This is a genomic window from Pseudomonas sp. LBUM1666, from assembly GCF_059695775.1.
Genome location: NZ_CP166789.1, coordinates 3,203,131 through 3,260,801 on the forward strand (window position 1 = coordinate 3,203,131; position 57,671 = coordinate 3,260,801).

The 57,671-nt window shown below is 56.6% G+C and carries 46 protein-coding genes and 2 pseudogenes (2 of these 48 only partly in view); 36 read left to right on the forward strand and 12 right to left on the reverse strand.

The genetic code is table 11. The features are described from left to right. From ACA056_RS14520 to ACA056_RS14535, 4 genes are all read left to right on the forward strand, one after another. Positions 1-248, forward strand: the final stretch of a protein-coding gene (locus tag ACA056_RS14520; protein WP_008156370.1) for a LysR family transcriptional regulator. It extends 670 nt beyond the left edge of the window; only the last 248 of its 918 coding nucleotides appear in the window; its start codon lies beyond the left edge, outside the window; its stop codon occupies positions 246-248. Between the two features lie 304 nt (positions 249-552). Beyond that, the gene (gene mexE / locus ACA056_RS14525; protein ID WP_008156373.1) at positions 553-1,806 is read left to right on the forward strand and encodes a multidrug efflux RND transporter periplasmic adaptor subunit MexE; all 1,254 of its coding nucleotides are present in this window, start codon (positions 553-555) and stop codon (positions 1,804-1,806) included. A gap of 12 nt (positions 1,807-1,818) precedes the next feature. Beyond that, positions 1,819-5,001: an efflux RND transporter permease subunit gene (locus ACA056_RS14530; protein WP_497265533.1), complete on the forward strand. Its 3,183-nt coding sequence runs from the start codon at positions 1,819-1,821 to the stop codon at positions 4,999-5,001. After that, positions 4,998-6,419, forward strand: a complete 1,422-nt coding sequence (locus ACA056_RS14535; protein WP_497265535.1) for an efflux transporter outer membrane subunit — start codon at positions 4,998-5,000, stop codon at positions 6,417-6,419. The genes ACA056_RS14530 and ACA056_RS14535 overlap by 4 nt, the downstream gene beginning before the upstream one ends. 56 nt (positions 6,420-6,475) lie before the next feature. Here the strand turns inward: ACA056_RS14535 and ACA056_RS14540 are convergent. Continuing rightward, a pseudogene (locus ACA056_RS14540) lies at positions 6,476-7,237 on the reverse strand (HlyD family secretion protein); the annotation flags it as partial. Between the two features lie 197 nt (positions 7,238-7,434). On the opposite strand from ACA056_RS14540, the gene ACA056_RS14545 reads away from it, so the two are divergent. The 3 genes from ACA056_RS14545 (at position 7,435) to ACA056_RS14555 (ending at position 11,776) form a co-directional block, all read left to right on the forward strand. Further along, a complete protein-coding gene (locus ACA056_RS14545; protein WP_497265537.1) occupies positions 7,435-8,490 on the forward strand; it encodes a tetratricopeptide repeat protein in 1,056 nt (351 codons plus the stop codon). A gap of 116 nt (positions 8,491-8,606) precedes the next feature. After that, on the forward strand, positions 8,607-10,109 hold the full coding sequence (locus tag ACA056_RS14550; RefSeq protein WP_497265539.1) for an ATPase domain-containing protein: 1,503 nt from the start codon (positions 8,607-8,609) through the stop codon (positions 10,107-10,109). 14 nt (positions 10,110-10,123) lie between these two features. Beyond that, positions 10,124-11,776 (forward strand): ATP-binding protein, encoded by a 1,653-nt coding sequence (locus tag ACA056_RS14555; RefSeq protein ID WP_497273538.1) that lies wholly within the window; start codon positions 10,124-10,126, stop codon positions 11,774-11,776. 6 nt (positions 11,777-11,782) lie between these two features. Here the strand turns inward: ACA056_RS14555 and ACA056_RS14560 are convergent, their stop codons facing one another. From ACA056_RS14560 to ACA056_RS14580, 5 genes are all read right to left on the reverse strand, one after another. Then, the gene (locus tag ACA056_RS14560; protein ID WP_008146959.1) at positions 11,783-12,160 is read right to left on the reverse strand and encodes a response regulator; all 378 of its coding nucleotides are present in this window, start codon (positions 12,158-12,160) and stop codon (positions 11,783-11,785) included. Positions 12,161-12,237: 77 nt separating this feature from the next. Beyond that, positions 12,238-13,419: a hybrid sensor histidine kinase/response regulator gene (locus ACA056_RS14565; RefSeq protein ID WP_497265542.1), complete on the reverse strand. Its 1,182-nt coding sequence runs from the start codon at positions 13,417-13,419 to the stop codon at positions 12,238-12,240. Beyond that, positions 13,413-14,006 carry a chemotaxis protein CheB gene (locus tag ACA056_RS14570; protein WP_497265544.1) on the reverse strand — a complete coding sequence of 198 codons (594 nt, stop codon included), beginning with the start codon at positions 14,004-14,006 and terminating at the stop codon, positions 13,413-13,415. The genes ACA056_RS14565 and ACA056_RS14570 overlap by 7 nt, the downstream gene beginning before the upstream one ends. Further along, positions 14,003-14,836, reverse strand: coding sequence for a CheR family methyltransferase (locus ACA056_RS14575; RefSeq protein WP_201181444.1), 834 nt, complete (start codon positions 14,834-14,836; stop codon positions 14,003-14,005). Before ACA056_RS14575 ends, ACA056_RS14570 begins: the two co-directional genes overlap by 4 nt. Then, a complete protein-coding gene (locus ACA056_RS14580; protein WP_497265546.1) occupies positions 14,836-18,327 on the reverse strand; it encodes a response regulator in 3,492 nt (1,163 codons plus the stop codon). Before ACA056_RS14580 ends, ACA056_RS14575 begins: the two co-directional genes overlap by 1 nt. Positions 18,328-18,588: 261 nt before the next feature. Here ACA056_RS14580 and ACA056_RS14585 point away from each other — a divergent pair, with 261 nt between their 5' ends. The 17 genes from ACA056_RS14585 to ACA056_RS14665 all read left to right on the forward strand — a co-directional run bounded on the left by ACA056_RS14585 (position 18,589) and on the right by ACA056_RS14665 (position 40,142). After that, complete coding sequence (locus tag ACA056_RS14585; protein ID WP_497265548.1) at positions 18,589-18,948, forward strand: response regulator; 360 nt, start codon at positions 18,589-18,591, stop codon at positions 18,946-18,948. 165 nt (positions 18,949-19,113) lie between these two features. Beyond that, entirely contained in the window at positions 19,114-20,619 is a 1,506-nt protein-coding gene (locus tag ACA056_RS14590; protein WP_497265550.1) for a PhoPQ-activated protein PqaA family protein, read from the forward strand. Positions 20,620-20,787: 168 nt separating this feature from the next. Beyond that, positions 20,788-22,083 carry a glycosyltransferase gene (locus ACA056_RS14595; protein ID WP_497265552.1) on the forward strand — a complete coding sequence of 432 codons (1,296 nt, stop codon included), beginning with the start codon at positions 20,788-20,790 and terminating at the stop codon, positions 22,081-22,083. Between the two features lie 150 nt (positions 22,084-22,233). Next, entirely contained in the window at positions 22,234-23,097 is an 864-nt protein-coding gene (locus tag ACA056_RS14600) for a phosphatidylinositol-specific phospholipase C domain-containing protein (protein WP_497265554.1), read from the forward strand. A gap of 191 nt (positions 23,098-23,288) precedes the next feature. Continuing rightward, complete coding sequence (locus ACA056_RS14605) at positions 23,289-24,170, forward strand: phosphatidylinositol-specific phospholipase C domain-containing protein (protein WP_497265556.1); 882 nt, start codon at positions 23,289-23,291, stop codon at positions 24,168-24,170. Between the two features lie 79 nt (positions 24,171-24,249). Further along, positions 24,250-25,155: an AraC family transcriptional regulator gene (locus ACA056_RS14610; protein ID WP_497265558.1), complete on the forward strand. Its 906-nt coding sequence runs from the start codon at positions 24,250-24,252 to the stop codon at positions 25,153-25,155. Between the two features lie 227 nt (positions 25,156-25,382). Then, positions 25,383-26,693, forward strand: coding sequence for an ABC transporter substrate-binding protein (locus tag ACA056_RS14615; protein ID WP_095129876.1), 1,311 nt, complete (start codon positions 25,383-25,385; stop codon positions 26,691-26,693). A gap of 142 nt (positions 26,694-26,835) precedes the next feature. Beyond that, the gene (locus tag ACA056_RS14620) at positions 26,836-27,762 is read left to right on the forward strand and encodes a carbohydrate ABC transporter permease (RefSeq protein WP_497265560.1); all 927 of its coding nucleotides are present in this window, start codon (positions 26,836-26,838) and stop codon (positions 27,760-27,762) included. Between the two features lie 10 nt (positions 27,763-27,772). Beyond that, the gene (locus ACA056_RS14625) at positions 27,773-28,603 is read left to right on the forward strand and encodes a carbohydrate ABC transporter permease (RefSeq protein WP_283180389.1); all 831 of its coding nucleotides are present in this window, start codon (positions 27,773-27,775) and stop codon (positions 28,601-28,603) included. Positions 28,604-28,635: 32 nt separating this feature from the next. Beyond that, on the forward strand, positions 28,636-29,739 hold the full coding sequence (locus ACA056_RS14630; protein WP_497265563.1) for an ABC transporter ATP-binding protein: 1,104 nt from the start codon (positions 28,636-28,638) through the stop codon (positions 29,737-29,739). Between the two features lie 15 nt (positions 29,740-29,754). After that, the gene (locus tag ACA056_RS14635) at positions 29,755-31,227 is read left to right on the forward strand and encodes a mannitol dehydrogenase family protein (RefSeq protein WP_497265565.1); all 1,473 of its coding nucleotides are present in this window, start codon (positions 29,755-29,757) and stop codon (positions 31,225-31,227) included. 230 nt (positions 31,228-31,457) lie between these two features. Next, positions 31,458-32,960, forward strand: coding sequence for a xylulokinase (gene xylB, locus ACA056_RS14640; RefSeq protein WP_497265567.1), 1,503 nt, complete (start codon positions 31,458-31,460; stop codon positions 32,958-32,960). Between the two features lie 6 nt (positions 32,961-32,966). Continuing rightward, positions 32,967-33,905, forward strand: a complete 939-nt coding sequence (locus tag ACA056_RS14645; protein WP_497265569.1) for a carbohydrate kinase family protein — start codon at positions 32,967-32,969, stop codon at positions 33,903-33,905. 142 nt (positions 33,906-34,047) lie between these two features. After that, the gene (locus ACA056_RS14650) at positions 34,048-36,120 is read left to right on the forward strand and encodes a type VI secretion system Vgr family protein (RefSeq protein ID WP_497265570.1); all 2,073 of its coding nucleotides are present in this window, start codon (positions 34,048-34,050) and stop codon (positions 36,118-36,120) included. Continuing rightward, positions 36,117-36,965, forward strand: coding sequence for a DUF4123 domain-containing protein (locus ACA056_RS14655; RefSeq protein WP_497265572.1), 849 nt, complete (start codon positions 36,117-36,119; stop codon positions 36,963-36,965). The genes ACA056_RS14650 and ACA056_RS14655 overlap by 4 nt, the downstream gene beginning before the upstream one ends. Positions 36,966-37,039: 74 nt before the next feature. Then, on the forward strand, positions 37,040-37,897 hold the full coding sequence (locus tag ACA056_RS14660) for a hypothetical protein (protein ID WP_497265574.1): 858 nt from the start codon (positions 37,040-37,042) through the stop codon (positions 37,895-37,897). A 13-nt stretch (positions 37,898-37,910) separates the two neighbouring features. Beyond that, positions 37,911-40,142: a lipase family protein gene (locus ACA056_RS14665; protein WP_497265576.1), complete on the forward strand. Its 2,232-nt coding sequence runs from the start codon at positions 37,911-37,913 to the stop codon at positions 40,140-40,142. Between the two features lie 71 nt (positions 40,143-40,213). Here the strand turns inward: ACA056_RS14665 and ACA056_RS14670 are convergent, their stop codons facing one another. Then, positions 40,214-40,525 (reverse strand): hypothetical protein, encoded by a 312-nt coding sequence (locus ACA056_RS14670; RefSeq protein ID WP_497265578.1) that lies wholly within the window; start codon positions 40,523-40,525, stop codon positions 40,214-40,216. A 514-nt stretch (positions 40,526-41,039) separates the two neighbouring features. Here ACA056_RS14670 and ACA056_RS14675 point away from each other — a divergent pair. The 6 genes from ACA056_RS14675 to ACA056_RS14700 are packed head-to-tail and all read left to right on the forward strand — an operon-like array spanning position 41,040 to position 50,173. Further along, on the forward strand, positions 41,040-43,094 hold the full coding sequence (locus tag ACA056_RS14675; RefSeq protein ID WP_497265580.1) for a type VI secretion system Vgr family protein: 2,055 nt from the start codon (positions 41,040-41,042) through the stop codon (positions 43,092-43,094). After that, positions 43,085-43,948: a DUF4123 domain-containing protein gene (locus ACA056_RS14680; protein WP_497265582.1), complete on the forward strand. Its 864-nt coding sequence runs from the start codon at positions 43,085-43,087 to the stop codon at positions 43,946-43,948. Before ACA056_RS14675 ends, ACA056_RS14680 begins: the two co-directional genes overlap by 10 nt. A 36-nt stretch (positions 43,949-43,984) precedes the next feature. Next, the gene (locus tag ACA056_RS14685; RefSeq protein WP_497265584.1) at positions 43,985-47,224 is read left to right on the forward strand and encodes a hypothetical protein; all 3,240 of its coding nucleotides are present in this window, start codon (positions 43,985-43,987) and stop codon (positions 47,222-47,224) included. A gap of 20 nt (positions 47,225-47,244) precedes the next feature. After that, positions 47,245-48,219, forward strand: a complete 975-nt coding sequence (locus tag ACA056_RS14690) for a tetratricopeptide repeat protein (protein ID WP_497265586.1) — start codon at positions 47,245-47,247, stop codon at positions 48,217-48,219. Then, positions 48,216-49,196 (forward strand): tetratricopeptide repeat protein, encoded by a 981-nt coding sequence (locus tag ACA056_RS14695; protein WP_497265588.1) that lies wholly within the window; start codon positions 48,216-48,218, stop codon positions 49,194-49,196. Before ACA056_RS14690 ends, ACA056_RS14695 begins: the two co-directional genes overlap by 4 nt. A 5-nt stretch (positions 49,197-49,201) precedes the next feature. Beyond that, positions 49,202-50,173 (forward strand): tetratricopeptide repeat protein, encoded by a 972-nt coding sequence (locus ACA056_RS14700; protein ID WP_497273539.1) that lies wholly within the window; start codon positions 49,202-49,204, stop codon positions 50,171-50,173. Between the two features lie 118 nt (positions 50,174-50,291). Here ACA056_RS14700 and ACA056_RS14705 read toward each other — a convergent pair whose 3' ends face one another. After that, entirely contained in the window at positions 50,292-50,588 is a 297-nt protein-coding gene (locus ACA056_RS14705) for a hypothetical protein (protein ID WP_095129893.1), read from the reverse strand. Between the two features lie 508 nt (positions 50,589-51,096). Here ACA056_RS14705 and ACA056_RS14710 point away from each other — a divergent pair. Both ACA056_RS14710 and ACA056_RS14715 read left to right on the forward strand, forming a co-directional pair. Beyond that, positions 51,097-51,366, forward strand: coding sequence for a DUF2790 domain-containing protein (locus tag ACA056_RS14710; protein WP_046047138.1), 270 nt, complete (start codon positions 51,097-51,099; stop codon positions 51,364-51,366). A gap of 91 nt (positions 51,367-51,457) precedes the next feature. Then, positions 51,458-51,853 carry a hypothetical protein gene (locus ACA056_RS14715; protein ID WP_497265591.1) on the forward strand — a complete coding sequence of 132 codons (396 nt, stop codon included), beginning with the start codon at positions 51,458-51,460 and terminating at the stop codon, positions 51,851-51,853. On the opposite strand, the gene ACA056_RS14720 is transcribed toward ACA056_RS14715, so the two are convergent. Further along, positions 51,850-52,119 carry a DUF1652 domain-containing protein gene (locus ACA056_RS14720; RefSeq protein ID WP_497265593.1) on the reverse strand — a complete coding sequence of 90 codons (270 nt, stop codon included), beginning with the start codon at positions 52,117-52,119 and terminating at the stop codon, positions 51,850-51,852. The two genes, ACA056_RS14715 and ACA056_RS14720, sit on opposite strands and share 4 nt — an antisense overlap. A 301-nt stretch (positions 52,120-52,420) precedes the next feature. On the opposite strand from ACA056_RS14720, the gene eco reads away from it, so the two are divergent. Together eco and ACA056_RS14730 are read left to right on the forward strand one after the other, a co-directional pair. Continuing rightward, the gene (gene eco / locus ACA056_RS14725) at positions 52,421-52,903 is read left to right on the forward strand and encodes a serine protease inhibitor ecotin (protein ID WP_497265595.1); all 483 of its coding nucleotides are present in this window, start codon (positions 52,421-52,423) and stop codon (positions 52,901-52,903) included. Positions 52,904-52,932: 29 nt separating this feature from the next. After that, entirely contained in the window at positions 52,933-53,238 is a 306-nt protein-coding gene (locus ACA056_RS14730; protein WP_033055038.1) for an NIPSNAP family protein, read from the forward strand. 24 nt (positions 53,239-53,262) lie between these two features. Here the strand turns inward: ACA056_RS14730 and ilvA are convergent. Beyond that, positions 53,263-54,258: pseudogene (ilvA, locus tag ACA056_RS14735) on the reverse strand (threonine ammonia-lyase, biosynthetic); the annotation flags it as partial. A 248-nt stretch (positions 54,259-54,506) separates the two neighbouring features. Here ilvA and ACA056_RS14740 point away from each other — a divergent pair. Next, positions 54,507-54,839: a DUF2834 domain-containing protein gene (locus ACA056_RS14740; protein ID WP_497265598.1), complete on the forward strand. Its 333-nt coding sequence runs from the start codon at positions 54,507-54,509 to the stop codon at positions 54,837-54,839. On the opposite strand, the gene ACA056_RS14745 is transcribed toward ACA056_RS14740, so the two are convergent. Then, on the reverse strand, positions 54,820-55,743 hold the full coding sequence (locus ACA056_RS14745) for a magnesium transporter CorA family protein (protein ID WP_497265600.1): 924 nt from the start codon (positions 55,741-55,743) through the stop codon (positions 54,820-54,822). The genes ACA056_RS14740 and ACA056_RS14745 overlap by 20 nt on opposite strands. A 7-nt stretch (positions 55,744-55,750) precedes the next feature. Then, positions 55,751-57,325: a RimK family ATP-grasp domain-containing protein gene (locus ACA056_RS14750; protein WP_497265602.1), complete on the reverse strand. Its 1,575-nt coding sequence runs from the start codon at positions 57,323-57,325 to the stop codon at positions 55,751-55,753. Between the two features lie 92 nt (positions 57,326-57,417). On the opposite strand from ACA056_RS14750, the gene rimI reads away from it, so the two are divergent. Continuing rightward, positions 57,418-57,671, forward strand: the beginning of a protein-coding gene (rimI, locus tag ACA056_RS14755) for a ribosomal protein S18-alanine N-acetyltransferase (protein ID WP_497265604.1). 946 nt of this gene lie beyond the right edge of the window; 254 of the gene's 1,200 nt are visible here — the first part of the coding sequence; it begins with the start codon at positions 57,418-57,420; its stop codon lies beyond the right edge, outside the window.

Consider the following 57,671-nt stretch of genomic DNA (forward strand, 5'->3'; position numbering starts at 1 on the left):
TCGCCGTGCCGCAGTTCAACGGACTCAGCACCCTCATCAGCGGGACCGATATTGTCGCGACCGTGCCGGATTACACGGCTGAAGCGTTGACGGCGGCCGGTGGTGTGCGGGCTGAAGACCCTCCGTTGCCGGTGCGCAGTTTTGAATTGCACATGGCCTGGCGTGGGTCGCAGGATAATGATCCGGGCGAGCGTTGGCTGCGGTCGAGGATTCAGATGTTCTTCGGTGATCCGGATAGCCTTGCTTGATCCTGATTTTGCATGAGGGCTTCTGGCCCTATCGCGAGCAAGCTCGCTCCCACACTGAATCCCCTGTGGGAGCGAGCTTGCTCGCGATGGCAGCGACTCGATCCAACGCCTTATCTTTGCATTCCCCGCAACACTGAATTGTCATCAATCTAATTGATAGCCGCCTAACGAAAGGTGCACGCTAGAGAGCTTGGCTGGCGCTTATATCATTCCGAATGATAGTTACCTTCGCCTCATTCGATTCGTGCGATACAACCTCGCCGAGCATCATCCGTCCATTCTCAATACATTGGCGGATGCATCCATGGAACAATCACTCAAACATTTACGCTTCCCGTTGGCCCTGTTGGCCGTACTGGTGATGAGCGCCTGCGGCAAGACTCCGGACACGGCCGCCACTATGCCCGCAGCCAAGGTCAGCGTGGCCAAGGTGCTGGAACAACCGGTTAATGAGTGGGACGAATTCACCGGGCGCCTCGAAGCGCCGGAAACCGTAGAAATTCGTCCCCGGGTCTCTGGCCAGATCGATGAAGTGGCCTTCACTGAAGGCGCTTTGGTCAAGAAAGGCGACCTGTTGTTCCAGATCGATCCGCGTCCATTCCAGGCCGAGGTTCGCCGCCTCGAAGCCCTGGTTGCCCAGTCCCGCGCCAACGCCACCCGCAGCGAAAACGAATCCCAGCGTGGCGAACGTCTGCGCACCAGCAACGCGATCTCCGCCGAGCTGGCCGATTCGCGCACCAGCGCTGCTCAAGAAGCCCGCGCCGCCGTCGGTGCCCTCCAGGCGCAACTGGACCTGGCCAAACTGAACCTGAGCTTTACCCGTGTCACTGCCCCAATCAGTGGTCGCGTCAGCCGCGCGGAAATCACCGCCGGTAACCTGGTGACCGCCGATACCACCGCGCTGACCAGTGTGGTGTCCACCGACAAGGTCTACGCCTACTTCGACGCCGACGAGCGTGTGTTCCTCAAATACACCCAGCTCGCTCGCCAGGGCAAACGCGGTGCCACCACGCCGGTTTACCTCGGCCTCTCCAACGAAGACGGCAACCCACACCAGGGCGTGATGAACTTCGTCGACAACCAGGTCAACCCGAAAACCGGCACCATCCGCGGTCGTGCCGTGTTCGACAACAGCGACGGCGCCTACACCCCAGGCCTGTATGCCCGTCTGAAACTGGTTGGCAGCGGCACCTATTCCGCCGTGCTGATCAACGACGAAGCAGTCGGTACAGATCTGGGTAAAAAGTTCGTGCTGGTGATGGATGCCGACAACAAAACCGTTTACCGCTCGGTCGAGCTGGGTCCGAAGATCGAAGGTTTGCGCATCGTGCGCAGCGGCCTGAACAAGGACGACACCGTCATCGTCAAGGGGCTGCAACGGGTTCGCCCTGGCTCGCCGGTCACCCCTGAAGTGATCCCGATGGCCAGCGAACAAACCCTCGCCGCTCTGGCTCAACAACGACAAGCGCTGGAAGCCAGCAACCTGCCCCAAGTCGCACCTGCCAAGGTCGCGCCGGGTTCGGTTGTGAAACTGGCTGCTGCGACTCCACGCGGTTAAGGGATCTCTACGATGAATTTTTCCCAATTCTTCATTTCACGGCCGATCTTTGCAGCGGTACTTTCGCTACTAATCCTGATTGCCGGCGCCATCTCGCTGTTCCAGTTGCCGATCAGCGAATACCCGGAAGTGGTTCCGCCGACCGTTGTGGTCCGCGCGAACTTCCCGGGTGCCAACCCAAAAGTCATCGGTGAAACCGTGGCCGCTCCACTGGAGCAAGCCATCACCGGCGTCGAGAACATGCTGTACATGTCCTCGCAGTCCACCGCTGACGGCAAGATTACCCTGACCATTACCTTTGCGCTGGGCACTGACCTGGACAACGCACAGGTACAGGTGCAGAACCGTGTGACCCGGACCGAGCCGAAACTTCCCGAGGAAGTGACGCGCATCGGTATCACCGTGGACAAGGCTTCGCCCGACCTGACCATGGTTGTGCACTTGACCTCGCCGGACAAACGCTACGACATGCTCTACCTGTCCAACTACGCCTTGCTCAACATCAAGGATGAGCTGGCGCGTCTGGGTGGTGTCGGTGACGTGCAGCTATTCGGCATGGGCGATTACTCGCTGCGTGTGTGGCTCGATCCGAACAAGACCGCTTCGCGCAACCTGACCGCCACTGACGTCGTGACTGCGATTCGTGAACAGAACCGTCAGGTGGCCGCCGGTGCGTTGGGTGCGCCGCCTGCGCCGAATGCCACTGCCTTCCAGCTGTCGGTCAACACCCAAGGTCGTTTGGTTTCTGAAGAAGAGTTCGAGAACATCATCATTCGCTCCGGCGACAACGGTGAAATCACTCGCCTGAAAGACATCGCTCGCATTGAGTTGGGTTCCAGCCAATATGCTTTGCGTTCGCTGCTGAACAACCAACCGGCGGTGGCGATCCCGATCTTCCAGCGCCCTGGTTCCAACGCGATCGAAATCTCCAACGAAGTACGCGACAAGATGGCGGAGCTGAAAAAGAGCTTCCCGGAAGGCATGGACTTCAGCATCGTCTATGACCCGACGATCTTCGTGCGCGGCTCCATCGAGGCGGTGGTTCACACCCTCTTCGAAGCGCTGATCCTCGTGGTGCTGGTGGTGATCCTGTTCCTGCAAACCTGGCGCGCCTCGATCATTCCGTTGGTGGCGGTGCCGGTTTCGCTGATCGGTACGTTTGCCGTGATGCATCTGTTCGGCTTCTCGCTGAACGCGCTGTCACTGTTCGGCTTGGTATTGGCCATCGGTATCGTGGTGGACGACGCCATCGTGGTGGTGGAGAACGTCGAGCGAAATATCGGCCTGGGACTCACACCGGTCGAAGCAACCAAACGTGCGATGCGTGAAGTGACCGGCCCGATCATCGCAACGGCGTTGGTGCTGTGTGCGGTGTTTATCCCGGCGGCTTTCATCTCCGGGTTGACCGGGCAGTTCTATAAACAATTCGCCCTGACCATCGCGATCTCGACTGTGATCTCGGCGTTCAACTCGCTGACCCTGTCGCCTGCGCTGGCTGCTGTGTTGCTCAAGAGCCACGACGCGCCGAAGGACCGTTTCTCCAAGGTCCTCGACAAGATTTTCGGTGGCTGGTTGTTCCGTCCGTTCAACCGTTTCTTCGACAAGGCCAGCCACAGTTATGTCGGCGCCGTAGGTCGGGTTATCCGCAGCAGCGGTATTGCCCTGCTGCTGTACGCAGGCCTGATGGTGTTGACCTTCTTCGGTTTCTCCAGCACTCCGACCGGTTTCGTACCCGGCCAGGATAAGCAATACCTGGTGGCCTTCGCGCAACTACCGGATGCGTCGAGCCTGGACCGTACCGAAGACGTGATCAAACGCATGTCCGACTTGGCCCTGAAACAGCCAGGAGTGGAAAGTGCGGTGGCCTTCCCTGGTCTGTCGATTAACGGTTTCACCAACAGCCCTAACGCCGGCATCGTGTTCGTGACCCTGAAACCGTTCGACGAGCGTAAAGATCCAAGCATGTCCGCCGGTGCGATTGCCGGTGCGTTGAACGGCCAGTTCGCCGGAATTCAAGAAGCCTACATGGCGATCTTCCCGCCGCCGCCGGTACAAGGCCTGGGCACCATTGGTGGTTTCCGCCTGCAGATCGAAGACCGGGGCAACCTGGGTTATGACGAGCTGTACAAAGAAACCATGAACATCATCAACAAAAGCCACAGCGTGCCGGAACTGGCCGCCCTGTTCACCAGCTACACCGTGAACGTGCCACAGGTCGATGCAGCTATCGACCGGGAAAAAGCCAAGACCCACGGCGTGGCCGTCAGCGACATCTTCGACACCCTGCAGATTTACCTGGGTTCGCTGTATGCCAACGACTTCAACCGCTTTGGTCGTACTTACCAGGTCAACGTTCAGGCTGAACAGCAGTTCCGTCTCGAACCGGACCAGATCGGTCAACTGAAAGTACGTAACAACAAAGGCGAGATGATCCCGCTGGCGACCTTCATCAAGGTCAGCGACACCTCGGGCCCGGACCGCGTGATGCACTACAACGGCTTCATCACCGCGGAAATCAACGGTGCAGCAGCCCCCGGCTACAGCTCCGGCCAGGCCGAAAAAGCCATCGAGAAACTGCTCAAGGAAGAACTTCCGAACGGCATGACCTACGAGTGGACCGACCTGACCTACCAGCAGATTCTGTCCGGTAACACCGCACTGTTCGTGTTCCCGCTCTGCGTACTGCTGGCGTTCCTGGTACTCGCGGCTCAATACGAAAGCTGGAGCCTGCCACTGGCGGTGATCCTGATCGTACCGATGACCCTGCTGTCGGCCATCACCGGTGTGATTGCTTCGGGAGGCGACAACAACATCTTCACCCAGATCGGCTTGATCGTACTGGTGGGGCTTGCCTGTAAGAACGCGATTCTGATCGTCGAGTTCGCCAAGGACAAACAGCAGGACGAAGGCCTCAGCCCGCTCGCCGCGGTACTGGAAGCCTGCCGCCTGCGTCTGCGTCCGATCCTGATGACCTCCTTCGCGTTCATCATGGGTGTTGTGCCTCTGGTGTTCTCCAGCGGTGCCGGTGCCGAAATGCGTCATGCCATGGGTGTGGCGGTGTTCTCCGGGATGCTCGGGGTGACCTTCTTCGGTCTGTTGCTGACGCCAGTGTTCTACGTATTGATTCGTAACTTTGTGGAGCGCGGTGAAAAGCGCAAAGCGGCCAAGGCCCTGAAACTGGAGGCGCAACAATGAGCCTGAAAGCCTTCCTGCCGAGCCTTCTGGTACTGGCCCTGAGTGCCTGTGCCGTCGGCCCGGACTACAAGACCCCAGCCACTGAGCCGGCCAACATCACGACCGCCACCGATGGCAGCGCCGGTCAGAAGAACTACGATCACTCGCGTTTCGAAGGCATCTGGTGGCAGCAGTTCGAAGATCCGACCCTCAACCAGTTGGTGACTCAATCGCTGCAAGGCAACCGTGATTTGCGCGTAGCCTTCGCTCGCTGGAAAGCGGCCCGGGCAATTCGCGATGACGTCAGCAATGACGCCATGCCAACCATCACCAGCCGGGCCAGCAGTGACCTGGCCAAGGGGCAGATCCCGGGCCAGACCACCAAGCGGGTCAATAGCGAACGCTACGACCTGGGCCTGGACATGGCGTGGGAGATCGACCTGTTTGGCCGTATCCAGCGCAACCTGGAATCTGCCGACGCCGAACAGCAAGCGCTCGAAGCCGATCTGTACCAACTGCAAGTCTCGATGATTGCCGAACTGGTGGATGCCTACGGTCAACTGCGCGGTGCGCAGCTGCGGGAAAAGATCGCCCTGGCCAACCTGAATAACCAGCAGGAATCGAGCAAGATCACCGTCAGCCTGCGTGATGCCGGTGTCGGCGATCAGCTCGATGTGGTCCGCGCCGATGCACGTCTGGCGTCCGTCGAAGCCAGCGTGCCGCAATTGCAGGCTGAACAGGTTAGGCAGAAAAACCGCATCGCCACTCTGTTGGGTGAACGTCCGGACAAGCTGACCGTCGACCTGAGTCCAAAAGACTTGCCGGCGATCGCCAAGGCCCTGCCGATCGGAGATCCGGGTGAACTGCTGCAACGTCGCCCGGACATTCTCAGCGCCGAGCGCAAACTGGCCTCCGCCACCGCCCGTATCGGCGTGGCCAAGGCTGATTTGTTCCCACGGGTCAGCCTCAGCGGTTTCCTGGGCTTCACCGCCGGGCGCGGTTCGCAAATCGGTTCCTCGGCGGCCAACGCCTGGGCACTGGGCCCAAGCATTACCTGGGCGGCGTTCGACCTTGGCAGCGTGCGCGCCCGTCTACGTGGTGCCGATGCTGATGCCGAAGGCGCCCTGGCGACCTACGAACAGCAAGTACTGCTGGCGTTGGAGGAATCGGAAAACGCCTTTAGCGACTACGGCAAACGTCAACAACGCTTGATCTCGCTGATCCGTCAGAGCGAATCCAGCCGCGCCGCGGCCGACCTCGCCCAAATTCGCTACCGCGAAGGCACTGCGGACTTCCTCGTCCTGCTCGATGCCCAGCGTGAGCGCCTGGCGGCTGAAGACACTCAGGCCCAGGCCGAAGTCGATCTGTATCGCGGCATTGTCGCGATTTACAAAGCCCTGGGCGGTGGCTGGCAACCAGAGACGGTCGCCAGCAAGTAAAGTTTTAACGAGCTCCTTTGGTTGGCCGCAACCAACCAATTTTTTAGCCCTGCGCCTCATTCGGTCGCGGGGCTTTTTTTTGCCTGGCTTTTACTCTGTTCGGACTCAAGGATTGTTACGGTGGCCGTAGTCCCGGCACGCAGTCGGTTTTTGGCCGCGTAATCGGCGTCGACCTGTATCCGCACCGGCACCCGTTGCGCCAGTTTGACCCAGGTGTAACTGGGGTTGATGTTGGCCAGCAGGCGACCGCCGGGCAGGTTCTCCCGGTCGGAAATGGCGAAGGCAATGCTTTGCACAGTGCCGCCGAAGGTTTCGCCGCTCATCAATTCGATCCTGACCCGGTCGCCCTCCTCGATCCGCGGCAGCTTGGTTTCTTCAAAGTAGCCGCTGACATAAAACGAGTCGCTGTCCACCAGCGCCAACAGCGCGCCACCGGCCGCGGCATAGTCACCCTGACGGGTCAGCAGGTTGGTGACGTACCCAGTGACGGGCGCTTCGACCCGCGTGCGCTGCAAGTCCAGTTCGGCCTGGGTCAATGCGGCGATGGCCAATTGCACGTTGGCGTGGGCTAGACCGAGGTTTGCCTGGTTACGCAGCAACTCGGCCTGCGCCACCGCCACTTCCGTGCTGGACTTTTCCCATTCTTCGCCAGAAATGGCGAAACGCTGCTTTAGCGTGCGCCGTCGGCGCTCTTCACTCTGACGCTGGCGGAGCAGCGCTTCACTGGCGACAATCGTTGCCTCGGACTGACCAAGGGTGGCTTTCGCCACTTCCACCGAACGCTTGGCATGCTCAACCGCCAGGACATAGCGCGCCGGGCTCCAGCAAGCGTAGTCACTGCTTTGGCGCCTCGATGGGTTTCAATGTCGACGCAACCTGTAGGCAAAATCATTGAAAGGCCAGCCTGCCTCGAATTGACTGACTAACGAATTGAACTGAGTCTGGGTTTGACTCACAGCCTTGCCTGACCGAAGCTGGCAACTTTGCAACAGCTTGCCAGCTCCCGGATTCCTGCATGCCCCAGTCCCGCCGCTACCTGCTCATCAGCCTCTGCGTCCTGTTTGCCATCGGCCTTGCCTGGTTCTTCCTGCGCAGCACAACCCCCGCCGTGCCGGAGGCGATCAAGCGTGGCTACAGCGAGGCGCTGAACCAGGCGCGCGCGGGCCAACCGGGCGCAGCGCGGGTGCTCTACCAGCAACTGGGCCGCTCTGATATATCGGCCAAACGCCGCGTCTGGTTGCATGCCGAACTGCCCAACTACCCCAGCTCCGTGGCCCTGAAACTGGCGGATGCGGACTTGCAGCATGAGTCGCCAGACGTGCGCATTGCAGCGATCAAAAGCATCAGCGGTCTGGTGCCCAGCGGTCAGCGCAGCCTGCTGCTGGGCCCGTTACTCGATGACAGCGAACAACGCGTCCGCTATGCCGCTGTGAACGCCTTGCTGGGGCTATCGCCGGACGATCTCGGTTTGTACTTCGGGCCGCTGGAGCAAGCCATCGATGCATGGGAACAAGACCTGAAGAGCCAACCGGAAAGCGCCGACAACCAATATCAACTGGCTCGACTGCATCTGCACAATGCCGAATTGAAAGAGGCGCAGCAGGCACTGCAGAACACTTTGCGTCTTGCGCCCGGCAACCTGCCCGCGCTGGTGATGCAAATCGACGTGCTGGATCGCCTGGGCCAAAACGATGCTGCCCGACAGCTGTTGGCCAAGCAGCTAAAGGCTCAGCCCGACTCGGCCTACCTGCAACATGCCTTGGGGCTCTGGCTGCTGCATCACGGGCAAAGTGAGTTCGCCCTGCTCGGCCTGTCCAAAGCCGTGGAGCTGGAGCCGGACAACAAGGATTACCGCTACGACCTGGCCACCACGCTTCACGATGAACAGGAGCTGGAAGCGGCGCAGAAACAGTTGCAGGAAATTGTCCAGCGCCACCCGGCCGACCGAAAAGCCCGGGTATTGCTGATCAACTACTGGAAAGAAAGCGGCCAGCTGCAGAACGTACAGATTCTGTTGGCGCAACTTGAGCAACTCAATCCCGACGACCCCGCCTTGCAGCAAGGGCTTTAACAACAGCAAAAAATTCGTTGAACTCGTCGTCTCGGCCAAGGGTCAAGAGAACAGGCAGTCCATTCAGGCACTTGCGGCCTGCTGCCTCGTTCCCCCTAGTCATGAGAGGGCATTTTTTGTCTACATCTAACGAGTTGATCAGTGCAAAAGCCGCCACCGGCATCGAAGGCCTGGATGACATCCTGGCCGGTGGTTTGTCCCGCGGCCACGTGTTTTTACTGGAGGGCGAGCCCGGAACCGGCAAAACCACCGTCGCTTTGCATTTCCTGTTGGCCGGCGCCCGTGCTGGCGAGCGCTCGTTGTACATCACGTTGTCGGAAACCGAGCAAGAGCTGCGACAGGGTGCGTTGTCCCATGGTTGGGAGCTGGATGAGAACATCCACATCTTCGAGCTGACGCCCCCGGAAAGCCTGCTCAATGCAGAGCATCAGCAAAGCTTGTTGTATTCCTCGGACCTTGAACTGGGCGAAGCCACCAAGCAGATTTTCGAAGTGGTCGAACGGGTCAAGCCGACCCGCGTAGTGCTCGACAGTCTTTCCGAGATCCGTCTGCTGGCCCAAAGCTCATTGCGCTATCGTCGCCAGATCCTCGCGATCAAACACTACTTTGTGCGCTATGACGCCACGGTGGTGTTGCTGGACGACCTGACCACCGAATCCCTCGACAAAACCGTGCATAGTGTGGCCCACGGCGTCATTCGCCTTGAGGAACTGACCCCCAACTATGGCGCCGAGCGTCGGCGGATCCGCGTGGTGAAATACCGTGGTCAGAAGTACCGAGGCGGGTTTCACGACTTCACCATCATGGGCGATGGCGTGCATGTTTTTCCGCGTCTGGTGGCCGCCGAGCATCGCGGTCGCTATATCCGTCAGCAACTGTCCAGCGGCATCAAGGAGATGGACGCCCTGCTCGGCGGCGGGATCGAGACCGGGTCCAGCACGTTGATCCTTGGCCCGGCCGGTACCGGCAAATCCCTGATCTCGATGATCTTCGCCGCTGCCGCCGTGGCCCGTGGCGAAAAAGCTGCGCTGTTTATTTTCGATGAAGAGCTCGGGTTGCTGTTCGAGCGCATGAAGAACATTGGCATCGACCTCAAGGCGCTGCAAGACACCGGCAACCTACTGATCGAGCAAGTGGACGCGGCTGAGTTGTCCCCCGGAGAGTTTTCCTACCGGGTTCGTCGCTGTGTCGATGAGGGCAATATCAAGACCGTGGTGATCGACAGCATCAACGGCTATCAAGCGGCGATGCCCGAGGAAAACGCGCTGGTACTGCACATGCACGAGTTGCTGCTGTACCTCAATCGCCAGGGTGCCGCGACCTTCATGACCGTCGCCCAGCATGGACTGGTCGGTGACATGCAGGCCCCCGTGGACATCACCTATCTGGCCGACACGGTCATTCTGCTGCGCTACTTCGAGGCCGTGGGCAAGGTTCGCCGGGCGATCTCGATCATCAAGAAACGCACGGGCAGCCATGAGTCAACCATTCGGGAATACCGCATCAGCGCTCAGGGCATGACCATTGGCGAACCGCTGGATGCATTTCAAGGCGTATTGCGCGGTGTCCCCACTTATCTGGGTGCCAGCAATCCTTTGCTTGAGGAACAAAGCCTGTGATTGCCCAGGAAGCGATGTCCGAGCGCGCGATCATTCTCGCGCCGCTGGGTCGCGACAGCCAGATTGCGCTGATGATGCTCAATGAAGCGGGTTACGACGGGGTGATTACTCGGGACCTGGTGGCTTTGTGCAACGAGCTGGAGCAAGGGGCAGGCTTGCTGCTGATTTCTTCCGAGGCCTTGTTGGCCGGTGATCTTGAACCGCTGCTCGGTCTGATCGAGCAACAGCCTGCCTGGTCTGACCTTCCGATTGTATTGATGACCTACCATGGCGGCCCGGAACAAAACCCGGCGTCGCGCTACGGCCCACAGCTAGGAAACGTGACCTTTCTTGAGCGTCCCTTTCACCCGGTCACGTTGATCAGCCTGGTGACCACCGCGTTGCGCGGACGTCGACGACAGTACGAAGCCAGGGACCGGCTGATCAAACTGAGTCAAAGCGAACTGCGACTGCAAAACACCCTCGAAACGCTTGAACAGCAGGTCGAGGAACGCACCGCCCAGCTGCGCCACAATGAAGAAGCCCTGCGCCAATCGCAGAAGATGGAAGCGGTCGGCCAGCTCACCGGCGGCATTGCCCACGACTTCAACAACATGCTGACCGGCATCATCGGCAGCCTGGAGCTGCTGCGCCGACGCCTGGCCCGTGGGCGCACGGACGATCTGGACAGTCTGATCGACCTGGGTGTGACCTCAGCCAACCGCGCGGCAGGCCTGACCCACCGTCTACTGGCATTCTCCCGGCGTCAGTCGCTGGACTCCAAACCCGTGGAAATGAACACCCTGGTGGTCTCCATGGGCGAATTGCTTCAGCGCAGCATCAGCGAAAGCATTCAGCTGGACATGCAACTGAGCGAACAACTCTGGGTGGCCGAGGCCGATCCCAATCAACTGGAAAGCGCCCTGCTCAATCTGGTGATCAATGCTCGGGATGCGATGCCCGATGGCGGCAAACTGGTGGTGAAAACCACCAATCAGTATCTGGACATTGGCTTCACCGAAGCCCAAAGCAACCTTCAACCGGGTGATTACGTGGTGCTGAGCGTCACAGACACCGGGTGTGGCATGCCGCAAAGCACCATCAACCGGGCCTTTGATCCGTTCTTTACCACCAAACCCATCGGCCAGGGCACAGGCCTTGGACTGTCAATGATCTATGGTTTCAGCAAACAATCACGCGGACACGTCGCCATTCAAAGTGAAGTGGGCGAAGGCACCACGGTGAGCCTGTTTCTCCCGCGATTCGGCGGTGACTTGCCTCAGGACAACCCGGTGGACGTCCAGCACGCGACGTTCGCGCAAAACGGCGAAACAGTGCTGATCGTCGAAGACGATCCGGCGGTGCGGGTGTTGGTCAGTACGGTGTTGAGTGAGCTGGGCTATGCCTTCGTCGAGGCCGGCGATGCCGACAGCGCAGTGCCGATTCTCGATTCCGGGCAGCGTATCGATCTGTTGATCAGCGACGTTGGATTGCCCGGCATGAATGGACGGCAACTGGCGGAAATCGGCCGGCAATACCGGCCAGATCTCAAGGTCTTGTTCATCACCGGCTACGCCGAACATGCAGCGGTGCGCGGTGGTTTCCTTGATCCCGGCATGCAGATGATCACCAAGCCGTTCACCTTCGACCTGCTGACGGCGAAGGTGCGGGAGATGATCCGCGTCTGAAGGTGCTTACGAGAGCATTTCCTGCATAAGCTCTTGCAACACATCCAGATCGAACGGCTTGGCCAGGATCGGCGCCTTACGGGTGATCGGGCTGTCCGTCTCGCGGATCTCCTGCGGATAACCGCTGATAAAGATCACCTTGAGCTCCGGTCGCAGCTTCACGGCAGGTTCAGCGATCTGGACGCCAGAGATTCCGCCCGGCAGGCGGAAGTCGGTGATCATCATGTCCAGGTGCGGTTTGCTCGATAGAATCTCGAAGGCCTGCTCGCCGTTTTCGGCCTGCAATACCCGGTAGCCCTCACCCGACAGATAGGCCGACAGCACCATCAAAATGGAGGGGTCATCTTCGACGATCAATACGACGTCTTGTGCATCTTCACTCATGGGAAGCCTTTGTTCGGTCAATAGCTGCTGATACGACCGTGGGGTCGATCAGAGGTTGCGTTTATCTGGCTGTTTTCCTATAGCGGCAGACAAACGCGAAACAAGGCGCCTTCGCCAATCCGGCTTTCGACGGTAATGGAACCGCCATGGGCGGCCACAATCTGCTCGGAAATAAACAACCCCAGGCCCAACCCCGCGACAGCGTGTTTGGCCGTGACGCGTTCGAACTGCTGAAAAATACGCCTCTGGTTCTCCTCGCTGATGCCAATCCCTAGATCGCGCACTTCCACCCGAGCCTGACCGCTCTCACTGTACACCTTAACGGTGATCGGACTCTTGGCGCCGTAGCGCAAAGCATTGGTCAGCAGGTTGGAAATCACCTGTTCAACACGAAACTCGTCCCAGCTGCCCACCACCGATTGCTCGGCCTCCAGGGTGACCGAGGACTCGGCAGCATCGATCTGCGGTGCAAAGTTCTGCAATAAGCCGCGAACCAGCGCTGCCAGATCGAAGCGCTTCGGTCGGATCGACAACTTGCCGGTGCGAATGCGCGACACATCGAGCATGTCTTCGATCAGGCGGATCAGGCTTTTGATTTGCCGCTCGTCGCGGTCGACCATCGCGTGCATCTTGTCCAGGGTAAACGCCGCAGCGTTGTCCCGGGCCAGGTGCATCTTGCGCAACTGGGTTTCGAGGATCAGACCATTGAGCGGCGTGCGGACTTCGTGGGCAACGATGGACATGAAGTCATCGCGCATGCGCACCGCTTGCTCCAGTTCCAGTTGGGCACTCTGTAACTGCTTGAGCAGCGCTTCCTGCTCACGGCGACTCTGCTCCAGCTCTTCGACCTGCTGTTTCATCGCCTTGCTTTGGCGATACAGTTCGACGAACACGTTGACCTTGCTCTTGACCGCGTGGATATCCAGCGGTTTGTAGAGGAAGTCCACGGCACCGCTTTCATAGCCCTTGAACGCGTAGTTCAGCTCACGACCGGCCGCACTGACGAACACGATCGGGATGTTCCTGGTCTTTTCCGTGCCACGCATCAGCTCGGCCAGCTCGAAGCCGTTCATGCCGGGCATCTGCACGTCGAGAATGGCCATGGCGAATTCGTGTTGCAGTAACAGCGACAAGGCTTCGTCGGCGGACAAGGCTTTATAGACGATACGGTCTTCGCGCCTGATCAACGCTTCGAGCGCCAACAAATTCTCCGGCAGATCGTCGACGATCAGTAGTTTGGCCTGGATAGTACTTAGCATGCGATTCGTTCCAGCTCGACAAGCAGACGGCCGATGCCGCGTATAGGGAGAATGTGGTCCGGCTGGTGTATATCAAGCGCAGCCTGAGGCATGGTCGCGACCTGGGCTTCGTCCGGGTCCTGGACGATGGTGATGCCGCCACGACGCTTGACCTGGGCCAGGCCGCGGGCACCATCACGGTTGGCGCCGGTCAACAACACCGCGGCCAGCGCGCAACCGTAGGCATCAGCAGCCGACTCGAACAGGTAATCAATGGCCGGTCGCGAATAATGCACGCGGGCTTCCAGGCTCAAGGAAAAACTGCGGTCCTGCTCCACCGACAAGTGATAACCCGGTGCCGCGAAATACAGCGTTCCCGCTTCGACCAGCGTTTTGTCGTGGGCTTCCAGTACAGGCATGGCTACTCGCCGTGAGAACACCTCGGCCAGTTGGCTGCGACGTTCGTCCGGCAGGTGCAAAACCACGATGATCGGCAGCTTGAAGCCTTCTCGCAGAGGACTGAGGATGTTCAGCAATGCTTCCACACCGCCGGCCGAGGCGCCGATCACGATAGCCTCAATAGAAGGCAAATCCGCTGCACTGTTCATGATTTGCGGTAAATCCGTTCTTGTTTGACCAACGGTTCGAACTGGTTACCGTAGGCCGAGAAATCCAGGGTTTCCTTGCTGCCCAGCACCAAAAATCCTCGATGACAAAGGGATTCATGGAACAAACCGAAAGCACGATCCTGAAGTTTTTTATTGAAGTAAATCAAAACATTACGACACGAAATTAATTGAGTCTCTGAAAAGACACTGTCAGTCGCCAGGCTGTGATCGGCGAAGGTTACGTTCTCACACAGCGTCTTGTCGAAAATGGCGTAACCGTAGGCCGCCGTATAGTAGTCGGCGAACGAACGCTGGCCACCTGCCTGCTGATAGTTATGAGTGTAGGCGCGGACATTCTCCATGGAGAAAATCCCTTGCTTGGCTTTATCCAGCGAGCGCGGATTGATGTCGGTGGCGTAGATGATGGTGCGATCGAGCAAGCCTTCTTCGCGCAACAGAATGGCCATCGAATAGACCTCTTCACCGGTGCTGCAACCGGCGATCCAGATCTTGATCGAGGGGTAAGTCTTGAGCAGCGGCACCACTTCCTTGCGGATCGCCAGGAAATGCGAAGGGTCGCGGAACATTTCGCTGACCGGGATCGTCAGCAGTTGCAGCAACTGCATGAACGCCGTCGGGTCGTGCAGGACCTTTTCCTGCAACGCTGAAATGGTCGTGCACTCGAACTGGCTCAATGCGTGATTGACCCGGCGCTTGATCGAAGCGCCGGAGTAGTCGCGAAAGTCATAGCTGTATTTGAGGTAGATCGCCTCGATCAACAAGCGAATTTCGATTTCGCTATTTCGCTCCACTGAAAAATTGCGTTCCACTAAATGCGTTCCATCTTCGGTAACCACACGCGAATCAGCGAGAACAGGCGATCTAGGTCGATGGGCTTGGCCAGGTAATCATTGGAACCCGCTTGCAGGCAGCGCTCCTGATCGTCCTTCATGGCCTTGGCCGTCACCGCAATGATCGGCAGCTTGCGCCAGCGCGGGTCCTTGCGGATCTCGATGGTGGCTTCGTAACCATCCATCTCCGGCATCATCACGTCCATCAACACCAGATCGATGTCCTCGACTTCATTCAGTCTTTCAATCGCTTCACGGCCGTTCCGGCCGATGACCACGACTGCACCCTTTTGCTCCAGGGCACTGGTGAGGGCGAAGATATTGCGTACATCGTCGTCCACCAGCAGCACCTTGCGACCCTCGAAAACCTTGTCGCGGCTGCGCGCGGTCTTGAGCATCCTCTGGCGTTCATGGGACAACCTGGATTCGACTTTGTGCAGAAAGAGTGTGACCTCATCCAGCAAACGCTCAGGCGAGCGTGCGCCCTTGATGATGATCGAGCGCGAATACTTGCGCAGCTCGGCCTCTTCGTCCCGGGTCAGGTTGCGCCCGGTGTAGACGATCACGGGCGGAAACGAGCAGATATCTTCGGTGGACATGCGCTTGAGCAGGTCGTTGCCCAGCATGTCCGGCAGCTTCAGGTCGATGATCATGCAGTCAAAAATTGTCGTGCGCAGCAGGTCCAGTGCATCCTGGGCCAGGCCCACGGCAGTGATCTCGATGTCATCATCGCCGATCAGCCGGGCAATGCTGTCGCGCTGTACATCATCGTCTTCGACCAGCAGGACGCGTTTGACTTTCTGGGTCAGCTTGGCCTCAAGGCGGGCAAACACGTCCTTGAGTTCTTCGCGGGTCGTCGGCTTGACCGCGTAACCAATGGCGCCCATGTGCATCGCGGCTTCGACCCGGTCTTCCACCGAAATCACATGCACCGGAATGTGCCGGGTTTCAGCGTGCTCCTTCAGGCGTTGCAACACGGTCAACCCGGAATGATCCGGCAAGCGCATGTCCAGCAGAATGGCGTCCGGGATAAACTCTTTGGCCAGCTCATAACCTTCATCCGCCCCGTGCGCTACCAGGCACCGATACCCCAGCTCATGCGCCAGGTCATAAAGAATATTGGCAAAGTTCGGCTCGTCTTCCACCACCAGAATGCAACGAGTGGCGAATGGCGCCTTGGTGCGATCGTCGTCGAAACGCGGGATATCGACTTCGGCAATCAACGGCACCAGCGGGGTGGTCGCCACTCTCGGTGCTAAGGCAACCGGCGTGGCTCTCATCGGTTCGACAGGCGATTCGCCCGGTTCAACGTATTGCTGCGGCAAAACCAGCGTGAACACACTGCCCTGCCCCGGCTCGCTGGTGACACTGATGGAACCGCCAAGCAAGGCGGCCAGGTCACGGGAAATCGACAACCCCAGGCCAGTGCCGCCGTAGCGGCGATTGGTGGTGCCATCGGCCTGGCGGAAGGCTTCGAAAATGCTCTCCTGCTGATCCGCGGCAATGCCAATCCCCGAATCGCGAATGATAAAGGCGATACCGTCGCCTGGCTGGTTGGCAACCGTCAGGCTGACCGTGCCTTTTTCGGTGAATTTCACCGCGTTGGACAGCAGGTTCTTGATGACCTGCTCCAGACGTTGGCGGTCGGTGAAGATCATCATCGGCGCACCGGCCTGCACCTCGACCTGGAAATCCAGTTTCTTGTCGGTCGCCAAGGGCTGGAACATCCCGCGCAAGCCATCCACCAGACGCGCGACACTGGTGTTCTCCGGGCGCATCTCAAGCTTGCCGGCCTCGACCTTGGAAATGTCGAGAATATCGTTGATCAAGTTAAGCAAATCATTGCCGGCGGAGTAGATCGACTCGGCAAACTTGACCTGCTCGGCGCTGAGGTTTTCCTGGGGGTTTTCCGCCAGCAACTTGGCCAGGATCAACGAGCTGTTCAGTGGCGTGCGCAACTCGTGGGACATGTTGGCGAGGAATTCAGACTTGTACTTGCTCGAGCGCTGCAACTCTTCGGCGCGTTCTTCGAGCTGAGTCTGGGCCTGATTGAGCTCGGTGTTCTTCAGGTCCATGGCGTCGCGCTGCTCAGCCAGTATCCCGGCCTGCTCGGCGAGCTGCTCATTGGTTTGTTCAAGCTCAACCTGCTGGGTCTCCAGATGCGCCTGGGACTCCTTGAGAATCCGCGACTGCTCTTCCAGCTCTTCGTTGGCGGTCTTGAGCTCTTCCTGCTGGACTTGCAGTTCTTCATTGAGCTGTTGGGTTTCGGCCAGCACTTCCTGCAGACGATGGCGATAGCGAGCGGCCTCGATGGACGTGCCGATGTTGGCGGCAATCAGTTCAAGCAATTCGACATCGCGGTCCGTCAGCGGGCGCAGGAAGCCCAGTTCGATCACACCGTTGACCCGATCGTCGTCACTGGTCGGCACCACCAGCACGCTGTGCGGCAGACCTTCGCCCAGGCCGGAGCTGACCTTGAAGTAATCGCTCGGTACGTCATCGAGACGAATCAAGCGAGCCTGGTTCGCCACTTGGCCGACAATGCCTTCATCGCTGTAAATGTGCTGTTCGCGCGCTTCCTGCTCGCGGGAGAAACCGTAAGACGCGATGCGCTTGAGACCGCCGTGTTCTTCACGGACATAAATAGCTGCTACGGCGGTGCCCAGGTACTGCGCGCAGAACTGCAGAATGTTGCGGCCCAGCAAATTAAGCGACAGTTGCCCCAGCACTTGTTCGGCCAGTTCGGTCTGGCCATTGCGTAGCCAGGCCTGCTGTTCCAGACGCTGGGCGCTGGCCTGTTGCTTGGCGAGGTTGGCGCTGTAATTTTGTGAAAGGTTGAGCAAGTCCCGACGGCCAATGTAGGCCAGCAATGCGCTGATCCCGGCGATGAACAACAGATAAAGGCTGATGCTCCAGATCGTGGTGCGGCGCACTTGCTCGTTGCGCGTGGTGCGCAACTGTTGCTCCATGTCGATCACGTCTTCGAATTGCTTGCGGATCTCATCGGTCAGCCGCTTGCCGCGCCCGGCCTTGACCGCGCTGCGGTAATCGCCGCTGGCACGCTGCAAATCGATCATTGTCTGCGCGTAAGTGGCCCACTCATTCTGCAAGGCCTGGAGCCGGTGCAGGCGGTCGGTCTGCACCGGGTTGTCCGCGGTCAGTTCGAGCAAGGTATTGAGGGCGACAGCGATTCGCGGCTTGGCCGTTTCGTAGGGTTCAAGGAAGTGCTCGTCGCCAGTAAGCAGGAAACCGCGCATACCGGTTTCCAGATCGACGGTCAGCTTGATCGATTCATTGGCGTTATTGATCACCCGGTCGGTGTGCTCGACCCACTGGATCACCGACAGCAGGTAAGTGATCAGCGAGACAAAGAACACTGCACTGAGCACGCCGACACCCAACGGCAGGCTGACGTTGCGGCTCAGGAGTTTACGAAATCGTTGCTCATCAACCGAAGACGCGGATGTCATGGGGGAAACCTTGTCGAGCTGTTGAAAACCAAGGAGTTTGCCCCAAAAGCGCCGGATTGATCCAATTTTCTGACACCTTTTCGCGCAAAATCCTACATTCCACTGCTCCATCGTAAAGGAGCGGTTATCCTTGTCCGCACTTGTGCGGCTATTCTTTTTTCTACCGCCTGGGAACTTGTCGGGTTCCGTCATTTACTCAAGCAAGAGCCCGGCGATTTCGATCGACCGACCATGCGAATTCAACCTTTGAGACCCCTCACTATGTCCGTCAACGCGTCCATCATCCTTGTAGTCGAAGACGACGCCATCGTGCGCATGCTGATTGTCGATGTACTGGAGGAACTCGAGTTCAAGGTGCTCGAGGCCGATGGCAGCGAACAGGCGCTGGAGTTTCTCAACGATGAAGATCAGTACATCGATTTGATGATGACAGACGTTGGTTTGCAGGTGATGGACGGCCGTGAACTAGCCACACAGGCGCGGATGCTGCGTCCCGAGCTGCCCATCCTGTTTGCTAGCGGTTATGCCGAAAGTATTGATGTGCCCGAAGGTATGCACGTGATTGGTAAACCGTTTTCCATTGATCAGTTGCGCGACAAGGTCAAAGGCATGCTGGCCTGAGACAGTTGACTGGGCATCTTGGCCCCACCACTTTTCTGCATAAACCGACGTAAGGCTGCATTTTTCGGCGTTTTTGGGCTCTGACCTGTCAAGTTTGACAGTAGAAAAGGCCGTCCGCCTGGCGTTTGATTGGACCGGTGATCCCACTCATAAGGAACCGAGTCCATGCCGAGTCGAACCGAACGCTCCGCACGTTATTTGAAAATCAGCGGATTATTGCTGATGCTCATCGCCGGATATGGTTGCCAGTCAGCCTCTTCCGACAATCCCCAACACTGTTTTGAACAGAGCGGACAGGCGTTCAGCGAAGTATTGAGCTGTTATCGCAAAGCCGAAGCGACGCAACCGCTGCGCTACATCAGTAAGGGAAAAGAGCAACAGCCCGGCGTCAACATCCGGCGCTTCGAGCTGACGTCACAGTCCTGGGGCCAGGGTGGTCAAGTCACCCCGGCAGACTGGCCCCATGGAGTCGACCTGTACATTCCCGACAACGTCAAGGGTACGCGCGCCGTGCTGGTCGCCAACGACGGCGTCAACAACCCTTTGCCTGGTGAGTCTCCGGGAGCACCCAACAACTTTTCGCAGCAAACACTTCTCAACATTGCCCGGCAAACCGGTTTGATCGTAGTGGCTGTCAGCAATGTCCCTAACCAGTATTTGACCTACAGCGATGATGGCGTGCCGCGCACAGAAGATGGCAGCGTTGCCCACAGCTGGAAACTATTCATGCAGGCCCCAGAACAACAGCCCTTTATGTCGCTGCATGTGCCGATGATGGAAGCGCTGGTCAAGGCCATGGACCTGGCCCAAAAGGAAACGCAGCCAGGCCAAGTGGTGAGTTTTCTTGCCACCGGCGCGTCGAAACGCGGTTGGGCGGTATGGCTGTCCGCCCTTGCGGACTCACGCGTCGATAGCATCGTGCCGTTTGTCATCGACGTCTTGAACACGGACAAAGTGTTCGACCAGACGTTTCTGGCTTACGGCGGTAACTGGCCACTGGCGTACATCGACTACTACTTGCAAGGCGTGATCGCCCAACGCAAGAGCGAGCCGTTCAAGAAGCTGATGCAGGTCGAAGACCCGATGACCTATCGGAATCTGCCCGGCTACACCGACCGCTTGAAGATCCCGAAATACATCGTCAACGCCAGTGGCGATGACTTCTTCATCCCGGATGCTTCACGCCAGTATTTTCCGGACCTGCCGGGTAACAATACACTTCGGGTCATTCCCAATTCCGCCCACGATGTGCGGGCGTTTGTTGAAGCGAACCTGATTCCTTATATCAAGCGGCGGCAGACCGGCAATACCGCACCGAGGTTAAAGGCACAGGAACGGCGCCTGGACGCCACATCGACCAAGTTGCACCTGACCTTGTCCGAAATGCCGATCAGGACGACTCAGTGGACAGCGCTCAACCCGAAGGCCCGGGACTTCCGGTACAACTGCGGCGTGCGCTACACCGCAAAACCATTGCCGGTCGCAATGGATGTCCAGGCGACTCTCCGTGCTCCCAAGGAGGGCTGGATCGCCCAGTTCATCGAAACTGAGTATGCAGACGGCGTTGTCGAAACGACGATGGTCAAGGTGCTTCCGGAAACATATCCGAATCAGCCGCCACCCGCCGATCAGGCATTTTGCAGAACGCTACCCGCCACCCTGGGTCAGTAAATCACGACACGACAATCTCAACCCTTTTGCTCTGTGGGGTTGTCGTGTTTCCTTGACTGTTCTCGGTCATCCATTTTCTTGCGCCTGACGCCGGAGCGTTCAGCTCAATGCCACGCTTGCTGTGGTTTAATTGCGCCCCTACCCGATTACCCGTCTCAAGGAATACCGATGACCCAGCCCCGCGCAATCAAAGTCCTGGTCATTGGTTACGTCTGGCCCGAGCCCCGCTCTTCAGCGGCCGGTGGGCACATGATGCAAATTCTCGAGACCTTCTTGCAGCAAGGCTGGGACATTACTTTCAGTAGCCCGGCCGGCACCGGTGAACACCGGGCAGACCTGACGGTCCTGGGCATTCGCGAAGTCCCGATCGAATTGAACAACAGCAGTTTCGACACGTTCATCAGCGAACTGGCCCCGGATATCGTTCTGTTCGATCGATTCATGATGGAAGAACAGTTCGGCTGGCGAGTTGAAAAACAATGCCCCGATGCCTTGCGCGTGCTTGAGACCTCCGACCTGCAAAGCCTGCGAGATGCCCGCCATCAACGCCTCAAGGAGCGTTTGAAGGCCAGTGACGACGCCAATGACTTCAATGAACTGTTCGCGCCGGCGTTACGTGAAGAGTTTGAGCTCATGGCCGAGACCGATCTGGCCAAACGGGAAATCGCAGCGATTTATCGTTGCGACTTGAATCTGATGATTTCCGAAGTAGAGATCGAGTTGCTGGTCGAGCAATTCAAGCTGCCGCGCCACTTGCTGCACTGGTGCCCGCTGATGGTCGATCTACCGAGCGTGCCAGCGGTTTCTTTTGAAGACCGTGCGCACTTTCTCAGCATCGGCAACTTCCGTCATGCGCCCAACTGGGATGCGGTGCTCTGGATGAAAACCACTATCTGGCCGCTGATTCGCGCGCAACTGCCAACGGCTCAATTGCACATTTACGGTGCTTACACACCGCCCAAAGCGACTGCGTTGCACAACCCTGGCCAGGGGTTTCATGTGATGAACTGGGCGGAAGATGCGTTAGAAGTCATGTCTTGCGCGCGGATATGCCTGGCGCCCTTACGCTTCGGTGCCGGCATCAAAGGCAAGATTGTCGACGCCATGTTGTGTGGTACGCCCACGGTCACAACGCCAATCGGCGCCGAAGCGATGCACGGCGAACTTCTCTGGCCCGGCGCCGTGACCCGGACAGCGCAGGCGTTCGCCGATTGCGCGGTTCAGCTGTACAAGGATGAAGCACTTTGGACAGGCGCCCAGTCCCTGGGGCAGACGTTGCTGGCCGATCGTTATCGACAGTCGGAACATGGCCCGGCATTGATCGAAAAGTTGTTGTATTGCCAGCAACACCTGGCCCAACTTAGAGGCGATAACTTTACGGGAAGTATGTTGCGTCATCACCATCATAAAAGCACGAAGTATATGGCGCAATGGATTGAGGCAAAGAATCGAAATCCGCTATAGCACTTACTCCAATAACAAACATTTTGCATTATCACTGTTATTGACCAAGCTTAATACCATCTCTATAAATACCCAACCGAACCTTAACTTTATTAGTTAAGTTCAGCACCCCCCCCCCACACCTAACAAATCAATGCAAGGACGCATTAAATGGACAACTTTGTTCAGAGTAATTACACACTTAACAACTGGATGACCGCTACTCCGGCAATTGATACATTGTCGCTCTGCGAATTGACGCTGCCAGGCACCCATTACGCGGGCAGCGACTGGAAAGCGTCCTGGCCGCTGATTCCAGGCGCCCACTGGCTGGCCTGTCAGCACGAATCGTTTTATTCCCAACTACGCCACGGTTCTCGAGCGCTCGATATCCGTTTAATGTTCGACGCCGACGCGCCGGAACTCCGAAAATTCTGTATTCATCACAACGGTTACCGAAATGCTCGCACCTTGGTGAACCTTATAATCGACGTGGAAAAATTTCTTGAGGAGAGCCCCAATGAATTCATCATCCTCGATTTTCATGAATTGAAAGGGGATCAGTTTGATTTCGCTAACTTCAACAACATGATGGTCCATTTTCTTGGCCATCGCATAATCCCCACAAAAAACCGGCCTCTGAGCCTCCGTCAACTCAAACAAATAAGCTCTGTACAAAGAATTTTAGTCGCCGCCCCATGGCACAGTGCTCTTGATCGAAATGTATTTCACGAGCAGATCGGGCACAAATGGTCTGGCAGCGGTATCACCAATGCCGCTGATTTGAAACAGCACATTTTTAATGTGCTGAAAAACCCGCCAGGAACATGGGCACCGTGGTCGCTTTCCGCTACCAGTTACAGTGCTCTCGGCGGCCCCGTGGATATTCATGACGAGCTTAATTCCTGGTTCGATCCGAAGAAAAGCGACTGGGCATTGAAATGCAACATCATCAATGTCGACTTTATTGAAGAGTCCAACATTGTCTCTTATTGCCGAACTGTAAACCTGACGAAAGCGAGCAAGCGAAATTAACAATTTTCGCGCCATCAAATAGCTATTCTTGTGTAAGTGTTTCCGACGCTGGCAATACTGCCACGCACCTCTATGCTGGGTCATGAAAGCCTTTTGTCTCAGGCGAGTGATACGAATGTGGCACCCCGCCACATCCGACACATAAACTACTTCTCCCCACGGATGGGGCGAATCAACGACAAGGAACTGTCATGACCCGCAATACAGCAACCACACTCGACAAACAGCGATGGATGAGCAACGTACTGGATATCGGTCGGTTGAAGCTGACCGATATTGTCTGGCCCGGCACGCACAACGCTGGCATGGACAAAAAAGCGCCCAATTATGAGGTGGTGGTCGGCAACTGGACGACGTGCCAGAACGACTCATTTGCCTGGCAACTGGCCAACGGCGCACGGGCATTCGATATCCGGCTTGGCTGCACCGCCGGCCCGGTAGTCCCGGTGTTCTACTTCCATCACAACGGCTATCAGTCCCACCGCATTCTTGATGAACTGATCGATGCGGTGACGACATTCCTCGACCGAAACCCGGACGAATTCATCGTCCTCGACTTCCACCAGTTAGGGAATGCAGCGAAGCCGTTCGGCTACCAACAATTCAATGATCTTCTGATGCGCCGCCTGGGCTCGCGCTTGATCCGTCCTTCGGACGCGCGCAGTACCGTGGAACAGCTCAAGCGCGCCAGTTCGCAGCGCCGCATTGTCATGGCCGCACAGGCGAAACCCGGGCTGGACAGTGAGTATTTCTGGCCGCAAATACCTCACAAATGGAACGGTAAGGTATTCACTGACACCATCGAACTGCAATCGCATATTGAGACCACCCTTTCAGGGGCGCCTTACGATAAATTTCTCTGGTCGTTGCCGGCGACGTGCTATTCGCTGTTGGGTGGCCCGCAGCACATCAAAAACCAAATCAACGACTGGTTCCATACCACCCGCGACTGGGTCACCCGTTGCAGCATCATCAGCACAGATTTTTTTGACGAGGCGGATATTGTCCGCAACTGCTGGAGCGCCACCAGCATGAAAGCGGTTTACGGAGACAGGTTGCATCGACCCGCATAAGCGAAAGCCATAGCAGGCTGGCACAGCAGGTGGAAAAAGATGCATGATCGGATAGCGATAACAAGAAAAGCGTCCTGACATGACCCGAACAGCCCGTGTGACAGACCCCTCCTACGAACTGATGGACGACCATAACGGGTTGTCCATCATCTATCGTCAGCACGGTTTTCCCTGCCCGTTGGTGCGCTGGCATTTTCACAAGGAATACGAACTGCACCTGATCGTCGCCAGCTCCGGCAAAGTGTTCATCGGTGACTACATCGGTAACTTCTATCCAGAATCGCTATTTCTCACCGGCCCCAATCTGCCCCACAACTGGATCAGCCAGGTGGCCGAAGACGAAGTGGTGCCCAAGCGCGACATGCTGGTCAACTTCACGGATGAGTTGTTCGACAGCGGCCACTTGGTGTTTGCCGAGCTCAAAACGCTGGCGCCACTGTTGGAGCGCGCCCAGTACGGCATCGAGTTTCGCTGCAAGCGCACCATTCGCCAGGCCATGACTTTGATGCAGCGCATCGCCGACACCAAAGGCGTGACGCGTCTCGGGCACTTTTTCATTCTGCTGGAGTTACTGGCGGCCTCTGACGACTATCAGCTGCTGTCCGGGGCCACGACACCGCAATTGGCCGACGAGCACAATATCGATCGCACTAACCGGGCGGTGGATTACATCTTCGCGCATTACGCCCGTGAACTGCCGCTGGAGGAAGTCGCCGAGCACTTGGGCATGAAGCCGACTTATTTCAGTCGAGTGTTCAAGCAAGCCACCGGCCGCTGCTTCATCGAATTCGTCAATCGACTGCGCATCAGCAAATCCTGTGAGCTGCTGGCCGATGGCAACAAACCGGTAACCGACGTGTGTTTCGAGTCGGGCTTCAACAATATTTCCAACTTCAATCGGCGTTTTCAGCAACTCAAGGGCATGACGCCGTCGCATTACCGGCGGTTGGCGGTGCAGCGATTGACTGAGCAGAACCTGGGTTAAACGCCTGAAAACCTGTACGGAATCCATAGGGTCTACCCGCTAAAAAGCCGTTCCCTGCACCTCTCCCTCCAAACACCAGTGCAAAAAAGTATCGATTAAAGTGCGATGGATGATTTGTCACGTCATCAATTGAAGGCTGTAATCAATGCACATTCTTCCTGCCGTCGGAAGACACAAAAACAATAACTGTCCTTCTGTCACCCGCGGGTGCAGAAAAGGAGTGCACGATGCAACCTTCTGTAAAAGCTCTGCTTGCCCTCACCTGCATGACCCTCAGCAGCGTCAGCCTCGGCGCCCAGACCCTGACCATCGCCACCGTCAACAACAGCGACATGATCCGCATGCAAAAGCTCTCGAAAACCTTCGAGGCCGAGCATCCGGACATCAAGCTCAATTGGGTGGTGCTGGAAGAAAACGTCCTGCGCCAACGCCTGACCACTGACATTGCCACACAGGGCGGACAGTTCGATGTGCTGACCATCGGCATGTACGAAGCCGCACTCTGGGGCGCCAAAGGTTGGCTGGAGCCGATGAAGGATTTGCCGGCCAGCTACGCCCTCGACGACGTGTTCCCGTCGGTGCGTGAAGGCCTGTCGGTCAAGGGTTCGCTCTATGCATTGCCCTTCTACGCTGAAAGCTCCATCACCTATTACCGCACCGATCTGTTCAAGGAAGCCGGGCTGACCATGCCCGAGCACCCGACCTGGACCCAGATCAGCGAATTCGCCAGCAAACTCACCAATAAGGATAAAGAACAGTACGGCATTTGCCTGCGGGGCAAGGCCGGCTGGGGCGAGAACATGGCGCTGATCACCACCGTCGCCAATGCCTATGGTGCGCGCTGGTTCGATGAGCAGTGGAAGCCGGAATTCACCGGCCCCGAGTGGAAAAACGCGCTGAACTTCTACGTCGACACCATGAAAAAATCCGGCCCGCCGGGTGCGTCGAGCAACGGTTTCAACGAAAACCTCGCGCTGTTCAACAGCGGCAAATGCGCCATCTGGGTTGATGCCAGCGTCGCCGGCTCCTTCGTCACCGATAAGACCCAAAGCAAGGTCAGCGACCACGTCGGCTTCACCTACGCACCGCACGAGACCACCGACAAGGGCTCGGCCTGGTTGTATTCCTGGGCGCTGGCGATCCCGACCAGTTCCAAGGCCAAGGACGCGGCGAAAACCTTCAGCGCCTGGGCCACTTCCAAGGAATATGGCGCTTTGGTTGCCGAGAAAGACGGCATTGCCAATGTACCGCCAGGTACCCGCGCTTCGACGTATAGCGATGAGTACATGAAGGCTGCACCGTTCGCCAAGGTGACCCTTGAATCGCTGAAAGCCGCGGACCCGAGCAAGCCGACCCTCAAGCCCGTGCCGTATATCGGCATCCAGTTGGTGACCATTCCTGAATTCCAGGCCGTAGGCACCCAGGTCGGCAAATTGTTCTCGGCAGCGCTGATCGGCCAGACCACGGTTGACCAGGCCCTGACCGCTGCCCAGTCAACCACCGAACGTGAAATGAAGCGCGCCGGTTACCCCAAGTAATCCCGCAACCCATGTGGGAGCGAGCTTGCTCGCGATAGCGATGGATCAGCCAGCATAGATGTTGAATGTCATGGCCTCATCGCGAGCAGGCTCGCTCCCACAGTTGATCTTCATTTGTCTGTTCCCAATCGGTTCTATCGCCATGAATACTTCAACTGCCAAAGCTCACATGGACATCCCGCAACCGGTGCGTAAAAGCCGGTTGGCCAACCCCGGCTGGTTTCTGGTCAGCCCCTCGGTGGCGTTGTTGCTGCTGTGGATGATCGTGCCGCTGGGCATGACCGTTTACTTCTCGCTGATCCGCTACAACCTGCTCTATCCCGGTGAAAACCAGTTCGTCGGGCTGGAGAACTTCAGCTACTTCCTCAGCGACTCGGGTTTCCTGCCCGGCGCCACCAATACCTTGTTGCTGGTCGGCAGCGTGCTGCTGATCAGCGTGGTGTTCGGCGTGTTGATCAGTGCGCTGTTGGAGGCCAGTGAGTTTCTCGGGCGCGGCATCGTGCGGGTGATGTTGATCTCGCCGTTTTTCATCATGCCCACCGTCGGTGCGCTGATCTGGAAGAACCTGATTTTCCATCCGGTGTCGGGGATTCTCGCCTACGTCTGGAAGCTGTTCGGCGCGCAGCCGGTGGACTGGCTGGCGCACTACCCGCTGCTGTCGATCATCATCATCGTGTCCTGGCAATGGCTGCCGTTCGCCATCCTGATCCTGATGACCGCCATGCAGTCCCTCGACCAGGAGCAGAAGGAAGCCGCGCGCCTCGACGGTGCCGGGCCGATCGCGATCTTCTGGCACCTGACCCTGCCGCACCTGGCACGGCCGATTGCGGTGGTGGTAATGATCGAAACCATCTTCCTGCTCTCGGTGTTCGCCGAAATCTTCACCACCACCAACGGCGGCCCCGGCTACGCCTCGACCAACCTCGCCTACCTGATCTACAACCAGGCGCTGGTGCAGTTCGACGTCGGCATGGCGTCCGCCGGTGGCTTGATCGCGGTGGTGATCGCCAACATCGCAGCCATCGTGCTGGTGCGCATGATCGGCAAAAACCTGACAGACAAAGCCTGAGGCCTGCGCCATGACCCTTCAACAATCCCGCCGTCTGCAAAGCCTGCTGCTCGGCACCCTGGCCTGGGCCATCGCGATCCTGATCTTCTTCCCGATCTTCTGGATGGTGATGACCAGTTTCAAAACCGAAATCGATGCGTTCGCCACGCCGCCGCAGTTCATCTTCACGCCCACGCTGGAGAACTACCTGCACATCAACGAGCGCAGCGACTACTTCAGCTTCGCCTGGAACTCGGTGGTGATTTCCTTCAGCGCTACCGCTCTGAGCCTACTGATCGCGGTGCCGGCGGCCTACTCGATGGCGTTCTACGAAACCCAACGCACCAAAGGCACGCTGCTGTGGATGCTCTCCACCAAGATGCTGCCGCCGGTGGGCGTGCTGATGCCGATCTACCTGCTGGCCAAGAGCTTCGGCCTGCTGGACACGCGCATCGCGCTGATCGTGATCTACACGCTGATCAACCTGCCGATCGTGGTCTGGATGATTTACACCTACTTCAAAGACATCCCCAAGGACATTCTCGAAGCCGCGCGCCTCGACGGTGCCACGCTGTGGCAGGAAATGGTCCGGGTGCTGTTGCCGATCGCCAAGGGCGGCCTGGCGTCCACGGTGCTGCTGTCGCTGATCCTGTGCTGGAACGAGGCGTTCTGGTCGCTGAACCTGACCTCGTCGAAAGCTGCGCCGTTGACCGCATTGATCGCCTCCTACTCAAGTCCCGAAGGTCTGTTCTGGGCCAAGTTGTCGGCGGTGTCGACCCTGGCCTGCGCACCGATCCTGATCTTCGGCTGGATCAGCCAGAAACAATTGGTCCGCGGCCTGTCGTTCGGCGCCGTGAAATAGCCCTCAAAGAATAAGCACAAAGGAGCGCCATCATGGCCAACCTGAAAATCAAGAATCTGCAAAAAGGCTTCGAAGGCTTTTCCATCATCAAAGGCATCGACCTGGAAGTGAACGACCGCGAGTTCGTGGTGTTCGTCGGCCCGTCGGGCTGCGGCAAATCCACGTTGCTGCGACTGATCGCCGGCCTGGAAGAAGTCAGCGGTGGCACCATCGAACTCGATGGCCGAGACATCACCGAAGTCAGCCCGGCCAAGCGCGACCTGGCGATGGTGTTCCAGACCTATGCCTTGTACCCGCACATGAGCGTGCGCAAGAACATGTCGTTCGCCCTCGACCTGGCCGGCGTACCGAAAGCCGAAGTCGAGAAAAAAGTCGGCGAAGCGGCACGCATCCTCGAACTCGGGCCGATGCTCGAACGCAAGCCGAAACAGTTGTCCGGCGGTCAGCGTCAGCGCGTGGCCATCGGCCGGGCCATTGTGCGCAATCCGAAAATCTTCCTGTTCGACGAGCCACTGTCCAACCTCGACGCCGCCCTGCGCGTACAGATGCGCCTGGAACTGCTGCGCCTGCACAAAGAACTCAAAGCCACGATGATCTACGTGACCCACGATCAGGTCGAAGCCATGACCATGGCCGACAAGGTTGTGGTACTCAATGGCGGCAAAGTCGAACAAGTCGGTTCGCCGCTGGACCTGTATCACCAACCGGCCAACCTGTTTGTTGCCGGGTTCCTTGGCACGCCGAAAATGGGCTTCCTCAAGGGCAAAGTCACCCGCGTCGAAAGCCAGAGCTGCGAAGTGCTGCTGGACGCCGGTACCCGCATCACGTTGCCGCTGAGCGGCGCCAACCTGAGTGTCGGTGGCGCGGTGACCCTGGGCATTCGCCCGGAACACCTGAATCTCGCGCAAACCGGCGACTGCTCCTTGCAGGTAACGGCCGACGTCAGCGAACGCCTGGGCAGCGACACCTTCTGCCACGTGGTGACCTCGTCCGGCGAAGCGCTGACCATGCGCGTTCGCGGCGACCTGGCCAGCCGTTATGGCGAGTCGCTGAGCCTGCACCTGGACGCCGAACACTGCCATTTATTCGATGCCGACGGTGTGGCGCTGACCCGTCCACTACGCGCTGCGGCCTGATTTCGAGACCTTGTGATGAAACTCAATAAACAGAACCTCAATCGCCTCGCCTCCGAGGTGGCCTTGCCCGCCTACGCCCTGAGCGACACCCGCCAAGGCATCGCGCACATCGGCGTCGGCGGTTTCCACCGCGCCCATCAGGCGTATTACACCGATGCGTTGATGAATACCGGCGAAGACCTGGACTGGGCGATTTGCGGTGTCGGCCTGCGCGCCGAAGACCGCCGCGCCCGGGACGATCTCAAAGAGCAGGATTATCTCTTCACCCTGTTCGAGCTGGGCGATACCGACGACACCGAAGTTCGGGTGATCGGCGCGATTCGCGACATGCTTTTGGCCGAAGACGGTGCGCAAGCGCTGATCGACAAACTCGCCAGCCCCGAGATCCGTATCGTTTCGCTGACCATTACCGAAGGCGGCTACTGCATCGACGACAGCACCGGCGAGTTCATGGCCCAGCTGCCGCAAATCCAGCACGACCTGGCACGCCCGAGCACACCGAAAACCGTGTTCGGTTTTCTCTGCGCCGCGCTGGCCAAACGCCGTGCAGCCGGCACGCCTGCATTCACCTTGATGTCCTGCGATAACCTGCCGCACAACGGCGCGGTCACCCGCAAAGCGTTACTGGCGTTCGCCGCCCTGCGCGATGCCGATCTGCGGGACTGGATCGCCAGCAATGTCAGTTTTCCGAACGCGATGGTCGACCGCATCACGCCGATGACCAGCACCGAACACAAGCTGCAACTGCACGATAAACACGCTATCGACGACGCCTGGCCAGTGGTCTGCGAACCCTTTGTGCAATGGGTGCTGGAAGACAAGTTCGTTAACGGTCGTCCGGCCTGGGAAAAGGTCGGCGTGCAGTTCACCGACGACGTCACGCCTTATGAAGAAATGAAGATCAAACTGCTCAACGGCAGTCACCTGGCACTCACTTATCTGGGTTTTTTGAAGGGTTACCGCTTCGTTCACGAAACCATGAACGACCCGCTGTTTGTGCGCTACATGCGCGCCTACATGGACCTGGACGTGACCCCGCAGTTGTCACCCGTGCCGGGAATTGACCTGACCGAGTACAAAAACACGCTGGAGGCGCGCTTCTCCAACCAGGCGATTGCCGATCAGCTGGAGCGCGTGTGTTCGGACGGTTCGTCGAAGTTTCCGAAGTTCACTGTGCCGACGATCAATCGCTTGATTGCTGATGGGCAGGAGACCAAACGGGCGGCATTAGTAGTAGCGGCTTGGGCGTTGTATTTGAAGGGCGTGGACGAGAATGGCGATACCTACAGCATTCCTGATCCGCGGGCCGCGTTCTGTCAGACGCTGGTGGCGGATGATGCGCTGATCACGCAGCGGTTGCTGGCGGTTGAGGAGATTTTTGGTACGGCGATTCCGCATTCGCCCGAGTTTGTGGCGGCATTTGAGTGGTGCTGTAACAGCTTGCGGGATGTTGGGGTGACGCGGACGTTGGAGCGGGTGTTGGCCTAGATTGGTTGGGTGTCAGGTGGAACCACCCCTCACCCTAACCCTCTCCCCAAGGGGTAGAGGGGACTGACCGAGTTGATTATCCGGAATACTGCGACCTGACACTCCTGAGTCGAACTCAGGATTTGGGAAGCATGAAGATCGACCCCCTTTCCCCCTCTCCCCCTTGGGGAGAGGGCTGGGGTGAGGGGTGGTTTTCGGATCAGACTTGTATTCAACGTTTGGGACATTCCATGGCAAACCAACAACTATTCCTCGGCATCGACTGCGGCACCCAAGGCACCAAAGCGATCATCCTCGACGCCATCAGCGGTCAGGTGCTCGGTCAGGGTGCCGCCGCCCACACCTTGATCAGCGGCGCCAACGGTCGCCGCGAGCAAGACACTACGCAATGGCTGGAAGCCTTCGCGCTTGCCACCCTCCGCGCCTTACTCGCGGCAAAGGTCGACGGCCAGGACATCCTCGGCATCGGCGTTTCCGGCCAGCAACACGGGCTGGTGCTGCTCGACGATCAGGGCCAAGTGCTGCGTCCGGCCAAACTCTGGTGCGACACCGAATCCACTCCGGAAAACGACCGTCTGCTTGCCCATCTGGGTGGCGAAAAAGGTTCCCTTGAACGCCTCGGCGTTGTGATCGCGCCGGGCTACACCGTCTCCAAACTGCTCTGGACCAAAGAACAACATCCGCAGATTTTCGCTCGCATCACCCGCATCCTGCTGCCCCACGACTACCTCAACTATTGGCTCACCGGCCGCAGTTGCAGTGAGTACGGCGATGCCTCGGGCACCGGTTACTTCAACGTGCGCACCCGCCAGTGGGATTTGCAGCTGCTGCGTGACATCGATGCCACCGGGCGACTGCAAGCCGCGCTGCCGGAGCTGATCGATGCTCATCAAGCGGTCGGCACGATCCTGCCGAGCATCGCCGAACATCTAGGCGTCAACCCGCAGGCGCTGGTCTCCAGCGGCGGTGGCGACAACATGATGGGCGCCATCGGCACCGGCAATATCAAGCCCGGCGCTATCACCATGAGCCTCGGTTCATCGGGGACGGTGTACGCCTATGCTGATCAACCGAAAGTCAGTCCGGACGCTTGCGTCGCAACGTTTTGCTCCTCCAGCGGTGGCTGGCTGCCGCTGATTTGCACCATGAACCTGACCAACGCGACCGGGGTGATTCGCGAGTTGTTCGAGCTGGATATCGAACAGTTCAACGACCTCGTCGCACAAGCACCGATCGGTGCCGAAGGCGTGTGCATGCTGCCGTTCCTCAACGGCGAGCGCGTCCCCGCCCTGCCCCATGCCACCGGCAGCCTCCTGGGCTTGACCATGACTAACCTGAATAAGGCCAACCTGTGCCGCGCGGTGGTCGAAGGCACGACCTTCGGTTTGCGTTATGGACTGGACCTGCTACGTCAGAATGGCTTACAAAGCCGCAGCATTTGCCTGATCGGCGGCGGCTCGAAAAGCCCGGTGTGGCGGCAGATCGTCGCTGACATCATGAACACCCCAGTCATCTGCACCGAACAAAGCGAAGCCGCGGCCCTTGGCGCCGCGATTCAGGCCGCGTGGTGCAAGTCCTGGGTAAACGGGCATGAAGACAGCCTGTTGGACCTTTGCGAGCGTTGCGTGAAGTTCGATCCGACCAGCGAAACCTTGCCGATCGCAGACAATGTGGCAGCCTGTCAGCAAGCCTACGAACGCTATCAACAGCATTCGCAACCCTTTAAAGAGTGAATAACTATGTACCTGGTGTGTGGCGAAGCGCTGTTCGATTTCTTCAGTGAAGACGATGCCAGCGGCCTGGCTTCAAAAGTGAATTTCAAGGCGATTGCCGGCGGCTCGCCGTTCAATGTCGCGGTGGGTTTGCGTCGTTTGGGGGTGGATGCTGCGTTGTTTGCCGGCCTGTCCACCGACTATCTCGGTCGACGCTTGCAGCAGGTCCTGCAGGATGAAGGCGTGCGCCCGGATTACTTGGTGGATTTCGCTGCGCCTACAACCCTGGCGATGGTGGCCGTCGGTGCCAATGGTTCGCCGCATTACAGCTTCCGGGGTGAAGGCTGCGCGGATCGTCAGCTGAAAACCGAGCATCTGCCGGAACTGGGCCCTGAGGTACGCGGTCTGCACATCGGTTCGTTTTCGCTGGTGGTGCAACCGATTGCCGACACGCTGTTGGCATTGGTGCAACGGGAAAGCGGTAAACGCTTGATCAGCCTTGATCCCAACGTGCGGCTCAATCCTGAGCCGAATATCGACCTGTGGCGTTCGCGAATTGCCACCTTGGTTGAGCTGGCCGACCTGATCAAAGTCAGCGATGAGGATTTGAGCCTGTTGTACCCCGAGCAGGATCCGCAACGGGTAATTGAAGGCTGGCTGCAGCATCGCTGTCAGTTGGTGTTTCTGACCCGTGGTGGCGAGGGGGCGTCGGTGTTCAGCCGTATGCATGGCTCCTGGTCGGTACCGGCGAGTTCAGTGAAAATCGCCGACACCGTGGGCGCTGGCGATACGTTCCAGGCAGCGCTGATTACCTGGCTGACCGAGCAGCAGCTGGATTCGGTTGAGGGCGTACAGCAGCTGAGTCGTGAGCAGATTGATGCAATGCTCAAGTTCGCGGTGCAGGCAGCGGCGCTGACCTGCAGCAAGACCGGGCCGGATTTGCCGTATCGGCAGCAACTCACCTAACTGATCGTTCCGGTCACAACACCGAAGGGCTGTTACGGGCTACAGACGACTTTAGTCGGTAAATGACTGCTCGTTTCCTTGAACGAGGCGCTTTAATCCTGCACCATCCGCCCCAGCTTATTCAAAGGACGGAATTAAAGGCATGCTGGACGCGAACGCAACCCATATTTCCCTGACGCTGGAAGGCGTTTCCGTTGACCTTCAGGTACTCAGCTTCGTCGGTCGCGAAACCCTCAACCAGCCGTTCTGTTTCGACATCGAACTGGTCAGCGCGCGCCCCGACCTGAAACTCGAAGAGTTGCTGCACAAGCCCGGCTGCCTGACCTTCGGCGCCACCGGCAAAGGCATCATCCACGGCTTGGTGTATCGCATCGAGCAAGGCGACTCCGGCAAAAGCCTGACCCGTTACAGCATCAGCCTGGTGCCGCAACTCGCCTACCTGCGCCACAACCATGACCAGCAGATTTTCCAGCATTTAAGTGTGCCGAAGATCATCGCTCAGGTCCTCGAAGCGCGCGGCATCCTGGCCGACGCCTACAGCTTCCAGCTCGGCGCGATCTACCCGGAACGCGATTACTGCGTGCAGTACGATGAATCTGACCTGCATTTCATCCAGCGCCTGTGCGAAGAAGAAGGCATTCACTTCCACTTCCAGCACAGTGCCAGCGGCCACAAACTGGTGTTCGGCGATGACCAGACGGTGTTCCGCAAACTCGCGCCCGTGGCCTATCAGCAAGACTCCGGCATGGCCGCCGAGAAAACGGTGATCAAGCGCTTCAACCTGCGCCTGGAAACCCGCACCACCCGCGTCAGCCGTCGCGATTACGACTTCGAAAAACCGCGCATCCTGCCCGAGGGCGCCGCCAAAAGCACGTTCGCCCCGGACCTGGAAGACTACGACTACCCCGGCCGCTTCACCGAACGCGAACGCGGCAAGCAACTGGCCACCCGCGCCCTCGAACGGCACCGCAGTGACTACAAACTTGCCGAAGGCAAAAGCGACGAGCCCACCCTGGTCAGCGGCCACTTCATGGCCCTGAGCGAGCACCCGCGCGCCGAGTGGAACGACCTCTGGCTGCTGCTGGAAGTGGTGCACGAAGGCAAACAACCGCAAGTGCTTGGCGCAAACGTCATCAGCGACGTCACCCAGAACAAAGACGATTTCCACCAGGGCTACCGCAACCGCTTCCTCGCCACCCCGTGGGACGCACATTTCCGCCCTGCCCTCGAACACCCGAAACCCAAAGTCCTTGGCAGCCAGACCGCCATTGTCACCGGCCCTGCGGGTGAAGAAATCCACTGCGATGAGTACGGACGCGTCAAAGTCCAGTTCCACTGGGATCGCGAAGGCCAGGCCGACGACAAGACCAGCTGCTGGCTGCGCGTCGCCACCGGCTGGGCCGGCAGCGCCTACGGCGGCATCGCCATCCCGCGCATCGGCATGGAAGTCCTGGTGTCGTTTATGGAAGGCGACCCCGACCAGCCACTGATCACCGGCTGCCTGTACCACAAGGAAAACGTCGTCCCCTACGACCTGCCGGCGAACAAAACCCGCAGCACCTTCAAGACCCTGAGTTCACCGGGCGGCAAGGGCTACAACGAATTCCGGATCGAAGACAAAAAAGGTGCGGAACAGATCTACCTGCACGCCCAGCGCGACTGGGATGAAAACATTGAGCATGACCAGAAGATTCGTGTCGGTAACGAGCGACACGACACGGTCGAAGCCAATGTTTTAAGCGAATTCAAGGTTGAAGAGCATCGCATCACCCACCTCGATCGCAAGACTGAAACCCGGGCGGACGATCACCTTACTGTTGGCGTGACTCAGCATGTGAAGGTGGGGACGGCGCAGTTTGTTGAGGCGGGTCAGGAGATTCACTACAACGCTGGGGAAAAGGTCGTCGTGGAAGGCGGCATGGAGCTGACGGCCAAGGCTGGCGGGAGCTTTGTGAAGGTGGATGCGGGGGGCGTGACGATTAGTGGTGCGCAGGTGAAGGTTAACTCCGGCGGTGGTCCCGGCGCGGGGACGGGGATTCAGATTCTCCCTCCTGTTATTCCATGGGCCGCCGCCCAGGACAAAGCAGGCGCCCTGCTCGTCCCGGCCGCCGTACAAATGGCCATGGCCAAAGCAGCCCGTGCGGCTGGGGACATCCGCTGTCCGATTTGCGAGGCCTGCCGTGAAGGCAAATGCGACCTGGGGACTGCGGCATGAGCGACGCACTGAACAACTGGCTCGGCGAACAAGCCCGGCTCAATCGAGTCCTGATCCTCGCCCTCGACAGCCTCGCCGAACCGAACCCGGTCACCTCGTTGTACAGCGCCGGCCTGATGCAGCGCTCGGTGCAACTCTATCGAGGCACCCAGTACGCCGAGTTCGCCCCCATCAGCCCATGGCTGACCGAACTGACCAACCCAAGCGCCGACGCCTTCCTCAAACTACTGGACGACCCACAGCGAAACTGGGGCTGGATCGGCAGCATGGACAAGACCAACCTCGACGGCCTGACCCAACACTGGCGAGCGCGGATGGTCATTGACGAAGACGGCGAGCGCTCGCTGTTCCGCTTCCAGGACAACCGCGTCATCGCCCGTTGTATCGCTAACCTGAGCGAGACCGAGCGGCCGTTGTTGTTAGGGCCGATCAGCAGCGTGCTGTATTGGGATGAGGAACAGTGGAAAAGCGCCGATAACGCCAAGCCCGGGATGTACCCGGTGCCGAATCCGGCGCCGTGGTTGCGAACCCCCGAGTCCGGCGGACAGGCTCGAAGCATCCTGCGCGACAACCTCAAACGCTGGCTGCTGACCTATCACGTCGAAACGGCTGCTGAACTGGCGGAAACACACGTCGTCAGCGAATGGCTTGAGGAACAAATGGACTTGATGGATCTCTGGCAATGGAAAGCGCCGGAACAGCGAGAGCTGATGTTGAGTCGACGACTGAGCCCCAAGTGTATGGAAGATATAGCGTGGGAGCCTTTGCCGGGGGAAACGCCGGAGGCGCATTTTGCGCGTTGTCAGCGAGTGTTTGCTGATTCGAGTGTTGGTGTTGAAGTTTGAATATAAGGAAATGGGGGGTGAAGACGCTCGCAAATTCGCGACCTACACAAATTGCAGTGAGCAAGGAACATCAAATGAGTAGCCATTATTTTTCATACTGCTTGAAATCTGCTTTTTTTCTTGCTCTTCCTCTGATGGGCGCTTGCAGCTGGGCCGGGCAGATGGCCAAAGATACAGCCGAGGGTGGGATCAGCAATTATGGAAGTGAACATTTCACTCTCGTTACCAGCATTCCACAAAATTTTGGATTCACCTCCAAAGCACAGTACTCACCTAAAGAGGGTCAGGACTGTAAAGTTTATAGCCCTGGCCTAGGTGGCTCAGTTACTCGACAGCAACAGAAGTCCGATAAATCTTTCGCCAAAAATACAGAGCAGACAGTCTCTACAGAGATTCCGCTGGAGTACCGCATTGCTGATTGCTCGATGGAACTCATCAGGGTGGACTATGAGGTAGATGCATCCTATGGCAACGATGCTTGGGATACTGGGCTAGACCATGCAGGTGGATTGACAGTTGCAGGAGTAACAACGACAAAGACCTCAAGCGAGGTCGAGCAAAAAGGTCTTTGCACGTGGCTTTTCCAAATAAGCACTGCAAAGGCGAAAAAAGGTGAAATTGAGAAAATCCTGTCGTGCAACGCAGCCGATGACAGATGGCAGGTTCCGGAGAATAAACCTGAGCGCCGGAAGCTCGGTGGTGTAGTTGAAAGAAGTACCCTCTCTGGAAAAGTCATAAAGCTTGTGCTTCGCCAATCGTCGGAAGAGCGTCCAGCCATCGGCGATACTTGGCAGAAATTACCGGAAGGATGGAAACCCTGCCTTGGCAAAGGCGGCAATGATCCATACGGGTTCTGTCGAGGTAACACAAAAGACTTTAGAACTTTCAAGCTAAACGGACGCGAATGTACGGTTTATCCGAGCTGCAATTAAAAGGATTTAGTTAATGGACAACTCACAAGCTTCATCCTTGAATGATCAACGCCGATCCTGCCCATTGCGCGGCAAATGGATCAGCTTTCGCCTTGTAGATGAATTTGGTGAGGGTAAGCCTTATGCAGGGCTTGCTTATGAGCTAAGTGATACTGAAGGCGAAAAAAAATCCGGAGTACTGGATGGTGAAGGTTTCGCGCGAGTAGAAGGGAATTATGTTGGGCCTGCGATACTTACGTTAACAAAACCATATAACGGCGCTGATGACTTCTATACTTATCTGATGCAACGTGAAAGCTATGATATTCCGTTGACAGAACTACAAGTAGCTGCCGAACAAACTTTACGTCGCCCTATTGGCAGCACTAGCAAAACGGGTGCATACCGAGCATCAGCAGAAAAGGGCGAATTTCACAACGTAGAAGTTCGTGAACTTGTTGAGTTCAACAAACACTTACCAACACCAGCAAAATTGTCCAACCCTGTGCCACCTGGTTGCGCAAAACTGGCTCGTGATTTCGCGGGTGATAAGGTGCCAACCTTTGGTGTAGGACTGCTTCCAGAAAAGCACTACGTTCTTGAAGTTCGTGCACTACGCGCATTCCGACCACTGCTGTCGTTAGCGCCTGAATTCAGTGCTCTAAACCTTTATCAGTTATCACTATTGGCGACACTGAGCTACGGCGCTTTCGGTCAAGTCCCCGAAACGCTGGAAAAAGCTGAGACTACCAATAAAGACTTTGCATTTTCATACCCTAAGACCGGAACTGTTGGCCATGTGTTGAATACATGCCTTGCATGTTACGAAGAACCTGTACGTTATGCGGACTCCAAAAAACCGGCTTTCCCACTGGTTGAGGACGTACCTTATTCAAAACGATTGGAAATAGTCCCCTTCGACCCGGAGCGTTATTCACAAAACGCTTCTTCGTCAGGTGAAAAACTGGAAACACCGTCCTCGGTGCATTTTTTCAATGATGCACGACAAGGGACAACTGACTGGACTAATACCGATACCCAAGCCTACGCCACACACGATGATCGAGTGCTACTTATAGGAGTCAGGGGAACAGCCGAAGGATGGGACGGTTGGAGAGATGCTGATGCTCAGCAAGTGCCGATTGAAGGTGGGACGGGGAAAGCGCACCAAGGTTTTTATGAAGCATTCATGGCGCTTCGCCCATTCATATCGGACTACGTTCGCCGTTTTCGGCGAGACCAAAAAATTCTTGTCTGCGGCCATAGCCTGGGCGGTGCAATTGCATTGCTGCTGGCCGAATGGCTTCGCCAGAACATCACAGATGACGTCATTCTTTACACTTTCGGCTCTCCACGTGCCGGCGATGCCGATTTCGTCGACAGCGCCAAAGCCTTGATTCATCACCGAATCGTTAACCATAACGACCCGGTTCCGAGTGTGCCTGCAGGATGGATGGACACAAAAAAACCAATCTGGATCACAGGTCTCGCTGCAACGGTATCAGGCGTCTTGACGCCGGTTGCTGGCGGTTTGGTATTCGCGGCTGGCATGGCTCGGTTCGGCGGGAAACCATATTGGCACCATGGTGAACAACGTCACTTCATGCCGTTGCAGCTACCGGGTCAGATTGTATCGTCTGTGTTGTGGAAACCCGGTTGTGAAGGATATGAAGAAGCCGCTATGGCTCGCTGTGTTGCTCAGATGAAAAATAATGACATGCCTGATCGCAGCCAATTCATGGCACAGGTATTCAGCGCCGCAGATCACAAGATGCTTGATGGCTATATCCCTTCATGCTGGGCGTCACTTCGCCGGTGGCAGGAAACACAAACGACTGGTGGCTACGTCATCAGCACGAGCGAATCGAATCGACTGAAACTCGAAGTCGAAACTTACCGTACCGAACTTCAGAAATGGCAGCGTAGCGCTGATTCAGAATTTCCCGGAGGTATGATCGAAGGCCGACCGCAGGAACGCGCAACGGCATTGCAGCGTCGCTCCACGATGTCTGATCTTCAGGATCGTCAAAAAGCGATCAATCAGGCTGTGAGACATAATAAAAAAGAATTGGAAGCCATCGAACTCACAATGGAACGCCTCACGCTTTTGAGCAGCACCATGCTTACTATCAACGACGTGTATGGTGACTGCAGTGAATTGCCAGAGCTTAAAACTCATATCGAGCGCTGGGCCGCACATACGGAAAATCAAGCGTCGGTGCGGGTAGCCCAGATTCCACCGACGACTTCCGTGAGTATGGCCTGACCCTATAACTAGAGGTCCCCTGCCCCTCAAACCTCGAGGTTTGGGGGGCTGGTTTGCACTAACTACCCGAGTTATTCCGAACGAGAGGCGACCGGCGCCTTCCACCCCATCATCTGCTGCTGCGCAACCAGCAGCAAATCGCACCCATCCTGCGTCAGCAGATAAAGCGCGTGAGTAATGTGTGGAATATCTTGAACATCACCGTGCTTGAAGCATTGGCAATGGAGCGTTTCTAGCAACTGGCTGGAGGCTCGGATACGCTGTAAAGCGGCTTCGAGAATGTCCTGGGGATTGGCCTCGGTGTCGATGACCATTGGATTTGTGTCGGTAACGCTGCTTTTGATTGAGCGATAGCGATCGGGAAATGCATTTAGCGTTGGCATATTAAGTTACTCATCTGTTTTGAAGTAACCGCCAGCACCGTGACCAAACGATGGGAGGCGAACTGTGTACAGGCTTGGTCAACCGAGAACAGTAACTCAGCTCGCCCGAAGGCGTCCTGCACACAGCCACCACGAAAATGCGCCACGAGGACATAGATGTCCGTAAGGCGAATCATGGCACACATATGTGCACTGTTCTCAGGTGACCAAACCTGATCGCTGATTTTGCAGCGAAGCCGAAGAGTAAACGCTGGAAACCAACCAGCGAAAGCCGATAAAGCACCCGAGCCTGTAGGAACGGGACGAAGCTTTACTCGAATTTGTTACGACAGCGAGTAAAGATGTAGGACGGACAAAACCAAACCTAACGGTATCGCTATACCATCCGTGCCGTTGGCCAAAAGCTCGTAAATAGGCATTTACCCAATGCCCAAGCACGGCATTTGCGCCTTGAATGAGGCAGTTTAATCCTGCACCATCCGCCCCAGCTTATTCAAAGGACGGAATTAAAGGCATGCTGGACGCGAACGCAACCCATATTTCCCTGACGCTGGAAGGCGTTTCCGTTGACCTTCAGGTACTCAGCTTCGTCGGTCGCGAAACCCTCAACCAGCCGTTCTGCTTCGACATTGAACTGGTCAGCGCGCGCCCCGACCTGAAACTCGAAGAGTTGCTGCACAAGCCCGGCTGCCTGACCTTCGGCGCCACCGGCAAAGGCATCATTCACGGCCTGGTGTACCGCATCGAGCAAGGCGACTCCGGCAAAAGCCTGACCCGTTACAGCATCAGCCTGGTGCCGCAACTCGCCTACCTGCGCCACAACCATGACCAGCAGATTTTCCAGCATTTAAGTGTGCCGAAGATCATCGCCCAGGTCCTCGAAGCGCGCGGCATCCTGGCCGATGCCTACAGCTTCCAGCTCGGCGCGATCTACCCGGAGCGCGATTACTGCGTGCAGTACGACGAATCCGACCTGCATTTCATCCAGCGCCTGTGCGAAGAAGAAGGCATTCACTTCCACTTCCAGCACAGTGCCAGCGGCCACAAGCTGGTGTTCGGCGATGACCAGACGGTGTTCCGCAAACTCGCGCCCGTGGCCTACCAGCAAGACTCCGGCATGGCCGCCGAGAAACCGGTGATCAAGCGCTTCAACCTGCGCCTGGAAACCCGCACCACCCGCGTCAGCCGTCGCGATTATGACTTCGAGAAACCGCGCATCCTTCCCGAAGGCGCAGCCAAAAGCGAATTCGCCCCGGACCTGGAAGACTACGACTACCCCGGCCGATTCACCGACCGCGAACGCGGCAAGCAACTGGCAACCCGCGCCCTGGAACGCCAACGCAGCGATTACAAACTTGCCGAAGGCAAAAGCGACGAGCCCACCCTGGTCAGCGGCCACTTCATGGCCCTGAGCGAACACCCGCGCGCCGAGTGGAACGACCTCTGGCTGCTGCTGGAAGTGGTGCACGAAGGCAAACAGCCGCAAGTGCTCGGCGCAAACGTCACCAGCGACGTCACCCAGAACAAAGACGATTTCCACCAGGGCTACCGCAACCGCTTCCTCGCCACCCCGTGGGACGCGCACTTCCGCCCTGCCCTCGAACACCCGAAACCCAAAGTCCTGGGCAGCCAGACCGCTATCGTCACCGGCCCTAAGGGCGAAGAAATCCATTGCGACGAATACGGTCGCGTCAAAGTCCAGTTCCACTGGGACCGCGAAGGCCAGGCCGACGACAACACCAGCTGCTGGCTGCGCGTCGCCACCGGCTGGGCCGGCAGTGCCTACGGCGGCATCGCCATCCCGCGCATCGGCATGGAAGTGCTGGTGTCGTTTATGGAAGGCGACCCCGACCAACCGCTGATCACCGGCTGCCTGTACCACAAGGAAAACGTCGTCCCGTACGATCTGCCGGCGAACAAGACCCGTAGCACCTTCAAAACCCTGAGCTCACCGGGCGGCAACGGTTACAACGAGTTTCGGATTGAAGACAAAAAAGGTGCGGAACAGATCTACCTGCATGCCCAGCGCGATTGGGATGAAAACATTGAGCATGACCAGAAGATTCGCATCGGCAACGAGCGGCATGACACCGTCGAGGCCAATGTTTTCAGTGAGTTCAAGGTTGAAGAACATCGGATTACCCATCTGGATCGCAAGACTGAAACGCGGGCTGATGATCACCTGACGGTTGCCGTGACTCAGCATGTAAAGGTGGGGACGGCGCAGTTTGTTGAGGCGGGTCAGGAGATTCACTACAACGCTGGGGAAAAGGTTGTGGTTGAGGGTGGCATGGAGCTGACGGCCAAGGCTGGCGGGAGCTTTGTGAAGATTGACGCGGGGGGCGTGACCATCAGTGGTGCGCAGGTGAAGGTTAACTCGGGGGGTGGGCCAGGTTCGGGGACGCCTGCTGCGCCGTTGTTGCCGGGGCCGATGAAGGTGGCGGATGCGGATAAGGCCGGCAAAGTCCCGATACCACTGCCAAAACGCTTGAACGAGTCCGGCATCACTCCGTTGTGCGGCAAACAAAGCAACGGCGCCTGCAGCCGTAAGGATTGCACATGCATGTAAAAGCGTTGAACGCCCTCCTCGCTGAACCCCGTCATTCTTTCGAGCAGCTGCCGAGAGAACCATCGAGCCACACGCTGTGCTTCATCATCGATCGCACCCGTCAGCCTGAGGCCATGAGCCGCCTCTACCGTGTCGGCGAACCGATGAACTCCCAAGGCTTGTTCATTGGCACCGATTTCGCCGAGATCGCCGCTGACGGCCCCTTGTGGCTCAACGCGCCATGGGGCAGCCGCCTGGCCGCCGAAGCCGCGAAGCTTTGCGAGGAAAACTTTTCCGGCATCGCCCTGACCACTGACGACCCAGCCAAAGCATTAGCCCATGCGCGCTGGCTGTTACGCGCCAATGACGGCTCCGGCGGACAAAGCCTGCTGAGCTATCACAAGCCAAGCCTGTGGGCCGCACTGGCCTACACCGCCGGCGAAACCTCGCGCCAGCTCTTCGGTCCGTGGCATCACGTCTACACCCCTGCGCCGACTCATTTCGGTGCTGGCAACGGTAATTGGTTGAGCTGGCGTCCAGTCTCGGAACTCGAATGGCTGGGTGACGTCTCAGCGTTCAACATCCCGGACGATGCACCAAAGGTTCAAGAGCGATTGGGTTGGGTGTATTGGGTCGATGAACAATACGCCGCATTTGGCGAGCCGACTGACGAAGAGCTGCCCAATGTCGCGAAAAACCTTGATGTGCTGGTCAATGAAAACATCTACGAAGGCCGGCATTTGCTCAAACTGGCCCACATCGCCAATGGCCCGCTGCTCGAAACACAGCCCCAGGCCATGGCCATCCTGCAATCCAGGGAAGAGTCGTTCATCAAGGTTGAACAGCTGAAGCAACTCGCTACCAGCGCCGCCTGATGAACCCGTCCGCGTAACGAATGAATGGAAGCATTTATGGAATCCAATACCAGCGCTGTACCTACTGCACCAACAGCCGAAGAAACCTGTGCGAAGCCGCCACGGGATCTCGGTGAACAGCCCAATGCACCTGATGAAACGCCAGGCTCTCATGACAAAGTAAAAACGCCGTGTTCAACAACCTACGGCAGCGCGATTTACGACACCGAAAATGAATCGTTCTGGCTACTGCCGGAACGCACAACTTCGGCGCTTAAAGAAGCGGCCAACGATCTGGAACAAAAAGTAAGTTCAAGCAAGTCTGCCGAGGAACGCAAAAAAGGCCTCTACAGCACAGGGTTGCTTGAATACTTCCTCGAACCCAAATTGGGCAACTTTCTCGCGGGCGAAGAGCAAGCGCGAATGCTCGAGATTGAAGCGCAATACCCAAGCATCAGTGACCTGGATGCCACGTTGCTGGAGGCGCAGCAACAGAGAAAGGCTGCAACGCCACTGGCTCCGGCTACCTCGACGACTCTAACCCGACTTGAGCAAGATGACATCAAAAAGACCGAGTGGATGGCAGCGCAACAAGACGCAACGCGGGTGCACGGCGTCCATGCTGAATGGCAAAAGTTGAAGCGCACCGCCATCGTCGCCGCTAAAGAAAAGGGTTACGCCTACGAAAGTGGAAGTCTGTACTCCCCTGAAGCCCTTGCAGCGCGCGAGGGCGTTCAGAAATACCTCAAAGCTCGAGAAACCTTACTCAAAGAAAAAGACCTGGCCACATTAGGCTCGGCTGAACTCGCGCCGCTGCTGGCTGAAGACAAAAAGCGACTAGACGAGGTCGCGACTTGCGGGGCGAATAACCAACTCCCTCTTTGTACGTACGTGCGCGATCAGGAAGCACAGCGTTTAAAAAGAAAAGCGATCTATGTTGCTTACCTTGAATCCATTACCAGTGTTGCTCAATACGGAATCGCCTTACCCGAATTCGCCCTGATTCCTGCGAGCGGTGCTTCGGTCGAAGGTGGCGTCGACCTGTTCAAGCAATACCTGGCGCTTGAGAAAAAGCAGACAGAGGTCAACGAACGCCTTAGCAAAAAATATAAAGGCTGGATCGAAGCAAGCGGCCGGCAGGCCAAAGCGCCGGCCAACCTTGTTTCCCTCGAGCGCGCCGAATGGGACCGTCTGCAGACAGATAAAGAAAAGTTACGACTGCAAGCCGAGAAAAACATGGAAACCGCCCCTGTTCGTCGGCATCTGTTATGGGAGCCCGAGCAGTTCCAGGCCAAGCCGATGGACCGGCTGGTCAAGGATGGTTTTCCGCTTCATGAAATGAGCATGCTGGATGACCTCAAGAAACCGTTGACTTACCTGAGCATGTATTCGCTTCCAAGACTTCAAGCCACCGTCAAGAACGACTGGAAAAAGGTCGGCGCCAAAGTCAAAGACTTGACCAAGCGCCCAGGCAACAGCACTGGCAAAGCCGCCACCGACAGTGAATTGAATTTGTTCGGCCAATGGCTCGCACAGGAAGGCGCTCTGCGGATCAAGGACCAGGAAAGCGACTGGTTTTCCCCCGAAGGCTGGTTCGAGATCGAAAAGTTTTACACCTTTCTGCAAACCAAGAATTACAAAGTCACTGCCCTTGATAGTGCCGGCAGCCGCAAGGAATGGGGAGTACGCCTGCAACAGGTGTTGTTCAAAGACAACGTACGCAAGACCTTTCGCATTTTTGATATCAGCCCCCAAGCGCAACTGGTTCGCTGCCTGACGTCGTCATCCACTGAGATCATTCACGGGTCAACAAAAGTCGAAGGCCCCGCTTTTAGCCTAGCGGAAGGATTTAAAGCCTCGGCCAAAGCGTCATTCGGCGTCGACCTCGCCCGTGGTGAAGTCGAGCTGTTTAAAGTCGATCTGCCTGAACGCAGCAAAGCCAAAGAAATCACGTTTACCTATCTAGACGGCAATAGCGTCCAGCAAACACTCAATCTGGGCCGGTTTTCGTTGTATCTCGGCGCCAAGGCCTGGGGCTATGCCGGCGCCTCGCTGCTGCTTTCCTCCGAGATAGCGCTGGACGTTGGCAACGCGGGATTCCATTTGGCTCCGCCAGAACCCGTGGTACGGACCGGAGACAAACGCGATTTCGTCCACACCGAAACCAGCGATCAAATCAAGGGAGCCCCGGCAAAGCTGCAAGTGCAGAACGGAGGCAAAGCCGCTTTCAATTTATTCGCCGGTTTGCAATCGGGAATCATGGTGACCGGCGCCTTGAACTGGGCCCCGCCTTCCGAAGTCGCCATGCTGCAACGGGCCCCCACATCGGGGTCCAAAGACTCGATGAAGACCAACGAGTGGTTCAGCCTCGCTCGTTTGACCGCCGAACTAAATGTGGCCGCAGGCTTGGGAGCAAAGGGCGAAGCCAGTATTTCGTTGTATGACGGCCGGTTGATTCTGGTACTGAAGGCTTCGTTGGTAGCCGGCCCCGGTGTGGGTGGGGCTTTCAAGTTCGAAGTGGGTTACGACGCAGTGACAGAGTTGATCAACTTGTTCCGTCGAGAGCTATATAAGAATAAGCAGAACCCGTTTATTGCGGTTGATGATAAGGCATTTACTTTGATGTCGAACCTGAATGCCTTGGCTGTTTGTGGGTTTGATGTTGGGATGGTGTATTTGCTTGGGATTGATACCGTTATGTCCCTTTATGAGTATTTAACGTCCTCTGGAAAAGGTGGGCCGATCGCCGACACTATTATGTTCTATGAGAACCAAGCGGAACTTGAATCATGGTGCATTAACGCAATCCCTGGAGCACTGGGGCCTTTATTAATGACACTGTCTAGCCCTCCTAATGATTTCATTGTTACCGTCACAGACTCCTCGGGTGAAGCATCAAAGTCAGAACGTAAATACGACGAACCCCAAGCGCACCTCCTACAGCAACAAGCAATTGAACGTCTTCTGGGATGGATTGTAAATAATGCAAAAAAACAAAATTCTATTGATAAAGCTCAAATGCAATTTGAAGAAATCTGCATGCGCATGAATAAATTTGGCATAAAATCAGAAACGGAAGGTCAGGACTATTGCAACAATCGACTTATCCTCGATAATTTTATGAACGAAGCGGTGCTTCGCCTTTCCGTCTTGTCGGGAGATGAAATGCGCGCTCGCTACAAGAACCATGTAAAGTTATTAGGCGCGAACTATGACGGGTACTGCCAACATAGCCAGTATTACGGCCGCACCTACATAGCTGCAGGCAAAGTAACTTATGTCGGTCCCGCCCAATAAATATTCAACGAGGAAAAATCATGTCACTTCGAGTATTCCTTACAGTTTTCATGTCGTTGGCTATTTCAGGTAATGCTGTCGCGCAGCTAACCTTGGAGGAAAAAGCTGCAAAAGAACAAGGGCTCATACTCTACAACCAGTTGAAGTCGATTTCAGCAACCCCCTTTTTGACTGTTGCAGCTAAAGCGGGTGATCATGAAGCACAATATTTCCTGGGTGAAGCGCTCAGAAAGAAAAATCACTACATGAACCCTGAAGCACGCAAATGGTATGAGGCATCAGCCAGCCAAGGGGATTTGTATGCCATGATTCAACTTGGAAGGAGCGAGAAGGAACTTTGCCAGATTTCGAACGACTGCCCTGCGGGTCAAAAAGAACCTATTGAGTGGTTGAACAAAGCAAAAAGTCTCGCAAGCGCTAAAGCTGAAAAAGGTGATCCAGAAGCTATGTACATCATGTACGAACTCACAATGGATAATGAGTGGCTTCAGAAAGCAGCATCCGCAGGGAATGCTTTAGCACAATACTGGATGGGGGTTGGCTATAAGCAAGGAGAAGGCTTTTTCTTGCCTTGGAGACGGGGAGAGGAAGTTGAGAAGTGGTTTAAAGCCTCCGCCGAGCGTGGTTATCCAAAGTCAATGATGGAATATGCAACAATACTATTCGAAAAAGGGGATATTGAAGGTTTTCGGCATTGGAATGAACAAGCGGCATTGATCGGCTACGCGGAAACCGTTTATGGCTATGGGTCCTATCTTGCCCATGAACCCGACACATATGGTTTTCCATTTAATATCGTAAAAGGTTATGCGCTTGTATATTCATTGAGCGAGTTAGATGGTGGTGGAGGCATGCAAACTAATGTCGAATACAAACTACCAATTATCGCTGCCAAAATGACACCAGAGCAAATTACTGAAGCCAAAAATCTAGCCAAAACATGGAAAGAGTCACATCCTCCCGTTTCTTTTTTTCCTGACAAGCTGAGCCAATGAGCATAATAAAGTCAAGTGCAATTGGATTGTTGTTGGCATTAATATTTTCAAGCCATGCAAGCGCGGAGCTGTCGGCGAACCAAGCAGTATCAAAAAAACAAGGACTAACTCTCTACAATCAGTACAAAACTGTTGCTGCTACACCTTTCCTGACAGTTGCCGCTGAGGGTGGGGATCACGAGGCACAATACTTCCTGGGGGAATGTCTCAGAAAGAAAAATCACTACATGAACCCTGAATCTCAGAAGTGGTACGAGGCCGCTGCTGAACAGGGAGACCTGTACGCAATGATTCAATTAGGGCGGAATAACGACGATCTACGCAAAAAATTAAAAAACTGTACAACTGAGCAAAAAAAGACCACTGAATGGTTGAAACAAGCGCAAAGCATCGCCAAGCCAAAAGCAGAAAACGGTGATGCAGAATCAATGTATATAATGTACGAACTCACAGTCGATAAAAATTGGCTGAAGAGAGCGGCAGAGGCTGGGCACCCAATTGCACAATATTGGATGGGTATAACGGAGAAACAAGGGGAAGGTTTTTTTCTCCCCTGGCAACGTCAAGACTCTATTGAAAAATGGTTTAAAGCATCTGCAGAAGGAGGATATCCAAAAGGGATGAGGGAGTATGCAATACTTCTTGGAGAAAAGAATGATATTGAGGGCTACCGCCAATGGAACGAAAAATCCGCCCTCACCGGTTATGCATCCACAATATTTGAGTACGGTTCGGATTTAGCTCACGAGCCTGATTTATATGGATATCCTCTCGACGTTGTAAAAGGTTACGCACTAATTTACCTTCTAAAAGAACTGGACGGCGGCGGAGGGATGCAAGCAGACGTAAAAGACCAACTGCAAAAAATCTCTTCAAAAATAACTCCCGAACAGATCATTGAGGCAAAAAAACTTGCCGAGACATGGAAGGCAACCCATCCTCCACTGTCGTTTTTCCCGGAAAAGTTGAGCCGTTAACGTTCATGAAGAAAAGTCTATTTACCGCACTGTTAATTATTGCGTTTGCACATCCAGCATCCGCCGAGCTTTCCTCGAAACAGCAAGCAGCAAAAATACAAGGGATAACTCTTTACAATCAATACAAAGCTGTTTCTGCTACCCCTTTCCTGACCGTTGCCGCGGAAGCCGGCGATCACGAAGCACAGTATTATCTGGCAGAATCGCTCAGGAGGAAAAATCACTATATTAATCCTGAAGCTCGGAAATGGTACGAGGCGTCCGCTGCCCAAGGTGATCTATACGCAATGATTCAACTTGGGCGCATAGTGAAGGATCTTTGCACATTTTCAAACAACTGCCCGCCTAATCAAAAAACGCCAGTCGAGTGGTTAAATCAAGCTGAAAAAATAGCATTGCCGAAAGCGATTCAGGGTGACGCGGAGGCCATGTATATTATGTACGAATTGACCGTAGATGAATCATGGCTTGAAAAATCAGCTATAGCTGGCCATGCACTGTCTCAATATTGGATGGGCGTAATCTATAAACAAGGAAAAGGCTTTTTCTTACCTTGGAAGCGAGGAGAAGAGGTTGAAAAATGGTTTAAAGCATCTGCCGAAGGTGGCAATCCAAGATCGATGATGGAATATGGAGCGATTTTGTTTGAGAAAGGAGACATTGAAGGTTATCGGCATTGGAATGAACAAGCGGCTTTAGCAGGTTATGCATCCACTGTCTATGGTTATGGATCAGACCTTGCCCACGAACCGGACCTGTATGGCTTCCCATTCGACATTATTAAAGGATATGCACTTATATATTTGCTGGGGGAGCTAGACGGCGGCGGTGGTCTGCGGGAGATGGCCGAAAGTAAACTCCAAAAAATTGCCGAAAAAATGACATCTGAACAGATAGTAGAAGCTAAAGAGTTTGCGAAAGAATGGAAGGCTACTCAAGCCCCCCTGTCATTCTTTCCTGACAAGCTGAATCTCTAAGGCCAATTGGATGTCGCCTGACCAGCATGCTACCAATCCGCAAAAGTAGGAAGCAGCAAAGTAGAAAGAATTGATTCTTCCTAAAGTCTTACTGCTTCCACTTTCTTACCGCATAGCGTCAGACCGGCGCCTTCCACCCCATCATCTGCTGCTGCGCAACCAGCAGCAAATCACACCCATCCTGCGTCAGCAGATAAAGCGCGTGGGTAATGTGCGGAATATCCTGAACATCACCGTTCTTGAAGCATTGGCAATGGAGCGTTTCGAGTAACTGGCTGGCGGCTCGGACACGCTGCAAAGCGGCTTCGAGAATGTCTTGGGGATTGGCCTCGGTATCGATGACCATTGGGTTTGTGTCGGTAACGCTGCTTTTGATTGAGCGATAGCGATCGGGGAATGGATTTATCGTTGGCATAGTAATTACTCGATGATTAGTAAATAACCGCCAGTACCGTGACCAAACGATGGGAGGCGGACTGTGTGCAGGCTTGGTCAACCGACACCATCAAATCGGTTCGCCCGAAGGCGTCCAGCACACAGCCGCCATTGCAACGCACTACGAGGACATAGATGTCCGCAGCGCGAATGATGGCACACATATGTGTGATGGCATCAGGTGACCAAACCTGCTCGCTGATTTTGCAGCGAGGTCAAACAGTAAACGCTGGCAGCTTGCCGGCGAAAGACGACAAAGAGTCCAAGCGTGTAGGAACACGCCGAACCACCCTCAGTTTTTTTACCTACATGAAACCTCTGACAGAAACCTCCTCACGACAGGCGGCATTCAGTCGGGTTAACCATCGCTTAACCCCGCGGTCCAAAACTTTACTGGACCGCACGCCCTCAGAGTTCTCTGACGCCCAGTGCGGCAGGTTCGACGCCTAAACGTTGAGCTGACTTTAAGCCCGCACCGGAGATCGTTCATGAACATGCGCACCTTGCTGATCACTACCGCCCTCGCCTGCACCGCGTTTGCCGGTCTGGCCCAGGCCAATGACACTTCGAGCTCCCAGGCGGTGCCATACCACTACGGTATGCCGCTGCACGTGGGCAAGGTCATCACCTTGACCGAACCGTCGACACTGGACTGCAAAGTGGTCACAGCCGACATGAAGTACATCGATAGCACCTCGGGCAAGCCTGCGGAAATCTCCTATCGGAAGCTTTCCGACGCTTGCAGTTATCAGAACTGACGGAAAGGTCTGATTCAATACTTTGCGGTATTCCTGTGAGGGGTTCTGGCGCTATGCTCAGCGCCTCCCCCCACTGCCGCAAGGATTCGCCATGCAGTTATCGTTTCGTGCCTTGTCGACCTTCACTTCCCTTCTGTGTTTTTTGCTGGCCCTGGTCTGGGGGTTGATGCCCGACTGGTTGCTGTCAATCTGGAGCATCGAATACTCGTTGGCGGTGGGCGTTGTCGCGCGGCGCAGTGCAATGCTGTTCGCGGCATTGGGCGTGATGTTTTATCTGGTTCGAAATGAGTCGCCTTCGACCACCCGCCATGCACTGAGCAACGGCTTCATGGTCGGCTGCTGGGGGTTGGCAGCCCTGGGCTTCGGCGAATGGCTCAATGGCCATGCCGGTCCGGGCATTTTGCTTGTGGTGGTGGTCGAACTGGCGCTGGGTCTGGCATTTCTCCAGACCAAGCGCGTGTCGATGGAACTCGAAACCGTAGGTTAAAGCGCTTTCCGGTCTGGATGCAGAGTCTGGGCAATGGTTTGGTGCTGCATGTCAGAGCGCAGTCCCGCAATCAAGTCGTTGATTTCTCGGCAACCATTTAAGTGCTTGGCATTTATTCCGGTCACCATGAAGTCGAGGTGATCGGTTTCCCGATCGGAATACACCTTAACGGTCATCGACAGGTCCGGCGACAGCGTGCATTGACAACGTTTCGGCAAAAAACTGCTTTCAATGATGTTGCGAAGTTCCAAGGCAGAAAGAAACATGGCGACCCTCTCCTTAATGTGAGACTGCCAATCAACGGTCGATACTGACTCAATGAAATCCCCGGTCAGCTTAAGACCAGCTACAGCATAAAACATGCCTAGGATTTCGCCCTGCAGCTCATCGGTAAATCAACGATTTAGCCAAACCACTGCTAAATGGCCTCATGCAATCTGCAAGAAAGGCCTGTTGTGCCCCTGCAATTTGCACACATCCCTGATGTTTGCATTCGCAGCTGACGGCAGTAAGAATGCCTCCAGACATTCAGTATCCGCCGCAACCACACACACGCAAGGAGGCATCATGGGTTCTTTGACCTATATCACTACCGTCGGGCTGATTGTTGCCGGGCTGTCGACCATCGCTCACGCCGCGAAACTCGAAGAGGTTGCGCCGTTCCCCAAAGCTGAGAGCGGGTTCACCCGCCAGGTCATTCACCTTGCCCCACAGACTCAGGAAGACAGTTTCCAGGTCGAAATCCTCGCTGGCAAAACCCTGACCGTCGACTGCAATCGCCAACGCCTGGGCGGCATTCTCGAAGAGAAAAACCTCGAAGGCTGGGGCTACCCGTTCTACCGCCTGGAAAAAGTCATCGGCCCAATGAGTACGCAGATGGCCTGCCCGGGCGGCAAAAGTAAAAAGGACTTCGTGCCCGTGGTGGGTGACGGTTTCATGCTGCGCTACAACAGCAAACTGCCGATCGTGCTCTACGTGCCCAAAGACGTCGAAGTCCGCTACCGGATCTGGTCGGCGTCGAGCAAGGTCGAGAAAGCCGTCCAGGAATAACCGTTCTATCCCGTTACAGGAGCGCCATTTTGATTACCTGCCACGTCAAATATGTGATCGATCCATATCAACTCAGCGAATTCGAAGCGTATGCCAAAGCCTGGCTCGGCATCGTCGAGCGTTTGGGTGGTACGCACCACGGGTACTTCCTGCCTTCCGAGGGCGCGAGCAATATCGCCTACTGCCTGTTCAGCTTTCCTTCGCTGGCGGACTACGAAAGCTACCGGCATATCGCGATGACTGACGCCGAAAGCACCGCGCTCGTAGCTTCGCTGGTCGAAAAGAAATTTATTGTCAGTTACGAGCGGACCTTCCTGCGCCCGCTGCTGGCCTGACACCGCTCACGCCGGGGCGCCGCTCAACGCGGCGCGCTCGGCCACATGACGCAAACTGTCGAAATTGATATTGGCGCCTGAGTCGATCGCTACCAGTGTCTGACCACGGGCACCGGTCTGCGCCACGTACTTCTTGATTCCGGCCACGGCCAAGGCACCGGAAGGTTCGGTGATCGAGCGGGTATCGTCGTAGATATTCTTGATGGCGGCGCAGAGTTCGTCGTTGCTGACGGTCAACACCTCATCGACGCAAAACCTGCAGACCTCGAAACCAAAAGCACCGATCTGCGCGACGGCTACACCGTCGGCGAAAGTGCCTACGTTCGGCAGGACAACTCGCTCGCCGGCCCGTAATGCCGCATGCAAACACGCCGAATGCTCCGATTCGACGCCGATGATGCGGACTTCAGGTCGCAAGTATTTGACGTACGCCGCGATGCCAGCGATCAGGCCGCCACCACCCACCGGGACGAAGATCGCGTCCAGTGGACCTTGATGCTGACGCAGGATCTCCATGGCGACGGTGCCCTGCCCCGCGATCACGTCCGGGTCGTCGAAGGGTGAGACAAAGGTGCGACCGGTTTGCCGCGCCAGGTTCAGTGCATAGTCCAGGGCAAACGGAAAACTCTCACCGTGCAGCACGGCATCGGCGCCCCGACTGCGCACACCCAGCACCTTCAGTTCCGGCGTCGTACGCGGCATGACGATGGTCGCCGCAATTCCAAGTTCACGGGCTGCTAATGCCACGCCTTGCGCATGATTACCGGCGGAAGCGGTGATTACCCCGCGAGCCTTTTGCTCATCGCTCAGTTGCACCAGTTTGTTATAGGCACCGCGGATCTTGAAGGAAAAGGTCGGCTGAAGGTCTTCGCGCTTGAGCAGGATCTGATTGCCGAGCGCCTCGGACAACGCTGGTGCCGGTTGCAGCGGCGTACGCACCGCGAGCTCATACACGGGCGCGGCGAGGATCTTTTTCACATAGTGCTCAAGCAAGGTCTGCTGGGCGGTGGTGCTGCTCATGGTCGTCTCCTGACGTTGATCGGAGCCCAAGAGACAGAAAGTAAAAACCCGCCTCTAGGGCGGGTTGGGTGCTGCAGTCGTGAGCTAGCCCGCCAAATAAGGAATGGCGGTAATAATGCTTGGCTGGCAGCGCAATACAGTGGAAGTCATGCCCGGAAATTAGCCGGACGCTGATGGCAAGTCAATGGCCAATTTTACTCGGCCTCTGTAGGCTGACGACTCTGCTCATTGTCCCAAGGAAGGAAACCATGAAGTCTGTCGCCCTGCCCCTCATTGCCCTGATTGCGTTCGCCGGCTACACCGTTTCGGTGATGCTGCAGGCCGAACAGTCATTGATCCACTTCGGTATCAGCCTGATGTCGCGCCCCGACACGGCGCAGGTGGTGATTGATTTGTACCTGCTGGCGACGCTCGCGGGCATCTGGATGTACACGGATGCGCGCAAGCGGGGGCAGTCGGGATGGTCGGTGGTTCCCTACCTTTTGATCACCGCTATTTTCGTCTCCATCGGGCCGCTGGTGTACCTCGTGGTCCGTGGCCTGCAGGATCGGAGAAAGGCCGTCACTTCGCCAACCGCCTGAGCCCGAGCACCATCACTCCAGCCCCCATTATCATCGCGGTCAGAAACAGCGGATACGAAACCCACCACGGCACGCCCGCCGTCATCATGCTGAACTCGGACATGCCGCCGATACTTGCAATCAGGTTCAGCGGCAGAAAAACCACATTGATCAACGTCAGCTTGCGCAGCAGGTTGTTCATGCTGTTGTTCATCAGGTTGCCCCGGGCGTCGATCAGCCCGGAGAACACGGTGGAGTAGATTTCCGCCTGTTTGTAGCACTGGTTGTTTTCGATGATCAGGTCGTCGATCAGGCCAATGGCTTCGGCACTGAAATGTTCCTTTGCGGCGTGATTGCGCAACCGGGTCAGGACTGCGCCGTTGCTGTGAATCGCATTGATGTAATAGATCAGGCTTTCGCTGAGGTTGAACATCTGGATCAGGTGCTGGTTCTGCATCGACGCGTTGAATTTCTGCTGCAACTCCCGGGCAACCAGTTTGATCACCTTCAGGTGGCCCAAGTAGTGATGGATGTTGTTGAACAGCAGGTCGAGCAACACATCCAGCGGCGTGTTCAGGGGCTGACGCATGCCGAGACCACTGAGCGGAGAGTCGTCGGTGGCGATCACCAGCAAACGATGCTCGGAAAACAGCAAACCGCAGGACGACACTTCGAAGGCCAGGCTGCCCGCGCCGGAATAGTTTTCCGGGCGTTTCCAGATCAGGAACAGGTTATCAGGGTGAAACTCGATGCGTGACACCTCATCGGGGTCCAGGGCCGAGGCCAGCGCGTGTTCATCAACTTTGAAATGGCTGTGCAGCAGGTCCCGTTCGGCCGCATCGGGATTACTGAACAACATCACTTCGGCGTCCAGCCGTTCGACTTTGTGCAGGGCGCCGTGGATCAGTTGAAAGCTCTTGATCATCGGCCGTTCACCAGGCCTGACCGCGGCGCTTGAGTTCCAGGCGACGGACGAACTCTTCCAGCACCAGTGAATAGAGATCGTCCTGCAAGTAAGCGTCTTCGATGCCGGCGTCCATGTTCGGGTTGTCGTTGACCTCAATCACCACCACTTTGTCGCCGGACTGCTTCAGGTCGACGCCGTAGAGGCCATCGCCGATCAGGTTCGCGGTCTTCACCGCCAGCTCCACCACCGCCCGCGGTGCTTCGTGAACCGCCAGGGTGCGGCATTCGCCGTTGATGTCCTGGCCCTTGGCCTTGTGGTTGTAGATCTGCCAATGGCCCTTGGACATGAAGTACTGGCAGGCGAAGATGGGTTTGCGGTTGAGCACACCGATGCGCCAGTCGTACTCGGTGTAGAAGAATTCCTGGGCCAGCAACAGTACCGAATGCTCGAACAACTCGGCCGTGGCTTCGAGCAAGGCTTGCTGGCTTTCGACCTTAATCACGCCCCGAGAGAAACAGCCGTCGGGGATCTTCAGCACCAACGGGAAACCGAGGCGCTCGCCAACCCGTTCAAAGTCTTCCGGTCGCTCTTTGTAGAGAATCTCGGTGGCGGGCATGCCCAGTTGATGGCTCTTGAGCAGATCGGTCAGATACACCTTGTTGGTGCAACGCAGAATCGAGGCTGGGTCGTCCATCACCACCAGCCCTTCGCTCTCGGCTTTCTTGGCAAAACGGTAGGTATGGTTATCGACGCTTGTCGTCTCGCGGATCAGCAGCCCGTCGTATTCGGCGATACGTGCGTAGTCCTTGCGCTCGATCAGCTCGACGTCGATGCCCAATGTCTTGCCAACCCTGACGAAGTTGTCCAGCGCCTTGGCATTCGATGGCGGTAACGCTTCCTGGGGATCGTGCAGGATGGCCAGGTCATAACGGGCCAAACGCCGGGAACGCGGCACGCGCCAGATCTTGCGGCTGAAACTATCGAGTGAGTGGGCGAACTGGTCTTCCTGATCTTCACGTAACTTATGTAAGGCGCCGGACTTTATCCCTTCGATGTGCCAGCCGTTAGTTCGACGAAACTCAACTAACAATATTGGGCACGGAAAGACTTCAAACAACTGTCGCGCCAGATCCTGCAACGGCTCGATATGAGTCTTGCCAAAGTACAGTGTCAGGGTAAAGCCTTCGGTATCGCTGTAAAGATGATGACTGAGGGCTTTTTCCAGGGTTTTATCCAGATCATCCAAGGCCAGGCCGTACAAGGATTTTCGAGTCAGTTCGCTGATGGTCCGCACCGACGGAATCACCTTGTGCCCACGGGCTTCGGCCAGCAGCGAGCAGTAGTAACCGTGCCCCAGATACTTGTAGCTGCGGCACAGATTGATCACCTGCACCCGCTTGCCCCGCTCGTCATCACGGGTTTTTTCGAGGTATTCCTGAGCCGTCACGATGTCTTCACTGGGAAAGTAGGAAGCCCAGTCTTCCTTGCGCTCGACGATGATAATCAACTGACTGGAAGTTCTAACACCATCATTTAAATAAGTTGCTGCCGGCAAAGTTTGCTCGGATACTTCGCGCCAATGATCCTGTACCGCTGACATAGTGATTGATCCGTTGGAGAACAAGACCATTCCTATTAAGCACGAACTATTTAGAAAGTCCCGTTTCGTTACGCAACTTTTACGGTGGTCATATGAATCTGGTTTTTCGCTTGGCGGTCGTTGAAGACTTACCGGCGCTGCTGGAACTCGAACAACACTGTTTCACCACGGATCGGCTTAACCGTCGCAGTTTTCAATGGATGATCACGCGGGCCCATGGGCAACTGTTGGTAGCCCAGCGTGGCGAACACCTGGTCGGTTACGCCGTGGTGCTGTTTCACCGGGGTACTTCGCTGGCGCGCCTTTACTCGATTGCGATCGCCACCGACGCGCGCGGCAACGGTCT

Coding starts and splice junctions, on each gene's coding strand:
- ACA056_RS14680 (WP_497265582.1), top strand. CDS start 43,085: ATGCATGTAAAAGCGTTGAACGCCCTCCTCGCTGAACCCCGTCATTCT.
- ACA056_RS14605 (WP_497265556.1), top strand. CDS start 23,289: ATGACCCGCAATACAGCAACCACACTCGACAAACAGCGATGGATGAGC.
- ACA056_RS14740 (WP_497265598.1), top strand. CDS start 54,507: ATGAAGTCTGTCGCCCTGCCCCTCATTGCCCTGATTGCGTTCGCCGGC.
- ACA056_RS14695 (WP_497265588.1), top strand. CDS start 48,216: ATGAGCATAATAAAGTCAAGTGCAATTGGATTGTTGTTGGCATTAATA.
- ACA056_RS14745 (WP_497265600.1), bottom strand. CDS start 55,743: ATGATCAAGAGCTTTCAACTGATCCACGGCGCCCTGCACAAAGTCGAA.
- ACA056_RS14650 (WP_497265570.1), top strand. CDS start 34,048: ATGCTGGACGCGAACGCAACCCATATTTCCCTGACGCTGGAAGGCGTT.
- ACA056_RS14675 (WP_497265580.1), top strand. CDS start 41,040: ATGCTGGACGCGAACGCAACCCATATTTCCCTGACGCTGGAAGGCGTT.
- ACA056_RS14590 (WP_497265550.1), top strand. CDS start 19,114: ATGCCGAGTCGAACCGAACGCTCCGCACGTTATTTGAAAATCAGCGGA.
- ACA056_RS14635 (WP_497265565.1), top strand. CDS start 29,755: ATGAAACTCAATAAACAGAACCTCAATCGCCTCGCCTCCGAGGTGGCC.
- ACA056_RS14750 (WP_497265602.1), bottom strand. CDS start 57,325: ATGTCAGCGGTACAGGATCATTGGCGCGAAGTATCCGAGCAAACTTTG.
- ACA056_RS14660 (WP_497265574.1), top strand. CDS start 37,040: ATGAGTAGCCATTATTTTTCATACTGCTTGAAATCTGCTTTTTTTCTT.
- ACA056_RS14600 (WP_497265554.1), top strand. CDS start 22,234: ATGGACAACTTTGTTCAGAGTAATTACACACTTAACAACTGGATGACC.
- ACA056_RS14620 (WP_497265560.1), top strand. CDS start 26,836: ATGAATACTTCAACTGCCAAAGCTCACATGGACATCCCGCAACCGGTG.
- mexE (WP_008156373.1), top strand. CDS start 553: ATGGAACAATCACTCAAACATTTACGCTTCCCGTTGGCCCTGTTGGCC.
- ACA056_RS14585 (WP_497265548.1), top strand. CDS start 18,589: ATGTCCGTCAACGCGTCCATCATCCTTGTAGTCGAAGACGACGCCATC.
- ACA056_RS14715 (WP_497265591.1), top strand. CDS start 51,458: ATGCAGTTATCGTTTCGTGCCTTGTCGACCTTCACTTCCCTTCTGTGT.
- ACA056_RS14710 (WP_046047138.1), top strand. CDS start 51,097: ATGAACATGCGCACCTTGCTGATCACTACCGCCCTCGCCTGCACCGCG.
- ACA056_RS14595 (WP_497265552.1), top strand. CDS start 20,788: ATGACCCAGCCCCGCGCAATCAAAGTCCTGGTCATTGGTTACGTCTGG.
- ACA056_RS14630 (WP_497265563.1), top strand. CDS start 28,636: ATGGCCAACCTGAAAATCAAGAATCTGCAAAAAGGCTTCGAAGGCTTT.
- ACA056_RS14705 (WP_095129893.1), bottom strand. CDS start 50,588: ATGCCAACGATAAATCCATTCCCCGATCGCTATCGCTCAATCAAAAGC.
- ACA056_RS14530 (WP_497265533.1), top strand. CDS start 1,819: ATGAATTTTTCCCAATTCTTCATTTCACGGCCGATCTTTGCAGCGGTA.
- ACA056_RS14570 (WP_497265544.1), bottom strand. CDS start 14,006: ATGAACAGTGCAGCGGATTTGCCTTCTATTGAGGCTATCGTGATCGGC.
- ACA056_RS14690 (WP_497265586.1), top strand. CDS start 47,245: ATGTCACTTCGAGTATTCCTTACAGTTTTCATGTCGTTGGCTATTTCA.
- ACA056_RS14610 (WP_497265558.1), top strand. CDS start 24,250: ATGACCCGAACAGCCCGTGTGACAGACCCCTCCTACGAACTGATGGAC.
- ACA056_RS14665 (WP_497265576.1), top strand. CDS start 37,911: ATGGACAACTCACAAGCTTCATCCTTGAATGATCAACGCCGATCCTGC.
- ACA056_RS14655 (WP_497265572.1), top strand. CDS start 36,117: ATGAGCGACGCACTGAACAACTGGCTCGGCGAACAAGCCCGGCTCAAT.
- ACA056_RS14720 (WP_497265593.1), bottom strand. CDS start 52,119: ATGTTTCTTTCTGCCTTGGAACTTCGCAACATCATTGAAAGCAGTTTT.
- ACA056_RS14615 (WP_095129876.1), top strand. CDS start 25,383: ATGCAACCTTCTGTAAAAGCTCTGCTTGCCCTCACCTGCATGACCCTC.
- eco (WP_497265595.1), top strand. CDS start 52,421: ATGGGTTCTTTGACCTATATCACTACCGTCGGGCTGATTGTTGCCGGG.
- ACA056_RS14535 (WP_497265535.1), top strand. CDS start 4,998: ATGAGCCTGAAAGCCTTCCTGCCGAGCCTTCTGGTACTGGCCCTGAGT.
- ACA056_RS14625 (WP_283180389.1), top strand. CDS start 27,773: ATGACCCTTCAACAATCCCGCCGTCTGCAAAGCCTGCTGCTCGGCACC.
- ACA056_RS14565 (WP_497265542.1), bottom strand. CDS start 13,419: ATGCTAAGTACTATCCAGGCCAAACTACTGATCGTCGACGATCTGCCG.
- ACA056_RS14580 (WP_497265546.1), bottom strand. CDS start 18,327: ATGACATCCGCGTCTTCGGTTGATGAGCAACGATTTCGTAAACTCCTG.
- ACA056_RS14560 (WP_008146959.1), bottom strand. CDS start 12,160: ATGAGTGAAGATGCACAAGACGTCGTATTGATCGTCGAAGATGACCCC.
- ACA056_RS14545 (WP_497265537.1), top strand. CDS start 7,435: ATGCCCCAGTCCCGCCGCTACCTGCTCATCAGCCTCTGCGTCCTGTTT.
- ACA056_RS14685 (WP_497265584.1), top strand. CDS start 43,985: ATGGAATCCAATACCAGCGCTGTACCTACTGCACCAACAGCCGAAGAA.
- xylB (WP_497265567.1), top strand. CDS start 31,458: ATGGCAAACCAACAACTATTCCTCGGCATCGACTGCGGCACCCAAGGC.
- ACA056_RS14700 (WP_497273539.1), top strand. CDS start 49,202: ATGAAGAAAAGTCTATTTACCGCACTGTTAATTATTGCGTTTGCACAT.
- ACA056_RS14670 (WP_497265578.1), bottom strand. CDS start 40,525: ATGCCAACGCTAAATGCATTTCCCGATCGCTATCGCTCAATCAAAAGC.
- ACA056_RS14555 (WP_497273538.1), top strand. CDS start 10,124: ATGTCCGAGCGCGCGATCATTCTCGCGCCGCTGGGTCGCGACAGCCAG.
- ACA056_RS14645 (WP_497265569.1), top strand. CDS start 32,967: ATGTACCTGGTGTGTGGCGAAGCGCTGTTCGATTTCTTCAGTGAAGAC.